Genomic DNA, 57,671 nt, shown 5'->3' on the forward strand with positions numbered 1-57,671 from the left:
GCGACGCGATGGCGCTGGGCGCGCTCGAGGCTTTCGCCGCCGCCGACATGGCGGTGCCGCAGCAGGTGGGCGTGATGGGTTTCGATGATCTCGTCGCCGGCCGCTTCAGCCGCCCGCCGCTCACAACCATCGCCCCCGATCCCGCCGAGGCCGGCGCGGCGCTGGTCGAAGCGGTGCTCGACGATGCCGCAGAAACCCGCCGCCGCGTGCCGGTGAAGCTGATCGTGCGCGAGAGCACGGTGAAGTAAGACGGGTGAGGCTCTTCAACTCCCCTCCCCTTGGGGAGGGGTTGGGGGTGGGGGTGTCGCCATCGATCTGACGTGGAGCACCCACCCCCCGACCCCTCCCTCAAGGGAGGGGAGAAGAAAGTGCAGTCCCCGACTTTATCCGTGGGCGCCGAATTCGTTGGCGACGGCCGTGGAGATGCGCAGGCTCAGCTCCTGCGCCCTTGCGATTGGCGTCATGAAGTCGCGTTCATAGGCGCCGTAGCCTTCCTCGCCGCCATCGGGGTAGTCGCTCGGCTCGTCCAAGGGAAAGTCGCGCGGGCCGGGCACCCTGACGGGGAAGGCGCGGCGCAGCTGCGCGAGCGCGTCGTCGATGCGCAGGGTCAGCACCATGTCGATCACGTCGCGGCGGCTGATGTCGTTGGCGCGGCTGAAGGCGGGGACGGCGACGACCTTGAGGAACATGTGCTGGAGCAGCGCCAGCCGCAGCGCCTGGAGCACGCCGATGCGGCGGCGCACATGTTCGCGGGCCTCGGTGTCGGCGGTGTCATCGGGCAAGAGGTCGGTGAGGCGGTGGAACTTCAGCGCGTCGATCCTGAGGCGCGAGGCCAAGCGGCGGAACACCCCCGTGCGGTCATCGCCGACCAGATATTCGGCGAGCGCCGCACAGGAGGCGGCGAGGTGATCCTCGGTCCCGCGATAGGTGCGGCTTGCCCAATAGGCCGAGTTGAACAGCTCGCCATAGGCAGCGACCGTCTTGATGCTGGCGAGCGCATTGGCAGCGCGCACCAGCCGCATGATCTGGCGCCCGCGCGGGGAATCGGCGAGCAGCGCGGCGATTTCCTCGCGGTTGCCGTCCGCTGCCGAGCCGATCCCGGCGATGACGTTGACCGGGTAGCCCAATTGCTGGAGGATCGCGTTGTGCGGGATCGCGCGGATCTGGCGCAAGCTCATCTCGCGGTCGGCGTTGATGTCGCTCTGGCGGCGCGAGACGCGGCTGCCGGTGGGATTCAATAGCCCGAGGCCGAAGGCGGTCACCGCGCGCGCATAGGTGCGGCTGGCGAGGTGATCGCCCTGGTGATCCTTTACCGCGCGGTAGAAATCGAGGCTCAGATCGGTGCGGTGGTAGAAGGGATCGGCGGGCGCGGCGAGGTCGGCTTCGGCGGGGCGCAGCTCGGCGATCCGCGAGAGCGTGGCAAGCGCCAGTTCGGGGGTCGCGAAGAACAGGTAGCCGTCGCCGCCCTGGAAGCTCACCTCGGGCTCGAGCCGGATGCCCGCCCGCGCAAAGCGGCGGCGCGCCCATGGCGAGAGCGGCCATTCGATGCGGTCTTGCAGGGAAGCGGGATGCGCGCCGCGGCCCATGCTCTCGCCGTGGGTGTTGAACACCAGCGCGGCGATGTCCGACAGGCCGTTTGCGGCCATCGCTTCGGCAAGGCGGCCCTGCAACCGTTCGATCGCGAGCGCGGCCGGCACCTGCCCGACAAAGCGCCCGGCGTCCGAGAAGCCGGTCTGCACCGCGACGCGGCCCCGCGCCCGCGCATAGGCACGGTAGGCGGGCTCGGCGAGCAGCGCATCGAGGAAGCGGCCGCCATGCTCCAGCGCGGTCTCGGTCTCGAACAGGGGTGAGACATCGACCTTGCCTTCCACGCCGAACAGCTTGGCGAAATAGAGCGCGGCAAGGACCGTGGCGGGCTGCTCGCATTCGGCGACCAGCATGCGGATCGGCGCGTCGGCATCGATGTGCTTGAGGATCTGCGCCATGGCGAGGAACTGGCGGATCGCGGTCGAGCTTTCGGTGGCGAGGGCGGCAAAATTGGTGCGCAGGGGCGCAGCCTCGTCCACCATGCGGCGCAGCGTGGCGAGCGCGCCCTTGCTGGCAAGGTCGATGCCCTCGTCGTCCCCGCCGAGCCTCCGGCGCACCGCGTTGTGGAGCTGCTTGGCGTTCACCCGGAAGTGGATCCAGCCCATGCCGAGCCCGTCGGCGCGCATGCTGGCGGCAAGCGTGAGCAACGCGGCGGCGCGCGCATCGGGCGCCGCGGCGGCTTCGTCCTCAAGCGCGGCGATCAGCGGCGCGAGGCTGAGGAGGTTGTCGGGGCTGTGCGTGGTCAGCCGGTTGGCGGCGGCGGCCAGCGCCTCCGCGCTCGCAAGGTTGCCCGCGAAATCCACGGCCCGCGCGGCGGCGAAGGCGCTGGCGGGGCGCAGGGTTTCGAGCAGCGGGTGGGCCGCATCGAGGCTTTCGAGGCTGGCGGTATAGCGCGCCAGCCGCTCGGCCTTTTCCTGAAGGCGGAAGGCGATCGAGGTGTGCCAACCGATGTCGGTGCGCCCGTCCATGTCGTAGCCGACCCAGCTGGCAAAGCGGAACGGCATGGGGCGCAAGGATCGCCATTCGCCCGGCCATTTCGCGCGGGCCTCGCCCAGCGCGCGCGCCACGATCACGTCGCGGGCGTCCTGCGCGCGGGCCATCGCATCCATCGCCGCGCGGTGTTCATGCTCGAGCGTTACCGCCGTGCGGGTCGCGGGGACGGCGCAGACCGTGTCGTCCACATCCTGCGGCGCCGAGGCGGCGATCGCCACCGCCGCACTTTGCGCGGGCGAGAGCAGGAAGGTGGGATGGGCGGTGAAGACGGCGTGGAGCTGCGGGTTCTGCCAGCGCGCGGCGAAGCTCGCGAAATCCTCTGCCTCGTCCGGCCCAGTGGCAGGCGCGGCGGGCGGGGCGAGCAGCCTGCGCAGCCTGTTGGCGCGCGCCTTAAGGCCATCGCATTCCAGCTCGGCGACCAGCGCGTCCACATCATCGAGGCTGATCTCGCCCCCCTCCAGCGCCCGCGACAGATCGAGCGAGAGCTGGAACACCGGGTTGAACAGCGGTGTCTCGCGGGTGCGCTGGTGGAGCTCGCCGAGCCGCGCTTCGAGCGCTGCGAGCGTCCTCACGCTGCGTTTCCGTGGTCCGAGGCGAAGGCGGCAGCGGCGCCGAACAGGCCGGGTTGCGGATGGACGATCAGCTTGACGGGAATCGAGGCCATCAGGCTTTCGAACCGCCCCTTGGCCTTGAAGCGCGCGGCAAAGCCCGAGGTGAGCAGCGTTTCGCGGATGCGGTAGCCGAGGCCGCCGGCAATCACCACGCCGGCAAAGCCGCCCTGCGCCAGCGCCAGATCCCCCGCGACCGATCCCAGCGCAAGGCAGAAGCGGTCGACCGCAGCGGCCGCGAGGCTGTCTTCGCCGGAGGTGCCGAGGTTCCAGATCTCGATCGCGTCGCGCTCGGGCTCGGAGCGGTGTTCGAGCGCGGCCAAGGCCTGGTAGATGTCGACGATCCCGGGCCCTGCAACCACCCGTTCCACCGAGACGCGGTTGTGGCGGCGGCGCAGGCGGGCGAGAATTGCGTCCTCGATGGAATCGAGCGGGGCGAAGTCGATATGCCCGCCCTCGGTCGCCTGCACGCGGTAGTGCTGGCCCGAGCGGTAGAGATGCGCCACGCCAAGACCGGTGCCCGGCCCGAGCACGGAGATCGTGCCCTCGCGCCCGAGCGGCGCATCGGGTCCGGCAAGGTGCAGGAACTGGCTGTCGTCGGCGCGCGCGACCGCATGGGCGACGGCCGCGAAATCATTGACGATGGTGTAGTCGGCCGCGCCCAGCTTTTCGGGGATCAGCGCAGGCCGGATGATCCACGGGTTGTTGGTGAAGCGGATCACCGGATTGGGCTTGCCCGGGCTGCCGACCGGCCCGGCGATGGCGATGCTCACCGCCGGGGGGAGCGTGCCGCCCTTGCGGTCGCGGAAGGCTTCCCACGCGGTCTGGAAACTCGCGTGATCGGCGGTGTGGAGCGTTTCGGGCGCGTCGAGAGTGATCGCCCCGTCGGCGCCGATCGAGGCAATCGCGAAACGGGCATGGGTCCCGCCGATATCGACCACCACCACATCGCGCATCATTCGTGTCCCTGTCCCGCCGCGTCAGGGCGAGGGTGTAGCAGGGGCTGCGCAGGATTCCCACGCGCCGCATACTTATTCAGATTTCGCGGGCGCGCCGTGTTCCCCCTCCGCTCGGGGAGGGGGGAGGGGGAAGGGGGAAGGGGGCTCCCCGGCCAACGGCCAGGTGCGCGGCCGCCGGGCTTCGTCCTTCCGCCCCCTCGTGCCCGCCTCCTACTTGACGCCCATTTCCGCAAGCAGACGGTCCGCACCGTCGACCTTGTCCATGGTCCACATCATGAAGCGGCTGTCGACGTGGATCGTGCGGTTGATCGCCGGATCATACATCCAGTCGCTGACCACGCCCTCGATCGTGCCGTCGAAGGCAAGGCCGACGAACTCGCCGCGCGCATTCAGCGTCGAGGAGCCCGAATTGCCGTTGGTGATGTCGACCGTCGACATGAAGTCGACCGGAAGCGTGCCCAATGCGGGCGCGGTGTAGCCGGCGTAGTCCTTTGCCTTGATGAGATCGATCATGGTGTCGGGCGCATCGAATTCGCCGCGCCCGGTGTGCTTGGCAAGGAGGCCCTCGGCGGTGGTGAAGGCGGTCCAGACCTGCCCGTCGACCGCCTTGCCGGTGACCTTGCCATAGGTGAAGCGCAGCGAGCCGTTGGCATCGGGATACATGGTCTTGCCCTGACTGGTCGCATAGGCGAGCCGCGCGGCCATCACTGCCGAGCGCGCCTTCTGGACAAGCCCGGCGCGTTCCTTGTCGGCGGCTTCGGCAGCCATCGCCTCGTCATAGGTTGCGACCGCGAGCTGGATGAAGGGATCGCTCGACGCCTTGAAGTCGGCGGGGGTCTTGCCCATCCACTCCATGCGCTTGGCCGTGGTGCCAAGTTCACTGGTGGCATAGAGCGACGCGAGGTCCTTGCCTTCCATGAAGGCATCGAAGCTCTTGATGCGCTGGTCGGCGGGCAGGGTGCGGTATTCGGCGATGGCATCGGCGAACAGCGCCTTGTCGATCGCCTCGACATAGCGGCGCTCGATGATCGCCATGCGCTGCGTCATGAAGGCCTTGTCGCGCGCCTGGAAGCCGGGTTCGCGGGCCGCGTCGGGCTTGGCCTGCTCGTTCGCCCAGCGGTAGAGCGTGCGCGCCGCGCCGTAGAGCTGCCCGCGTCCCAGCAGCCCACGCTTGGCATCGGCGAGCGAGGCCGCGTTGGTTTCGGCCACCAGCTTGTCGAGTTCGGCGAGCGCCGCGCCATATTGCGCCTCGCGCTTAGGATCGGCCTTGATCCATGCGCGGAAAAGCGCTTCCTCGGCGGCCTTCTTGCCGGTCAGCGAAATCGCGTCGGCGCCTGCCAGCTGGCCGGCGATCTTCTTCTCGTAGTTCTCCACGCCCTGGAGCGTCGCGGCATAGGCGATTGTCGCGGCCTGGTTGCCTGCGGTCAGCTCGTCGATGCGGTCGCCATATCCGGCGAGCATGCGCTGCTGGTAGGGGTAGAGCTCCTCGTAATAGAAGCGCGCTTCGTCAGCGGTGCGCAGGCGTTCGGTGGTGCCCGGGAAGCCTGCAACCATCACGAAATCGCCTTCCTTGACGCCTTCCTTGGCGATGGGCAGCCATGCCTTGGGCTGGAAGGGCACGTTGTCCTTGCTGAACGGCACCGAGGAACCGTCGGGCGCCACATAGGCGCGGTAGAAGGAGAAATCGCCGGTGTGGCGCGGCCACATCCAGTTGTCCTTCTCGCCGCCGAAATTGCCGACGCCGCGGGCGGGCGCATAGACAAGGCGCACGTCCTGGATTTCGAGCTGCTGCTGGAGCCAGTATTGCGCGCCGCCGAAATAGGCGCGCACGTCGCAGCGGCGGTTGGCTTGGCGCTCGCAGGCCTCGATCAGCGCGGCGCGATTGGCCTGCAACCGGTCATAGCGCGCGCGGCCATCGAGCTTCTCGGCGCCCTTGAGCATCGCTGCGGTCACGTCGCGCAGGTCCTCAATCACGTAGATGCGGCTGCCGGGCGCGGCGGGGAGTTCATCGCCAAGCGCCTTCGCAAGGAAGCCGTTGGTGAGGTAATCGTTCTCGGGCGAGGAGTTGTACTGGAGCGATCCCGCGACGCAGTGGTGGTTGGTGGCGACCAGACCCTCGGGCGAGAGGAACGCGGCCGAGCAGCCGCCCAGCGAGGCGATGGCGGTGAGCGGCGGGCGTTGCAGGTCGCCCAGCGTCTTCGCGTCAAGCTCGAGCCCGGCAGCCTTCATCTCCTCGGCGATCGCGCCGGTCTGGCTCGGCAGCCACATGCCTTCATCGGCTTGGGCGATAGCGGGTGCGGCGAGCAGCAGAGCGCTGGCCCCGGCGCGCAGAATGGTCTTGGTCATGTGCATCCTCTCGAAGATCGCGCCGCGCCGCCACGACGGGCGGCGGGCCGAAGGCGGCGCTGTTAGGACAAAGCGCGGCGGGCTGAAAAGGGGCATCGTGCCCCATCGACGAACCGCGCACCGCATCCGGCGGGCGACTTTGCGCAAGGGCCGCGGCAGGGCAGGGGGGAGGGCTGCGCGCAAAAGGGCTCTTGCGAATGATTATCATTTAATCCATGAGGCTGGGGCGGACACCATCTGACGCCAAGGACCTGCCCCCCATGAACAGCACGCTCAAACTCTGGACCCAGCTTGGCCTCGGAACGGCGCTTGCCGGCGGCTTGCTGGCGGCCTGCGGGGGCGAGGCGGGCGGCGAGGGCGCGGCGAGCGGCGAGGCGGGCGCTGCGACCACTGCCGCCACTGCTGGCGAAGGCGAGGGCGGCGCGGGCGAGGGCGAAGCGGCGGCCATGGGCGGCGAAGGCGAAGGCGGCGTTGCGGTCGCCGATGCGGCCAGCGACCCGGTCGCCTACGGCATCGCGCTCGCCGTTGCCGAAGCCCACGTCACCGCCGCGCGCGATGCCTATGCGGCCGGCAAGAAGGAGGCCGCGGGCGAGATGTTCGCGCACCCGGTCAGCGAGGTGCTGCTCGACATGGACCCGGTCTTCGCCAAGCTCGGCGTTGCCGATATGAAGCCGCTGTTCACCGCGGCCTCGGATGCGGCGCTGGCGGGCAAGCCGGTTGCGGAAGTCAGCAAGGCCCATGACGCGATCATCGCCGCGCTGCGCGGTGCGGCGGGCAAGGCACCCAAGGGCGAAGCCAGCGCGGCCAAGGTCTCCGCCGGGGTGATCGCCGACATGATCGAGCGCTCCAGCGCGATGTACCGGCAGCTCCCCGCGAACGACAGCTACGAGCCCTATCTCGACGGCTACGGCTTTGCCCGCGTCGCGGCGGGCGCCTTTGCCGCCTCGGGCGGTGCGATCAAGGCCGAGAACCCCGCGCTCCACGCCAGCATCACAGCGGCGCTGGCGCTGCTCTCCAAGGCCTATCCCGGCGCGGCCCGTCCGGCCAGGCTCCCGGCCGATCCGGGCGCGCTGTCGGGCGCTTCGGCCAAGGTGATGCTCGCCGCAGGGGGGTGATTCTGCGCGCCCGGCGGCGGCGGTTCCCGCTTTGAAAGGCGCAGATTCCCGAGCATCGTTGTCCAAACGCGACAATCTTGCCGCAGCAGCCGCAATCGGGCCGCAGCGCGCTTGCCTTTGCGGCGCGCCGGAGTAGTTTTGCATCACAATGGGGGTCGCCGGTCGCTGGATTGACACTGATGGGTGTCAAGGCTCGGTCGCGTATGCAGGGCCCGTGACCGCGCAGGTTTCGCCGCACAGGCAGGCCACGCGGGGAGCGGACCAAGAGTTTTTCGGGGGGGACTTTGTTGCAATCTCACACCAGCCGGCCGCGCGCGCAGCTGCGTTCCTGTGCCAGCGTCACCGCCGTGGCGGCCGCCGCGCTTGCCGTCCTGCCCGCGCCGCTTCTGGCGCAGGCCGGACCGCCGCCGGCCGCAGGCGTCATCCCGCCCAACCGCAGCGATCTCGTGCCCCCCGACCAGCGCGAGCCCGCGCGCACCACGACGCTCACCGTCGACGGCGATTTCGAGCGCCCGCCCTGCGAGCTCGACCGGCCCGAATATGCCGGCATCAAGTTCACCGTGAAGGGCGCCGCCTTCGATGGCCTCGCCCGCGTGCCCGGCCTCTCGCTCGATAGCGCCTATGCCGGTTATGTCGGGCGCGAGTTGCCGGTTTCGGTGCTGTGCGACATCCGCGCCGAGGCCAACGCGATCCTGCGCCGCGCCGGCTATCTCGCCACTGTCGAGATTCCCGAGCAGAGCCTGGCGGACGGCACCCCCGATTTCAAGGTCGTGTTCGGCCGCCTGACCACGGTGCGGGTGCGCGGCCAGGCGGGAGCTTCGGAGGCGCTGGTCGCGCGCTATCTCGAAAAGCTCACGGCCGACGAGGTGTTCAACATCAACCGCGCCGAGCGCTACCTGCTGCTTGCCGACGATCTGCCCGGGTTCGACGTGCGCCTGTCGCTGCGTCCGGCGGCGGGCGGGGCGCCCGGCGATCTGGTCGGCGAGGTCGCGGTGCTGCGCCAGCGCGCGATGGTCGATCTCAACCTCCAGAACCTCGCCAGCCGCGCGATCGGCCGCTACGGCGGGGTGCTGCGCGGCGAGGTCTATGATCTTACCGGGATGGGCGACCGCACCTCGATGGCGGTGTTCACCACGCTCGATTTCGTCGAGCAGCAGACGGTCCAGATCGGCCACGATTTCCGGGTCGGCAGCGAAGGGCTGCGGCTGGGCGGCCAGTTCACCTGGAGCACCACCAACCCCGATACGGGGATCGCCGGGTTCAACGTCGAATCCGAGACGATCTTCGCATCCGCCTTTGCCAGCTATCCGCTGCTGCGCACCCGCGCGCACAGCATCTATGCCGATGCCGGGTTCGACTATGTCGATCAGGACGTGGTGCTGAACGGCTTCAACCTGACGCGCGACCGGGTGCGGGTGGCCTATCTGCGCCTCTCGGGCGATATCACCGACCTTGGCTCGTTGCAGCGTTCGGCGGGCTATTCACCCTACGAGCCGCGCCTGCGCCTGCGTTACGGGGCAGAGCTGCGCCAGGGGCTCGACGTGTTTTCGGCGAGCGCGGATTGCCGCCCCAACCTCGTCGGATGCCTTGCCGGCGGCGCCGCCGCGCCAAGCCGGATCGAGGCCGATCCCACCCCGCTGCTGGTGCGTCTCAACACCGCAGTCGAATATCGTCCGGTGCCCAGGCTGACGCTGGTGCTCAATACCCAGGGGCAATACACCAAGGACCCGCTGCCCGCCTTCGAGGAACTGGCCGCCGGTTCCTTCTCGATCGGGCGTGGCTATGATCCGGGCGCGGTGCTCGGCGATAGCGGCATCCTCAATTCCTTCGAGATGCGCGTCGGATCGATGAGCCCGCCGACCGCCGATGGCCTCGCCTGGCAGCCCTACATGTTCTCCGACATCGCCTTCGTCTGGAACGAGGACCCGAGCCGCAGCGCCGGCAACCCCGACCGGCTGTGGTCGGCCGGGGCCGGGGTGCGCGTGTCCTGGGGCCGCGGCATCCAGAGCGATCTGGCCATCGCCGTCCCGCTTTCTACCCCCGACCTCGCCCAGCGCCGGGGCGACGTCAGGTTCCTGTTCTCGCTCACCGCCCGCCTGTTTCCGTGGAGATTTTCGAGATGAGCAAAGCCACCAGCAAGCGAACCTCCCTGCTGACCGGCTGCGGCTGCGCAGCGCTGGCCCTGGGTCTGCTCCTCCCCGCCGCGCCGGCGGCCGCGCAGGCCATCCAGGCCAGCGGCAACGTCAATTTCGGGGCGGCCGAGATCGATCAGTCGGTGCCCAACCAGACCACCGTCGAGGTGTTCACCCAGACCGTGGTGGTCGATTGGCAGCCGTTTCAGGACGCTGCGGGTAACGCGCTGGTCTTCCTCCCCAACGGCACCACCGCCATCTACCAGAACTCTCCGACCGCCTCGTTCACCGGCCAGTTCGCGGTGCTCAACCGCATCCTGCCCTCGACCGGGGGCAATGCCGCGGTCATCAACGGCAGCGTCGTCTCGCAGCTCTTCGATGCGGCCGGCGGTTCCTCGATCGGCGGGTTTGTCGCCTTCTATTCGCCGACCGGGATCGTCATCGGCAGCACCGCAACCTTCGATGTCGGCCAGCTGCTGCTGACAACCCTCGATGTGCCCAGCAACGAGGAATTCCAGAGCTTCGTCGAATCCGGCGCCGCGCTGACGCTGGTGGGGGCGATTGACACGCTCGCGCAGATCCGGATCGATCCCGGCGCGCAGATCACCGCCACGCGCGACAACGCCTTTTTCGCTGCGGTTGCCGCCGACGTCCGGATGAGCGGGACCGCGCGGGTCAACGGCAGCTCGGCCTTCGTCGCGGGCGAGGTCGTCAATCTCACCTTCAGCAACGGGCTGTTCAACATCGAGGTGCCGACCGGCACTGCGGCGACCGGGCAGGTGCTGACCGTCGATGGCACGGTCGGCGGCCCGTCGAGCCTTGGCGTGGGCGACAACCACATGATCTACGGCGTGGCTCGCGCGTCGAAAGATCCGATCAGCATGCTGTTCAGCGGCAATCTCGGCTTCGATCCGGCGCAGACCGCGGGCGTGATCAACGGCGAGATCATCCTTGCGGCCAATTACGACGTGTCCGGGCGCGTGGTTGATGGCAGCTCGATCTCGCAGGGCCTGGCCGCGACCTTCAGCGGCAATACCGGGTTCTTCGGACCGCGCGCGGACATCGTGGTCCAGGATTTCAATGCGTCGAGCAGCCTTCTGGCGATCAGCACGCACGCGGCCACGGTCTCGGCGGCCGGCACCAACAGCTCGGTTCAGGGCAACCTGCTGGTGGTGGGCCGCGAAACCGCGACCGTTTCCGCGAGCGCCGGCTTTGACATGCTCATATCGGGCGACGTGCTGGTCGATGCGCGCGATTTCGCCGCGAGCGGTTCCTTCGTGCAAGCGCTCGCCGTGGTCGATGCGACCGGCGGCAATGCGCTGATCGACGCCGGAGCGGGCAGCGTCATTACCGTCAACGGTTCGGCGCAGGTGCTCGCCGATGCCTTCGCGGGCGCCGATTTCGGGCAGAGCATCGCCGGCACCGCCACGGGCGGGACGGCCGCGATCAGCGCCAATGGCGGCGCGATCTCGGTGGGCGGCGTGGGATTCGTCTCCGCCCGCGGGTTCGGCACCGGCACACCCGACATCATCACCGGCGCCGAAGTGCGCGGCGGCAGCGCCGAGATCCGCGCCCGCGCGGGCGGCACCGTGGGCATCGGGCAACAGGCGAATGTGTTTGCCGGAGCGGGCGGATCGGCCGGCTCGCTCAGCACCGCGTCGACGCTCTCGAACGCCTATGGCGGCACCGCGCGGATCGCGGTGCTCGATGGCGGCGGGACGATCAATATCGGGGCCAGCACGCAGCTTGACGCGGCCGCCTTTGGCGGTGCGGCCAGGGCAGCGGGCACCGGATCGGTCGGCGACGGCGGCGAGGCGACGGTCTCGATCCTCGATTCCGGCCTCATCACGCTGGGCAGCAGCCTGTTCCTCGATGCATCGGGCACCGGCGGGATCAATGCCGGGGGAACCGGCGGGACCGGGCTGGGCGGGCGGGCCTCGATCAACACGGTGAACGGCGGCACGGTCCAGCTGACCGGCTCGTTGTTTGCCGACGCCAGCGGGATCGGCGGCGACGGGGTGAACGGCGGCAACGGGCTGGGCGGCATCGCCGGCGCCGGTGCGCGGGTCGGCAGCATTTCGGTCACCAATGACGCCTCCGTGACAGCAAACGGCTTTGGCGGCAGCGCGACATTCGACTTTGGCGGCACGGGCGGAACCGGGCGCGGGGGCAATGCCTACGTGCAGGCCGATGGCACGCTCACGGACACCGCGACGGTCACGGTGAACGGCGCGCTGACGGCACGGGCCAGCGGCACCGGCGGCACTGGCGGCGGATCGGACGGCGTCTCCATCGCCGCCGGGCGCGGCGGGGACGGCTATGGCGGCGATCTGGGCGTGCCCAACCAGGCCGACCCGAATTTCGGCAGCGGCGCCTTCGCGCTGGCAGGCGGGGACAATGGCACGCTCGCGATCGCGGGCGTCACGATCAACGTCGACGGCGTCGGTGGCAATGGCGGGAGCAGTGCCGGCACGTTTGTCGGCGGCACGGGCGGCAACGGGTTCGGCGGCCTTGCCCAGACCGGCCTTGCGCTGCTTGGGCTTGACGGTTCGGTCGGGCTGGGCCTGGCAAACCTGGGAGCTGTCAACGCCAGCGCGCAGGGCTACGGCGGGCGCAGCGGCCTCAACGGCGCCGACCTTGCCGACGGCACGGGGGGGAACGGCACCGGCGGTCTTGCCGTAGTGAGCCTGCGCGCAGGCGATGTGACCGCAGCAGGGATGACACTCAACGCCAACGGCACCGGCGGTGCGGGCGCCGCGGCCGGGACTGGCAGCGGGGGCGAGACCGCCGTGCTCGGCAGCCTCAGCGGGACACTGGTGGCAACCGGTCTGGCGATGACCGCCAACGGGATCGGCGGTCTCTCGGACGGGGGCACCGGCGGCGCGGGCTTTGGCGGCTCGTCGGGCATTCTCGCCAACGGGGTGAGCGTCACCATCAACGGCGACGTGCTGGCATCGGCCAGTGGCAGCGGCGGCCAATCGAACGACGGGCTGGGCGGGAACGGCTCCGGAGGATCGGCCTATATCGCGGTCAACACCTCAACCGTGGGCGGCACCATCAACATCTCCGGCCATGCCGCAGTCTTCGCCTTTGGCCAGGGCGGCAACACCCTGACCACCTTCAAGGCGGGCGACGGGCTGGGCGGGATCGCCTCGGTCGAGGCAACCGGCGGCACGGTGACGCTGGGCTCGGTGCAAGCCGCCTCGATCGGGCGCGGCGGGATAGCGGCCACGCACAATGGCGGCAACGGCACCGGCGGCACTGTGCGGCTGCGCGCGCGCGGCAGCAACAGCACGCTGACCGTGCTGCGCAACGTCCCGGCGGCAGCGACGGGACGCTCGCCCGCTGGCTTCAACATGCTCAACGCCAACGGCATCGGCGAGAGCGCCAATGGCGGCGACGGCGTCGGCGGATTCGGCCAGGGCGGGACCTTGCTGGTCAACGCCGCCGAGGGCGGGACCATCAATCTGCCGGTCAACATCCTTGCCGATCCCAACCGGGCGGCGGATTCGATGTTCATGGTTTCGCGCGGCTTCGGCGGCAGCAGTTCGGTCGATGGCGGCGCGGGCGGCTCGGCGGTTGGCGGCACGGCTACCATGCTGGTCGACGGCGGGACGCTGGTGGCCGGCCCGACGACCATGTCGACCTTCACGCAGGGCGGCAGCTCGGGCAATCCGCTGCTCAATATCGCGGGCGGCAACGCCACCGGCGGGGCGCGCTCGATCCGGGTGATCAATGGCGGCATCCTGACCATCGAGACCAAGGGCGGCGGCGCGGGCGCGCAGGGCGGCAATGGTTCGGGCACCGGCAACGGCGGCAGCGCGCGCGGCGGCGCGGTGCTGTTCGAGGTGCTGGGTTCGACCGCGAACCTGCGGGGCGGTTTCGCCCTGTTCAACAACGCCACCGGCGGCAACGGCTTGCAGGGCGGCTTTGCCGATGCCGCCCTGATCACCTTCAATGCCAACAACGCGACGATCAATCTCTCCGATGGCGTAAGCGGGCCGGGCAGGCTGAGCCTTGAATCCATCGTGGTCGGCGGGACCGGTCTCGGCTTTGGCGGCGATGCCGCCTCGGCGCTGGTCAACGTCAGCATCACCGGCACCTCGCTGACCGGCGGCGGGTTCTCGATCGACAGCTTCGCGCGCGGCGGCGCGGCAACCGATGCAGGCAGCTCCGGCGGCAATGCCACGGCCGGTGCGGTCAGCTTGGGCGCGACCAACTCCACGCTCGGCCTGCGCGGCACGCTGCTGGTCAGCAGCAGCGCGATCGGCGGCGATGGCGGTCCGGATACGGGCAGCGGCGGGAGCGGCACCGGCGGCTCGGTGTCGGTGGCGCTCAACGGCACCGGGCTCACGCTCGTCACCGACAGTCTCGGCAGGCCCGGCAATATCGAGGTCGTCACCACCGGCTCTGCCGGGCTCGGCCCCCAGGTCGGCAGCGCAAGGGGCGGCACGGCGAGCCTCACCGCCTCAGGCGGTTCGATCAGCGCAAGCGACGTGCTGATCGATGCGCAGGCCTTCGCGGTCGGACAGACCGGGCAGATCGGCGGCGCGGCGTTCGGCGGCGCGGCCCGGCTGGGCCTGGCCGGCACCGCCACCCTTGCCGCGACCAACATCACGATCAACAGCAACGCCAATACCAGCCTGGGCGGAACGTCTTTCGGCGGGACGGCGGAATTCGCGATGGCGACCGGCAGCACCGGCTCGCTCACCGCCGATCTGATGTCCGTGCTGGCCGACGGGACCGGCGGCGATCCGACTGACCTTGCCAATACCGCCGGCGTTTTCAATATAGAGGTTGCAGGCGGCAACGCCAACCTGCTGACCCTTGACGCCTCGGCGAGCGGCGACCAGCTCGACGCTGACCCGGTCGCTTCGCGCATCTCGGCGGTTGTAGGCAATCTCAATGTGGCCAATCAGCTCACCGCCTTTACCTTTGGCGATCTCAACGTCGAGCACGGCGAGAACGGGATCATCGGTTCCAATGTCGTCACCGGGACAACCGCGATCCAGATGGGCGCGCGCGGCACGCTGCGGGTGTTGGGCATTGTCGGCGGCGGCGGCGGCGGCGGCGGGAGCGCGGCCGGTTCCACCGGCGCGCTGAGCGGCGGTTCGGTCGATCTGCTCGCGGGGCGCTCGATCATTGTCGACGGGAACATCGCCACCAGTAACGGCCCGATCAACCTGAGCGCGAACCATGGCGGCGGTCAGCCCCTCGCGCAGCCCAATCCCGCGGTCATCGACATGCGGCAGGGCGCGAACATCAATGCCGGCACCGGCAACGTCAGCATCGCTCTGATCGACGGCGGTAGCGATCCGCAGCGCCAGACCGGCGAAGTCACGCTGGCAAACATCACGGCGAGCACCATTACCGTGCGCAATGCCGGATCGAGCGCGGGCAGCAACATCCGCGTGCTGGCCGATGGCGTGCTGAGTGCATCGGGCAGCGCGCGCGCGATCGACCTTGCCTCGTTGAATGGCGAGGTCATCAACCTCCATGGCGATGCCGGCCTCGATCTGACCGGCACGGGCTATTATTCGATCTTCGCTGCGACCCCCACCGGATCGCAGATCGGCACAGTCACCAATTATGCACGCTTCTACAACGTGCAGACCGAGGCCGCCTACCTCGCGGCCAGCCCCGGCAGCAACTACGCCGCCTTCCGCATCACGCCGGTGCTGACCGTCACCGCCGATGATGTGGCGCGCTTCTACGGCAGCGCCAACCCGACCTTCAGCTCGACCATTTCCGGCTTCCTGCCGGGCGACGGGTTGAGCGACCTCAGCGGGCTGTTGCAATATCTCACCGCCGCCGACGGCACCTCGCCGATCGGACAATATGCGCTCAATGTGTCGCAGGGCACGCTGACGAGCGCGCAGGGCTACACCTTCAGCTTCGTGCCCGGCACGCTGACCGTCACCCCGCGTCCGATCACGGTCACCGCCGATAACCTGTCGCGCTTCTACGGCAACCCCAACCCGGCGCTGACCTTTACGGTCGGCGGGCCGGGGCTGGTGAACGGCGACCAGCTGGGCGGCAGCCTCGCCACCACTGCGGTGAGCACCAGCGGCATCGGCAATTACGCGATCACGCAAGGCACGCTGATCGCGAGCAGCAACTACGACCTCACCTTCGTCGGCGGCCAACTGACGATCACGCCGCGCCCGATCACCATCGACGCGAGCAATCTGTCGCGGGCCTATGGCGATGCCAACCCGGCGCTGACCTATGTCGTGGGCGGGCAGGGCCTCGTCAACGGCGACCAGCTGACCGGCGCCCTCACCACGGTAGCGGGCGTTACCACCGGGATCGGCAGTTATGCGATCACGCAAGGCACGCTGACGGCGGGCGGCAACTACTCCATCACCTACACCGGCGGCCAGCTGGCCATTACCCCGCGCGCGATCACGGTGACTGCGGACAACCTCTCGCGCCTCTACGGCAATGCCAATCCGGCGCTGACTTACGTCGTGGGCGGGCTGGGTCTGGTGAACGGCGACCAGCTGACCGGTCTCCTGGCGACGCTGGCGGACCAGACGAGCGGCATCGGCAGCTACGCGATCACCCAAGGCACGCTGGCGGCGAGCGCCAATTACACGCTCAGCTTCGTCGATGGCCAGCTGGCGGTTACCCCGCGCCCGATCACGGTGACGGCGGACATCCTCTCGCGCATCTATGGCAACGCCAATCCTGCGCTGACCTTCACGGTCGGCGGGCAGGGCCTCGTCAACGGCGACCAGCTGGGCGGCAGCCTTGCCACCACCGCCGGGCTCACCAGCGGGATCGGCAATTATGCGATCACGCAAGGTTCGCTGGTCGCGAGCAGCAATTACGACCTGACCTTCGTGGGCGGCCAGCTGACGGTGACGCCGCGCCCGATCACCATCACCGCGAGCGATCTGTCGCGGGTCTATGGCGATGCCAACCCGGCGCTGACCTTCACGGTCGGCGGCCAGGGCCTCGTCAACGGCGACCAGCTCAGCGGCGCGCTGGCGACCACCGCCGGGGTGACCACGGGTGTCGGCGGGGTCGCGATCACGCAAGGCACGCTCGCGGCCAGCGCCAATTATGCGGTGACCTACAACGCTGGCGTGCTCACCATCACCCCGCGCCCGCTGACCGTGGCGGCCAACAACCAGTCGAAGACGCTGGGCTTTGCCGATCCGGTGCTGACGTTCCTCGTCACCGGCGGCGATCTGGTCAACGGCGACCAGTTGACCGGCCTGCTCGCGCGCGATCCCGGCGAGACGATCGGCAACTTAGTGATCCGCCAGGGGACGCTCACGGCGGGCGCGAATTACGCGCTCACCTACGTGCCCGGCACCTTCACCATCGACCCGCCGCCGGTCTCGCCCGATATCAACAATCCGACCACGATCGAGCCGGCGCTGGTCGGCGCCGAGACCCCCCCGCCGGTCGAGAGCGAGGAGGAGGAGCGCTTCGGCATCGACTTCCCCGAACGGCCCGATGCGCGGCTGATCGGCGAGGATCCGCTGCTCGATGATCCGGTGGCAAGCGGCGGCGACAGCTCGCTCTATGGTAACGGCGCGGGCGCCGCCTCCACCACGGGAGGCCAGTGACATGATCGTGCGTCGTCATCGCCTGCTGCGCTCCGCGCTCTCGCTCGCAGCCCTCGGCACGCTGGGTGCAAGCCTTGCCGCAGGGCCGGGCGCGGCCCGCACCGAAGCACGCGCCAGCCTCGCGCTGCGCGACACCTTCCCGATCGGCTCGAACGGGCTGTGCGAGGCGCAGATCCTCCCGCCCGAACCGGGCGCCGGACTGTTCGACCGGCGCTATTCGGTGATCTGCCGCGATGCCGCCGCGCCGGTCGGCACGCTGTGGGTGGTCAAGCCCAAGAGCGGCGAGACCGCCGGGCCGGCGCGCTTTGCGGGCGCCGATGCCGATTGCCGCGGCGATGCCGCGCGGGCGCCCGGTGCGCTCCCCGGCCTTGCCGCGGTCGAGCGGCTCGGGTGCAAGCGCGCGGGCAGCATCCTGGCGACCGACCTCTTGATCGGCAGCCGCGCGGGCCGCACCTATGCCGCAACGGGCCTTGCTGCCTATGCCAAGGCCCTCGAGCTCGGCATCGCCTCGCTCGCCAGCGACGCGGTGGTGCCCGGCACGGTCGAGATTCCGCTCACCAGCACCACCGATGCCGCCGCCTTCGCGCGCCAGCAGGCCGAAGCGATCGCCGCCGATCAGGCGCTGGTCGAAGCCTACCGCCGCAGCAATGCCGGCGACTATGCCGAAGCCGCAGAATTCTTCGCGGTCTCGGCCGCCGCGCTCTCGGGCCCCGGCGCTGCCGAGGCGCAGCTCAACTCCGCGCTCCAGCAATCGAACCTCGGCAGCTTCACCGAAGCCCGCCGGCTGTTCGCCGCCGCCCGTTCCGGCAGTTCGGGCAGCCCCGTGCTGGCCCGCATGCAGCGCAATTATGAAGGGATGGACGCCCTCAACCAGCGCCAGCCCGCGCGCGCGCTGGCGGTGCTCGATGCGCCGCTTTCGAGCGAGTTCGGCGATGCCGAGGACGTCCGCGCGCTCACCATCGGTGCGGCGCTCGCCGGCCAGCTGGCGAGCGAGAGCGGGCGGATCATCGCCGAATATTCCTCCAACCTGACCCCGCTCGAACGCGCGCGGCTGCTCGATGGCCAGAACGCCTATCTCAAGGCCGCCGCGCTGCGCCAGCTGGGCCGCGGCAGCGAGGCCCCGGCGCTGCTCGCTGCTGCCGAACGCGCCTTTGCCGACGTGCGCGGAGGCCGCGTGGTCTCGGTCGCGTGGCTGCGCGCGCAAGTGCTGGGCGAGCTCGCCGAGAACGCCGAACGCGCCGGCCAGAGCGCCGAGGCCGAGCGGTTCCACAAGCAGGCGATCGGCTTGCTCGAAGGGGTCTACCCGGATTCGCCCGCGCTCGGCAGCGCCCGCGCGCAGCTCGCCGGGCTCTTTGCCCGCACCGGCCGGCGCGATGATGCGCTGGCGATCTATCGCGGCATCATCGGCGATGCGGACGGGCGCCCGCTGCCTTCGTTGCGTTCGGTGATGACGCCCTATTTTGCGCTGCTGACCGATACCACGGCGGGCGGCGGCACGGCGGGTGCGGCGGCCGATGTGTTCGCCGCCAGCCAGCTGTTCCAGCGCCCGGGCCTCGCACAGACCCAGGCCGCGCTCGCCCGCGAGCTTTCGGGCGGATCGGACGAGGCATCGCAATTGTTCCGCACCGCCACCAATCTCGGCCGCGGGATCGAACAGCAGCGCGTCTCGCTGCTCGAGCTTGAAAGCCAGCCCGAAGCCAGTACCCGCCTCGCCAGCCAGATCGCCGAGCGGCGCACACGGCTCGGCCAGCTTGAACAGCAGCAGGCCGAAGTGCTTGTGCGGCTTGCCGAATACCCGCGTTACCGCGCGGTTGCCGGCGACGCGATCGGCCTTGCCGAACTCCAGGCGGTGCTCGGCGAGGGAGAGGCCTATGTGAAGCTGGTGACGCTCGATCGCGATACCTATGTCGTCTACGCCACGCGCGATGCCGCGAGGGTGTGGCGCGCCGATGCGACGCCGCGCCAGCTGGAAACGCTCGTCACCCAGATCCGCGAGAGCATCGCGGTGATCGAGGGCGGGCAGGTCAATACCTATCCCTTCGACCTCGTCCACGCGCGCGAGCTTTACGTGCGTCTGTTCGGCCCGGTCGCAGGCGAGTTGCCCGGCTTGAGGCATCTGGTGTTCGAACCCGATGGCGCGCTGCTCAAGCTGCCGGTCAACCTGCTCGTCACCGACGATGCGAGCGTTGCCGCCTATCAGGCGCGGATGAAGGCCAAGGGCGCGGACGAATATGATTTCCGCGGCACGAAGTGGCTCGGGCGCAGCACGCAGGTGAGCACCTCGGTCGGCCCCTTGGCGTTCCGCGATGTGCGCGCCGCGCGCCCGTCGGACGGAAAGCGCGCCTATCTCGGGCTCGGGGAGAACACTCCGATCGGCACCGCCAGCCCGGGCGCATCGCGGGTGCGCGCCGCGCTCGAGGCGGGCGAGCGCTGCACCTGGTCGCCCAATATCTGGGCAAACCCGATCAGGGCCGACGAATTGCGCGGCGCGGCGGCCAAGTTCGGCGGCACCGCGCAGGTCCTGACCGGTACGGACTTCACCGACACCGGCATCGCGCGCCTGCCGGACCTTTCGGAATTCCGCATCCTCCACTTCGCCACCCACGGCCTCGTCACCGCGCCCCAGCCCGGCTGCCCGCCGCGTCCGGCGCTGCTGACCAGCTTCGACAAGGATACGAACTCCGACGGGCTCTTGAGCTTTGCCGAGATCTTCGACCTCAGGATCGATGCCGACCTCGTGATCCTTTCGGCCTGCGACACCGCCGGCAGCGCCACCGTCGGCGCCGCGCGCGAGGCGGGGGTGCGGAGCGGCGGCGAATTCGCGCTCGATGGCCTGGTGCGCGCCTTCGTCGGCGCGGGCGGGCGCACGGTGCTCGCCAGCCACTGGCCGGTGCCTGACGATTTCGACGCGACCGGACGCCTCGTCGGCGGCCTGTTCGCCGAGGACGGGCGCAGCACCGCCGAGGCGCTGCGCACCTCGCAGGTCGCACTGATGGACGATGCGGAAACCTCGCATCCCTTCTACTGGTCGGCCTTCGCGGTGGTCGGCGACGGCGCGGCTGTCGCGCTGAACGCTGGCCGGGGGGCAGGAAATGGACCAGACCGTTGAGGCCCGCTCCGGCAAGACGCTGTTCGGCCAGCTCGCGCGCACCTGGCGCAATGTCCGCACGGCGGGAGGGGTGCAGCTCGGCCTGACCCTGATGCTGATGTGCCTTGCGGTGTTCATCGCGCGCTACGGCTGGATCCTGCCCGGTGCCGCGGTGCCCACCCCGCTGATCAGCGAGGCCGAGCGCGCGCTTTATGACCTCAGGGCCTATTATGCCGCCGATCTGGTCGAGGAAGACAAGCGGGTGGTGCTGGTGGTCTATACCGACCAGACCCTGATCGCCGCGCGCAAGCGCTCGCCGCTCGATCGCGGCCTGCTGGCCAAGACCCTGCAAACGCTCGACACCTTCGCGCCCAAGGCGATCGGGATCGACATCCTGTTCGACCAGCCGCAGGATGAGGACGAGGAGCTTGTCGCGGCGCTGCGCGGGATGAAGACCCCGGTCGCGGTCGCCTATGCCGCCAAGGCCACCAACCCCGACGATATCGAATACGAGCAGCAGCAGTTCCTCGAGGCGTTCATGGCGCGGCTCGAGGGCAGCAATGCCCGGCCCGCGAGCATCCGGCTCGACAACACCTTCGGCGCGACCCGGGTGTGGCCCGACATCCGCGAGGGCCTGCCGCCGCTGCTCGGCCGGGTGATGCTGGTCGAGGCGGGCGAGCCGGCGCACGGCTTCGAAGGCTACGAGGGGGCAATCGATTACCGGCGCGCCAAGTTCGATGATTCGGTGCTCTACCCGCCCGCCCAGATCGACCTTTTCGTCGATCCCGATCCGGAAATCCTGCCGTTCCTCAAGGAACAGTTCGCGGGCAAGTATATCCTGATCGGCGGCGATATCGTCGATTACGACCGCGTCGAGACGACCTTCACCTCGATCAACGGCGAAGTGCCGGCGGGGATCGCGGTCCATGCCGAAATCATCGCCCAGATGCTCGATAACCGCGTGTTGCAGCCGATTCCGGAATGGGTGCTGTGGGCGATGGCGATCCTGGTCGTGCTCATCGCGGTCCTGACCGCGCTCCTGGAATGGCCCGCGCGCTGGCTTGCGCTGTTCGGCATCGCGCAGCTGTTCATCTTCCAGGGCCTTCCGGTGTTCCTGCAAGTCCGCGATGTCGATACCTACGGCCTGCCGGCGGTCGGCTGGCTGATCGGGTGGATCCTGGTGTTCACCGCCGTCACCGTGACTGCGCGCGCATCGGGGGCCAAGCAGCGCAACTTCGCGACCGGCGCGCTCGGCAAATACATCCCGCGCGACATTGCCCAGGCGATCATCGACAAGCCCGAGCTGCTCAGCCTCGGGGGCGAGAAGCGCGCGATCTTCGTGCTGTTCAGCGACCTTGAAGGCTTCACCAAGATGAGCCACGCGATCCCGCCCGAAATGGTCGCCAAGCTGTTGAACCGCTATCTCGACATGCTCAGCCAGGTGGTGCTCGATCATGGCGGGGTGATCGACAAGTTCGTGGGCGATGCGGTGGTCGCCTTCTGGGGCGCGCCGATCAGCCGGCCCGACGACGGGATGCGCGCTGCACGGGCGGGCTATGCGATGTGGCAGGCGGGCGAGGCGTTCCGTGCCGAGGTCGCCGCGATGGACTCCGATCTGCCCAAGATCGGCAAGACCCGTGTCGGCCTCCACTATGGCGATGCGGTGATCGGCAATTTCGGCGGGGCAACCCGCATCCAGTACACCGCACTGGGCGATTCGATGAACACCGCCGCGCGCCTTGAATCCGCCAACAAGGCGCTCGACTCATCGGTCATGGCGAGCCGCGAATTCGCCGAGGCGTCGGGCCTCGACTGGTGGCGGCAGATGGGCCGGGTGGTGCTGCGCGGCCGGGCGCGGCCGGTCGATCTGTTTGAACCGGCGCCCGATTTTCCGGCAGACGACCGCGCCGAACTGGCCGCGGCGAGCGCGCTCGCCCTCACCGATCCCGGCGCGGCGCTGCGCATGGCGCAAGCGGTGGCGGCTCGCCACCCGGATGATTCAGCGCTACGCAATCTTGCAAGGCGCATGGCAGAGATGGACGAGGGAGGAACCTATGTTCTCGGTTAGAATGAAGGCAAGGCTCGGCGCGCTGGCGCTGGCAGGTGCGGCGCTGGCGCTGCCGGCCGCGGCGATGGCGGGCGTGGTGGTGAAGTCCACCGGTCCTTCGGCGACGCGCTATCCGGTCGGCGCGAAGATCGACGACAATGCCACCATCACCTTGAAGCCGGGCGATGTGGTGACCGTGCTGACCGCGCAGGGCACCCGCGTCATCAAGGGCGCCGGCACCTTCCGCATCGGTGACCGTCCGCAGGTCGCCGCCGACCGCTTCGCCTCGCTCACCCGCAAGCGCGCCGCCACCCGCGTGCGCACCGGGGCGGTGCGCGGCGATCTCGAAGGCAACCCGACCAATCCCAGCCTGTGGTATGTCGACGTGACGCGTTCGGGCACGGTGTGTCTCTATGATCTTGCCTCGGTGCGCCTGTGGCGCCCGGGCGCGCCCGACACCATCACCTACCGGATGTTCAACCGCGAGAACGGTGCCGCCGTCGATGTCACCTTCGACGAGACGGTGACCGTCGCCGCGCTTGATCCGATCCGCCTGCCGATCGTCGAGGGCGCGACCTATTCGATCACCGGCCCGGACAATTCCACCAGCGCGCAGGTGAGCTTCGTGCTGCTCGAAGGCGATTTCGAAGCGCCCGACGCGCTCGCCGCGGCGCTGCTCGACAAGGGCTGCACCGTGCAGGTCGACATGCTGGCAGCGGGCCTCGATGACGAGGCTGCGGCGAGCGGCGGCTAAATAGGCGCGCGCTGCCGGCCTGTTGCCGATTGCCTGTTGCATCGCAGCCCCAAGCTTGGGAGAAGGGGTGACAGGGTCAGCCTGACGGGGGGAATCGGCACGCGGCACATGGCGGGACTTTTGCCGGATTGCACCATCGGGGCGCGGGGGCGTCTTGAAGGCGTGGCAAGGGGCCGCTAGGATCGGGTGACGAGCATCTCGGGGGGGATGGGATGATACGAATTCTGGCGGATATGATCGCTGGCCGCGCGGCACCTTCGGGGCCGCGGCGCGTGTTGGCGCGCGTGGCCGCCGTGCTGGCACTGGCCGCGCTCTACCCGGTCTCCACAGCGCTCGGCGGCGGCACCTTCGAAGGCGTTGCGACCTGCGCCGGATCGACCTGCCACGGCCGCGCCGAAGGCAATGGCGCGGTTGTCAGGCAGGACGAGATCGCGACCTGGCAGGAACCGTCCTCGCCCTCGGGCGCGCATAGCCGCGCCTATGCCGTGCTCGGCGGGCGCAGGGGCCAGCAGATCGCGGCGAGCCTCGGGCTCGGCAATGCGCAATCCGCCCCCGCCTGCCTCGGCTGCCACGCGACAAACGCACCCGCCGGCCAGCGCGGCGCGAAGTTTACCCTGACCGACGGGGTCGGCTGCGAAAGCTGCCACGGCGCGAGCGGTGGCACCTGGCTTGCCGAGCACTATGCGCTGCCCGCCACCCATGCCTCGAACATCGCCGCTGGCCTGACCCCGCTCGACAATCCGCGCGCGCGGGCGGGCGTGTGCCTCGATTGCCACTACGGATCGAGCAAGCCCGGCCAGTTCGTCACCCACGCGATGATGGCCGCGGGTCACCCGCGCGTGTCTTTCGAGCTCGACCTGTTCAGCGCGCTTCAGCAGCACCACCAAATCGACGGCGATTACATCGCCAGGAAGGGCGCGCCCAGTTCGGTACGGTTCTGGGCGGTCGGCCAGGCCGAGGCGGTGCGGCGCGCGGGCCAACTCTTCGCCCAGCCCAAGCTCGGCTACGAGGGCGCCTTCCCGCAGTTCTATTTCCTCGATTGCCATTCCTGCCACCGCACCATCGCCGATGGCCCGAACCGCAAGCTCACCTTCGAGACCAATCCGGGCCGCCCGATCCCCTTCGGCAACCCGCCCTTCAACGACGAGAACATGATCATGCTGTCGGCGGTCGCAGGCGCGCTGGTGCCGGGCGAGGCGGGCGCATTCCAGACCGCCGCGCGCGACTTCCACAAGGCGTTCGGCGCCGGCCCTGCCGAAGCGCGCGCGGCCGCGCAGGCGCTCTCGGCGCGGGCGGGGGCGCTGGCTGAAAGCCTGTCGGGCCGCGCCTATGCCGATGCCGACGCCTTCAAGATCATCGCGATCATCGCCGGCGAGGCGACCGCCCCGCGCTTTACCGACTATGCCGGGTCGGTGCAGGCGGTGATGGCGGTCGACACGCTGCTCAACGCGCTGGTGCGCGAGGGCCGGGTCACGCAGGGCGCGGCGGCGGGCATCCGCGGCGATATCTCCCGCGCCTACAAGGCCGTCGAGGAGCCCAATGCCTATCGCCCGGCCGATTTCCGCACGGCGCTCAAATCGGCCTCGACCGCGATTGCACGGCTGAAATAGCGATGCGCGGGGGGATCACGACGTTCTGGCTGGCCGCGAGCGCGTTGGTGCTGGCTTCCTGCGGGGGCGGAGGGCCTTCGACCAGCGGCGGCGCGACCGGCGGCACCGGGCCGACACCCACCCCCACCCCGCCGCCGTCCGGACAGGTGTTCGCGGTGCCCGCCGCCGAAAGCCTGTCGAGCGCCGAGGTCGGCACGATCATCGCCCAGGCCGCCGCCGAGGCGCGCGGGCGGGGCGTGGCGGCGACCATCGCGGTCACCGACCGGGTCGGCAATGTCCTTGGCGTGTTCGCCATGCCGGGCGCAGGTGCCACCGCGCGCGTCCCGGCCGCCCCCGACGGCACCAGCCGCGACGCGCAGGGCCTGACCATCCCGGCTGCCGGCGCGGCCATCGCCAAGGCGATCACCGGCGCCTATCTCTCGAGCGGCGGCAATGCCTTTTCGAGCCGCACCGCAAGCTTCATCGTCCAGGAACATTTCCCGCCCGCGCCGACCACGGTGGGGCTGGAGAGCGGCCCGCTCTACGGGGTGCAGTTCAGCCAGCTGCCGTGTTCGGACCTCGCCGCGCGCGCCGGCGACGGATTGATCGGTCCCAAGCGCTCGCCCCTCGGGCTCGCCGCGGACCCGGGGGGCTTCCCGCTTTACCAGAACGGCGTGGTCGTCGGCGGCATCGGGGTGATCGCCGACGGGGTCTACGGCCTCGACACCAATGTCCTCGACCGCGACAATGACGTCGACGAGGCGATCGCGCTCGCCGGGACGGTCGGCTTCGAGGCGCCAGTCAGCATCCGTGCCGACCGCATCACCGCCGACGGCACGAGCCTGCGCTACACCGATGTCGAATATCCGCAACTCGGCGCAGTGGCGGGTGCGAGCTTCGCGGCGACTGCGGGCGCGCTGGTGCCGGTCACCGGCTATTATGCCGGCGCGGGCCTGCTGCCGGGCGCGACCTATGGCACCGAGGCCTCGGGCATCCGCGCCTCGAGCGCGGCCGAGTTCGCCAACCGCGATGCCTTCGTGCTCACCAACGGCGCGGGCGCGAACCGCTATCCGGTGCGCAGCGGCACCGACGGGGGCGATATCGCCGCGCCGCTGACCGCAACCGAGGCCCGCGCGATCCTCGAGGAAGCCTTCCTCGTGATGAGCCGCGCCCGCGCGCAGATCCGCCAGCCGCTCGACAGCCGCGCGCAGGTGACGATCAGCCTCGTCGACACGCGCGGCGCGGTGCTCGGCATGGTGCGCTCGCCCGATGCGCCGATCTTCGGGATCGACGTGAGCTTGCAGAAGGCGCGCACCGCCAATTTCTTCTCCGCCCCCTTCGCCGCCGCCGAGCTTTCCGCGGCGAGCGGCGAGGTGCCGCAATTCGTCACGAGGCTGCGCACCTTCCTTGGCGATCCGACCGCGCTGACGGGGGCCTTCGCGCTGTCCGACCGTGCCCACGGCAACCTTTCGCGGCCCTATTTCCCCGATGGCGAGGTCGGCCAGCCCAACGGGCCCTTCTCGCGCCCGATCGGGCAGTTCAGCCCCTTCTCGACCGGCTTGCAGAGCGCGCTGGTGGTCGGCAACCTCGCGCAGCACCTCGGCTTTGTGACGGGTGCGAGCGGGACGGATACCCCGCGCGCCTGCACGAGCCTGCCCAATTCGGCCGGCGGCACGCCGCGGCTCGCCAACGGCATCCAGATCTTCCCCGGCTCGGTCCCGGTCTATCGCGGCAACGTACTGGTCGGCGGCATCGGCGTTTCGGGCGATGGGATCGACCAGGACGACATGATCAGCTTTCTGGGTCTCCACAACGGCGCCGCGCGCGCCGGCGGGGGCCTCGGCAATGCGCCCGCCGCGATCCGCGCGGACCGGATCGTGGTGCAGGTCGGCAGCCGCCAGGTGCGGCTGCGCTACGTCAATTGCCCCTTCGCGCCGTTCATCGGCAGCAGCGAACAAAACGTGTGTCAGGGGCTGTAGCGCATGACCCCGCTCATCCCCGCCCTGCTGCTGCTCCAGGCTGCCCCTCCCGAAGAGGCGACACCCCCGGTCGTGCCGCCCGGCGAGGCGCCCGCCGCGCAGGACTGGGAGCAGGACGCGCCTCCTGTCGATCCGCAGATCATCGAGGGCCGCGAGCGCCCGGGCTACACCGCGCCGCTGCCTGACAAGATCGAGCAGAACAACCAAGGCGCCGTGCGCGCGCCGCCTCCGCAGGCCTTCCCGGCCGAACAGGTGCCAATCCCCGATCGCTGGCGGCTCATCCAGAGCCTCGGGTTGGTGAAGGAAAACCTGCTCGATCCCTACAATCAGAACACGCTCAAGGGCGACCGCCCGATCGACCGCGCCAAGGTGCCGTGGCTGCCGATCAAGGAGGACGATTGGTTTTTCGTCGCCAACCTGATCAGCGACACCGTTTACGAGCCGCGCAGTTTCCCGATCCCTGTCGGCGTCCAGACCACCGAGGATCCGGACCGCAACGACGTGTTCGGCAACGCCTTCAGCCAGGTCTTCAGCCAGACCTTCATCGCCGGCTTTGCGCTGCTCAAGGGGTCGACCACCTTCAAGCCGCCGGTCGTCGAATACCGCCTGACGCTGGCCTACAACGTCAACTATGTCGATGTGCCCGAGCGCCGCGTGCTGTTTGTCGAGCCGACGCGGCCCAGCCATCGCCTCGACCATTTCCTCGGGGTGCAGGAGGCTTTCGTCGACTATCACCTCGCGCGGTTCGACAATGACCGGTTCGATTTCATCTCGCTGCGCGCCGGGATCCAGCCCTTCCAGTCGGACTTCCGCGGCTTTCTGTTCAACGACCAGCAGCTTGGCGTGCGGTTGTTCGGGTCGCGCGACAACAACCGCTTCCAGTTCAACCTGGGCGCCTTCTGGCGGCTGGAGAAGGATACCAACTCGGGCCTCAACGATGTGACGCAGGCCCCGCGCGACGATTTCGTGTTCGTCGCCAACGCCTACCGGCAGGATTTCCTGATCCCGGCCCTCACCAGCCAGATCACCGTCGTCTACAACCGCAACCGCGAGTCGGGCGATATCGAGATCGACGACAACGGCTTCCCGGTGCGCCCGGCGCTGCTCGGCACCTTGCGGGGCCGCGAATACGACGCTTTCTACCTCGGCTACAACCTCGATGGCCGCATCGGCCGCGTGAACCTGACGGGGAGCTTCTACTGGGCGCTCGGCAAGGACCGCAACAGCTTCCTCACCGATCGTCCGGCGGACATCAATGCGCAGTTCGCCGCGGTGGAAGCGAGCTATGACCGCGACTGGATGCGCTTCCGGCTCTCGGCCGCCTATGCCAGCGGCGACGAGGACCCCTATGACGACACCGAGGGCGGGTTCGATGCGATTTTCGAGAACCCGGTGTTCGCAGGCGCCGACACCTCCTACTGGATCCGCCAGACCATTCCCTTTGCAGGCGGCGGGCGGGTCATCAGCGTCAATGGCCGCAACGGGCTCCTCAACTCGCTGCGAAGCTCGAAAGAGCAGGGGCAGAGCAATTTCAACAACCCCGGCCTGATGCTGGTCGGCGCGGGCGCGGATTTCGATCTGACGCCCGAGTTCCGGCTGACCGCCAACGCCAACCACCTGTGGTTCGAGAACACCTCGGTGCTCGAGGTGCTGCGCAACGAGGGCTCGATCCCCAAGGAGATCGGCTTCGACCTTTCGGCTTCGGCGATCTGGCGGCCCCATGCCAACCAGAACCTCGTCTTCCGCCTGTCCGCCGCGACCCTGCTGGCGGGCGACGGCTTCCGCGACCTGTTCACTTCCCGCGGGGGTGGAAAGGAATTCGTCTCGATCCTCGCCAACGTGGTGCTGACCTACTGATGCGCGCGCTCACCCAGCCTTTCGCCCGCCACTTCGCGCTGCTTGCCGCCGCCTTCGTGATCGCCGCGACGATGTTCGCAGGCAGCCCGATGGCCTCGGACGAGGAGAAACCGGTCAAGCGCGACTACAGCCTCGTCATCGCGGCCCCCGCGCCGCAGCGGCAATCGGTCGCCGAGATGGACGCCAAATCCGCAGGCTGCCTCACCTGTCACGTCAAGACCGATGCGCCGACGATGCACGTCTCGCCTGCGGTGCGATTGGGCTGCACCGATTGCCATGGCGGCAATGAGGCCGTGCGCGGCAATTCCGAACTGCCGCACGATCACCCCGATTACGTCGCCGCGCGCGATGCCGCGCATGTGCTGCCCAAGTACCCCAATTCCTGGCACTTCCCTTCCTCGGCGAACCCCAAGCGCTCCTACGCGCTGCTCAACAAGGAATCGCCGGAGTTCGTGAAGTTCATCAACCCGTCCGACTACCGCGTCGCGCGCGATGCCTGCGGGGCGTGCCACATCCAGTCGATCGAGAGCGCCGAACGCTCGATCATGGCGACCGGCGCGATGCTGTGGGGCGGGGCGAGCTACAATAACGGCATCCTGCCCTTCAAGAACTACCTCCTTGGCGAGGCCTACACGCGCGAGGGCGATCCGGCGCATATCACGACGCCGGGCGCGGGGCCGGGGGGCAAGCTGTCCGGCGATCAGGTCGCGCGCGGCGTGCTTGCCGAGATGTATCCGCTGCCGACCTGGCACGTGATCCCGCCGGGCGATGTGTTCCGCGTGTTCGAGCGCGGCGGGCGCACGATCAACTCGCAGTTCCCGGAAATCGGCCTGCCCAACCCTTCGGGCTCGATCCAGCGCCTCGACGAGCCCGGGCGGCCCGATTTGAAGCAATCGAACCGCGGCCCGGGCACCGGCCTGCGCGTGGCGATCCCCGCGCTTAACATCCACAAGACCCGCCTCAACGATCCCTTCACCTGGTTCATGGGCACCAACGACCAGCCGGGCGACTACCGCCATTCGGGCTGCGCGAGCTGCCACGTGGTCTATGCCAACGACCGCGAGCCGCGCCATTCGCTGACCTATGCGCAGTTCGGGCGCGACGGGCAGTCGATCACCGCCGATCCCACCATCGCCGAGAAGATCGCACATCTGGCCGGTGCGGATGACGGCCACGGCGGCCACGGCGCGGTCAAGCAGCCGGGCGATGACCACCATGCTGATGCGCTCAGGCAGCAAAGCGGTAGCGCAGACAAGGACTCTGACGGAGCGCTGCGCACGGCCTCGGGCGAGGTCAAGGAAAGCGGCCACCCGCTCCAGCACGTCTTCACCCGCGCGATCCCTACAGCTCAGTGCATGAACTGCCACATGCACCAGCCGAACATCTTCCTGAATTCGTTCCTCGGATACACCATGTGGGACTACGAGAGCGACGCGCCCTTCATGTGGCCCAAGCAGCAGAAGTACCCGACCGCCGAGGAAGTGCGCGCTGTCACCGACCGCAACCCCGAAGGCGCCGCGCCGCGCGGGAACTGGGCCGACCTCGATTTCCTGCGCAATGTCTACGATCTCAACCCGCAGCTGAAGGACACCCAGTTCGCCGACTATCACGGCCACGGCTGGAACTTCCGCGCGATCTTCAAGCGCGACCGCGAGGGCAATCTGCTCGATGCGCAAGGGCAGATCGTCGACCCCGACGATCCGGAGAAGTGGCGCCGCGAGGGCGAGGGCAAGTTCGTGCCTGCCGGCGTCAACCCCGGCAAGGCGGTCCACCTCATGGATATCCATGCCGAGAAGGGCATGCAGTGCGCCGATTGCCACTTCGAGCAGGACAGCCACGGCAATGGCCTGATCTATGGCGAGGTGGCGAACGCGATCGAGATCACCTGCAAGGATTGCCACGGCACGGCCGACGCCTACCCCACCTTGCGCACCAGCGGCCCGGCCGCGCCGCCCGAGGGGCATAACCTCGCCCTGCTGCGCAACCCGGACGGCAAGCGCCGCTTCGAATGGCTCGAGGGTCCGGACGGCAGGCAACGTCTGATCCAGCGCTCGATCGTCGACCCGAACCTCCAGTGGGAGATGAGCCTCGTCAAGGATTCGGTCGATCCCGCCACCCCGACCTTCAACGCCAAGGCCGCGCGCGCCAAGCTCGTCAGCCGTTACGGCGCGGAGACCGGCAATTTCGAATTCGGCACCGGCATCTCCGAGGGCGACCGCGCGCACCGCGAGCCGGAGATGGCCTGCTTCACCTGCCACCTGTCATGGACGACAAGTTGCGGCGGGTGTCACCTGCCGATCGAGGCCAACTGGAAGACCCCCGTCCACCGCTATGAAGGCGGCGAGACGCGCAACTTTGCGACCTACAACCCGCAGGTCGCGCGCGATGAGATGTTCCAGCTCGGCAAGCACATGACCACCAAGGGCAACCAGGTCGCCCCGGTCCGGTCGTCCTCGGCGCTGGTGCTGTCCTCGACCAACATCAACCGCGAGCGGATCTATGTGCAGCAGCCGCCGATCAGCGCGATCGGTTTCTCCAGCCAGGCCTTCGCGCCGCACTTCCCGCACACCGTGCGCCTGACCGAGACCAAGACCTGCACCGATTGCCACTTGTCCGCCAAGGAAGACAACAACGCGATCATGGCGCAGCTGTTCCTGCTGGGCACCAACTACGTCAACTTCGTCGGTCTCAACGCGTGGAGCGGGCTGGAGGGCGGCTTCCAGGCGACGCGGGTGACCGAGTATGACGAGCCCCAGGCGGTGATCGGCTCCTACCTTCACCGCTATGCCTATCCCGATTACTGGGGTCTCCACGTCAACCAGAACGGCCGCGAGCTGAAGAACTGGACACGTGGGCGCACCTTCGATGGGGAGATGTCGGGCGAGACTCACCCGCTCGAACAGTTCCTCAATGTCCACGAAGGCACGCCGGGCCGCGTCGGCTGTCTCCAGCTGCGCGGCGAATACATGTTCGTCGCCGAGGGCAAGGGCGGGTTTGCGGTCTATGACGTCGCCAGCATCGCCAACAAGGGCACTTCCGAGCGGATTCTCAAGGGACCGTTCTCCGCGCTCGGCCACGACACGCAGGTCAAGACCGCCAACGCAACCTGCATGGCGCTCGCCACCAACCAGCCGATCGCGCCGACCCGCAACACCGAAGCGATGCGCGAGGCCAATCAGGAACAGGCCTTCAAGCCGATCTACAATTTTGCCGCAGTGACCGATGCTTCGGAGGGCCTGATCCTCGTCAACGTCAACACGCTGGCCGACGGCGAATTCCGCAACAATAAGCTGCGCCGCCACACCTATGCCGACGGCTCGAACGCATGGAACCCGGGCGGCGTGCTGAACGGCGCGCGGCACATCGTGCTGGCGGGCGAGGTCGCCTATATCACCGCGGCCAAGGGGCTGGTGGTGGTCGACCTCAGCGACCCCGACACACCCAGACTGGCGGCGGTCCGCGAGCTGCGCGATGCGCGGGCGAGCGCGGTGCAGTTCCGCTACCTTTGGGTGACCGACGCCGACGGGGTGAAGCTGTTCGACATCACGAGCCTGCGCAATCCGGTCGCCGTGCCCGAGGCGACCGTGCCGCTGGCCGATGCGCGGCGCACGTATATCGCGCGCACCTATGCCTATGTCGCGGCCAAGGGCGATGGCCTCGTCATCCTCAATGTGACCAACCCGCGCAGTCCCAAGGTCTACCAGAAGGTGACGCTGGACGGGGCGCTGAACGATGCCGAGGACGTGATCGTCGGCACCACCAACGCCTCGCTGTTCGCCTATGTCGCGGACGGGAAGAACGGGGTGAAGGTGCTCCAGCTCACCAGCCCCGAAAGCCAGCGCGGCTTCTACGGTTTCAGCCCGGCGCCCAAGCCCGAACTGGTCGCCTGGGCCAGGACTCCGACGCCGGCGATCGCCATGTCGAAGGGCCTCGACCGCGACCGTGCGGTGGACGAGACCGGCGGGCAGATGGCGGTCTTCGGCCGCTTGGGCTCACGCCCCTTCACCCGCGATGAGATGGAGCGGATGTTCATGACCCGCAGCGGCGTGCCGTGGAAGGTTACGGACGATGTTGACATGAAGCGCTGGGTCGGGCTGGCACCGACAGGAGCGCAGCGGGCGAGCGCGCGGAAGTAAAAACCGGCGCCTCATGCTTGCAGGGAATCGGCCCGCCGCAGGACGGGCCGCAAGGGCGAACGCCCGCCCGCAGGCGCCCGGAGCGAAGCGGAGAAGCAGCGCCGAGGACGTGCCCGCGCAAGGCGGGCACGCAAAAAAGGGAAACCTTACTCGCGCTCGGCGAACATGCCCTCGATCATGCCCTGCAAGGCGGGCGTGAAGCGCGCCAGCACCTGCCAGTCGCCGGCCCGCTCGTAGTGCGAGACGAGGGCCTCGCCGTCCCAGCGGTGGATCGCATAGGTCGGCGGCTCGGTCGTGATGAGCTCGCGCTCGTCGGGCACATGCTGGTCGATCGGCGTCAGGTCCATCGCCACCAGCGGCGCGACCGAGGGGGTGACCCCGAGCGGAATGCCGGCGAAGCTGGTGCTGATCTGGCGGTGGAGATGCCCGCAATGGATCGCCAGCACCTGTGATTGCCCCTCGAGCACCGTGTGCAGCCGGGTGATCCAGTCTTCGCCCGGGGCAGGGTCCATCCAGTCGATTCCGGCGACCACCGGCGGGTGATGCATGAAGATCAGCGTCGGCGTATCGGGCGCCTCGGCCAGCCGCGCGGCAAGCCATGCGGCGCGCGCCTCGCAGAAGGCTCCACCGTGGCGGCCGTCTTCCAGCGTGTCGAGGCAGATGATCCTTAGGCCCAGTCCGGCATCGACGACATAGTGGAGAAAGCCGCCTTCGGCCGGCACGACCTGCGGAAAGGCGCCAAGCAGGCCTTCGCGGCTGTCGTGGTTGCCGACCATCGGCAGGATCGGGATCGGGCAATCGGCGAGCAGTGCGACCGTCTTGGAAAAGCTCTCCGCATCGCCGTGATCGGTGATGTCGCCCGAAAGCACCAGCAGATCGGGGCGGTTGGGCCCTTCGATCAGGCGCTTGAGAGTGGCGCGGAAGCGGGTGAGGTTCAGCTCCTCGGGCTTTTCATCAGGGGCGAATCCGACATGGATGTCGGTCATCTGCGCGATCAGAACCGCCTTGCCCGTCATGAAATCCCCCCGCCGATTGCTATGGTCTAGCCCGTGCGATCTTTGCCGCAACCTTTGATTTTTCAGGCGGCGGCGGCTTGTAGTGCGGGGCGGCAGGCTGGATCAACTTCAGACCCTGCCATTGGCCCGAGGGCACGTGGTAGGCGTGGCACATCGCGCAGTCGCTCGGCACGATCTTGGCGGTCTTGACCGCGCTCGCGCCCAGGTGGCACGTCCGGCAGCTCTTGAGATCGGGCATCAAGAGATCGCTCGCCAGCTTCGAGGTCTCGGCCGCGTGGCAGTCCGAGCACTTCTGCTTGGTGTGCGCAGCGTGGCTGAAATAGCCGCCAGTGAGGAAGCGCTCGGGGAAATTGACCGGCATGAGGTCGGCCTGCCCCGTCGGCCCGCGGGTCGGCAGGTGGCATTCGGTGCACACGCCCCCGGTGGAGAGCGCGTTCGAGATCCCGATATAGGCGCGCACCGGCCGGCCGAAATCGGCGCGGTAGGGCGATGCGCTGCCGATCTGTCCGGGACGCTGGCGGCTGGGTGCGAGTGCGGGGCGCGGGCCCGAGGTGATCCGCGCGAGATCCTCGGCAAGGTTCTTGACGCTGCCGTGGCGCAGTTTCCCGAACCCGCCACCGGCCGTGCGGCCCGAGACCAGGCTGTGGCACGCCTCGCAGGCCTGCTCCATCTCGACCGGCTTGAAGGTCACCTTGTCGGCGGTTGGCGCGTGGCAGTCCTTGCATTCGAGCGGGGCTCCGTATTGCGCGAGGCTCACCGCCATGCGCGCCGCCCCGCCGCGCGGGTTCATGTGGACATCATGCGGGAAGACCAGGCCCGAACGCTCGAGAGGCATGGTCCCGGCGCTCGCCCGCACGGGCTTGGCCGCGCCGAAGCTTGCGAAATAGAGCGGGCGGAACTGCGGGTGATCCTTGCCGAAATCATGCGCATTGGCGAGGTCGGTGTCGGCGAGGCGGGTCTTGAGATCCTTGTGGCAATCGCCGCAGAAGGCCTCGCTCGCCGCCTGGGTGCGCACCGGCCCTTCGTGCTCGGAATGGCAGGCGACGCAGCCCAAGGGGCCTTCCTTGCCGAAACCCTCGGCGATGGACCATTGCAGCGCATCGCCTTGCGAGAGCGGCGGCATGCCCTTGGCAAGACGCGGCTTTTGCGCATGATCGGCGATGTCCTTGTGGCACGACAGGCAGGTCTCGTCCTGGACGCTTTCAAAAGCCGCGACGTGGCAGCTTTCGCAATTGTTCTCGAGGCTGTGGTGCTTCAGCGACAGCTCGCCCGATGACCAGGCGCTGTCCATCAGCACCGCGCCCTCGGTCTTGCCGGTCGGATCGGGCTTGGCGGGGGTGCACAGCAGGTGCGAGGCGATCGGCAGGGCCAGCAGCAGCAGGACGATCGCCGCGGCAAAAATCCAGCTCATCGCGCGCTTGCTGGGCAGCTTGGAGGCGAGCGCAAAGCCGCGCAGCGCGTCCATCTTGCCCTCGTCGGCGATCACCTGGCGGATGGTGATGGCGATATTGCCATCCGCCTCGCGCGTGACAGCGAGCCGCGCCGCGCCCAGCGCGATCTCGCCGCCGGTGCGCGGGTCGATGGTGCCTTCGGTGACCACCCGGCCATCGAGCCCGAAGCCCAATGTGCCGAGCGCCCTGACGCCAAGCGTGCCGTCCGCGGCAAGATCGATGCCGACATGGCGCTGCTCCACCGCAAGGTCGGGCAGGTGGATGTCGTTCTCGGCCGCACGGCCCACGGTGAGGCGCGGCTGGTCGACCACGCGGTCGCGCACGATCTCGCGGCCGGCGGCGGTGAAGTCGATGGTGCGGATCAGGAAAGCCATCGCCGCCCCCTCACCAGTAGTAGAACACGCTGATCACATGCGCGGTAAGCGCGGCGATCAGGGCGATTGTCAGCGGGATGTGGATGAACAGCCAGATCTCCAGCAGCGCGCGGATGCGCAGCGCGCCGCGGATCTGGGCGAGCTGTTCGCGGCGTTTTTCGAGCAGGCTCGCCACCCGCGCCTCGGCCTCGCTGCCGGTGCCCATGCCCGCCAGCGCGCGAGCGGTCTTGCAGCCGGGATAGCTCCCCGTGAGCCGCGCCAGCGCGCTGCCGTAGAACACGTCCTGGCCGAGCGCGGCGATCACCAGATCGGATTCGGCGCGCGCCAGCGGCTGCGCGGCGCTCTCCAACTGGCGGTCGAGCGCGGTCAGCGCGTCGAGCATCTGCGCGCGGGTCATTTCCTTGCGATTGGCGCTGAGGCTCTGCGGCAAGGTCGCATAGACGATCACGCCATAGATGCCGGTCGCGATCACCAGCAGCATCAGGACATAGGCGAGCGTGTGGACGTTCCAGCCGATCTGGAAGCCGGTGTGAAGCGTGCCCACCACGATCAGCGCAAGGCCGAGGTAGACGTGGGCGCTGGTCCACGCTTTGAGGCTCCACACGCCGGGATTGATGCGCCGCTTCCTCACGCCGAGCAGCGAAAGCCACAGGATGAGCCCGAAGCCGATGGTGCCGAGCGTATAGCCGTACCACGTGCCGCCATTGGGGCGCGGGTCCTGGTCGATCATCAGATAGCCCGCGATCGAGGCCGCGCACAGGGCAAGCGCGATCCACAGCCAGCGGAAGCCCTTGTGCTTCAGGAAGCTCACATGGTCGCTGTCGCGCCGCCGCTCGTCCTGGCTGAAACGTCCCGTGCCGCCCGCCTTTGCCCCCGCTTTGGTCGCCATTATTCGACGTCCTCGGTAAGCTTGGCGAAGGTCAGGAACTTGTCGGGGCTGACGCGGATCGCGGCGCCTGTCGGGCAGGCGCGCACGCAGGCAGGGCCCCCGTCGATGCCGGAGCACATGTCGCACTTGATCGCCTGCTTGGCCTTCTGCCCGCCGTCCTTCTCGGCCGCCTTCTTGCGCCAGCTATAGGACGCCTCGCCGGGCCCGGGGCCCGTGCCGAACAGCATCCACTGGAGGAGGCTCGGCTTCTTGGGGGGCTTGGCGTCCATGCGGATCACGCCGTAGGGGCAGTTCCTCTGGCAATTGCCGCAGCCGATGCAGGTCTCGTCGATGAACACCTCGCCGTCGGGCCCGCGCTTGATCGCGTTGGGCGGACAGTCGGCCATGCAGTGCGGGTGTTCGCAGTGGCGGCAGGATGTAGGCACGTGGAGGTGCGCGTAGGTCTTGCCCGCCTCGCGATCCAATCGCGACAGGCCGTCATGGCTGTCGGCGCAGGCTTTCTCGCAATTGTCGCAGCCGATGCACAGCTTCTCGTCGATGAGCAGCACGTCGGTCGCCTCGCCGATGCCGTTGTCGACGAGGAACTGCGCGGTCTGCGAATAGAGATCGACCGCGCCCGAAAACTCGTCCTTGCGGCTTTCGATGAAGGAATTGGTGGCGCGCCGGCCCGACATGTCCTTCAGGGCGCGCTCGCGCAGCGCGGGGTTGCGGTCGAGCAGCGCGAGGAAGCCTTCGCCCGGCAGGCGGATCACCTCGGACTTGATCGCGGCCTTGACGGTCGCGGTGCGCGCCGATCCGTCGATCACCGCCATCTCGCCGAAATAGGAGCCCGCCGGCAGGTAGGAGAGGAACACCGGCTTTTCGCCGATCGCCTTCTCGACGATCATCGAGCCGCGGCGGATGATGAAGATGTCCTTGTCGTCCGCGCCCTCGGTGACGACCACCTCGCCCGCACGCTTTTCCTCGACGCGCGCAGCCTCGACCAGAGGGGCGACATCCTCGCGGGTCAGGCCCGATCCGAACATCTGGAGCAATTGCCGCTCGATCGAGATGCGCTGAATCGCCGTCTTGGCGCTCGGCACCTGCGATTGCAGCTTCAGCGCGGCAAGACGCGAGATCTCGACGACGATGGTGTCCTCTGCCGCGCGGATCGTCGCCCCGCGCCGGCGGCCCGAAATGAGGCCGACCTCGCCGAAGATCGATCCGGCTTCGATGGGAATGGTGATCGAGGGGTCGGCCGGGTTCACTTCCACCGCCACCGAACCGCTGGCGATCCCGAACAGCGATGACCCGGGGGCATTGCGCTCGAAGATCACTTCGCCCGGCGCGAAGAACTTCGCCTCCGAATCGAGCATGAATTCGCGCATTTGCAGCGGGTTCATGCCATTGAGGATCGAGACATTGGCGCGCAGGAATTCGAGCCATTCCTCGGTCGAACGGTTGCCCGGGAGCTTGGCGAACTTGGCGGCGATGATCGGCTCGTCGGCAGGCTTCAATGCGGTGTTGCCGTTGATGAACTCGATGACGTCGTGGCCCTGGTTCATGCAGTGCTTGATCAGCGGGTAGCCCGCCAGCGCGCCGATCACGAAGATGCCGGGCGCGGTCGATTCGAACACCGGCGACAGGCGCGGGAAGGCGCCGCGGTCCTCGCTGGTGAACTCGATCCCGCATTCCTCGACAAAGGCGCGCGGCGGGGCCGAGCCGATGCGGGCGATGATCCGGTCGCAGGGGATGCGAATCTCCCCGTCGCGCGTGGCCAGCGTGATCCAGCCGGGCTCGATCGCCTTGGTCTCGCTTTCGTTCCTGACGGTAAGCTTGCCCGCTTCGTGATCGGCCATCAGCGCGCTGACGTTGGCGGCCTTGGCGGTCGGGAATTCGGTGCCGCGGTTGAGGATCGACACGGTGTTGCGCTGCGCCGGGTCCTCGGCAAGGCCGCGCGCGTTCTCGATGCCTGCGTCCCCGGTGCCGACGATGATGATGTGCTCGTCGACATATTCGGTGGGGTCGTCGAGCTGGTATTGCACATGCGGCAGGTCCGCGCCCGGGCAGCGCATCAGGTTGGGGTTGCCCTGCGTGCCGATGGCAAGGATGACGTTTTCCGCCATCACCGTCTCGCCATTCGTCAGTTCGATGGCATAGGGCGGGGCGTGGCGCTGCAACTCCTTGATATTCTTGGTGCCGTCACGCGCGCGGGTGACGATCTGCTGGATACTCCCGGCAATCGCCTCGCCGGTGCCGCGGATCGCCCTGGCTTCGGCGTGATACTTCACGTTGACCTTGTGGCCCGCGATCTGGTCGTCCCAGATCCCGAGGATCGTCTCGCGCTTGCCCGCGTCGAAATCGATGTCGCTGCGCAGCACCAGATTGCTGGGCGTCGCCATGACGTGCTTGCCCTTCTGGTACTTGTAGATCGTGTCCGACAAGTGGTCGGTCTTTTCGAGCAGCACATGGCTCAAGCCCAGCGCCGCCGCCCGCGCAGCCGCACTGAGCCCTGCCGGGCCCGAACCGATGATTGCGACTTTAAAAATCCCGCTCACCTATCCCCCCCCCCCTCGCGGATAGATCGCCCCCTGTGATGCACAATAACCAAAACCGGCTCCGATGCCAGAGCGAATTGCCCCGTCATGCCCGCAGTGCTAGCGAAGCGGGCATGGGACAGGGCGAAAAGCTGCCTCAGGGCGGATCATCGAAGGCGGGGTGGGTGTTGCTGGGGGCGGCATTGCTGCTCGCGGCAGGCTCGATCGGGTTCAACATCTACCAGGGTTCCGGCGGTGCGGGCGAGCCGGCAGCGGCGGCGAGCGGCGATGCCTCGATCGAGCAACTGCGCGCCGCAGCCGAGGCGTCCACCGACGATGCCGGCCCATGGGGCGATCTGGCCTTCGCCTATTTCAACCAGGGCCAGTATGACGAGGCCGCCGCCGCCTATCGCCGCGCGGTCGCAATCGCGCCGGGCGAGGCGGTGCTGTGGTCGGCACTGGGCGAGACGCTGGTGCTGGCAAGCAAGCGCGAGCCGCTCCCCGCAGAGGCATTGCAGGCCTTCGAAAAGGCGCTGGCTCTCGATGCCGAAGACCCGCGCGCGCGCTATTTCCTCGCCGCCAAGAAGGACCTCGACAAGGACCACGAGGGCGCGATTGCGGCATGGCTCGATCTGCTCGCCGATTCGCCGCAGGGCGCGCCGTGGGAGGCGGATCTGGTGCGCACCATCGAACAGGTCGGGCAGATCAACAAGATCGATGTCGCGCCGCGCATTGCCAAGGCGCAGGAAGGCCGCAAGCCGGCGATGATCGCACCGGGATCGGGCGCGGTGGCGGGCGCCGGCGCCTCGGACAACCTGCGCGGGCCGACCGCGGCCGACGTTGCCGCGGCGGGCGCCATGAAGCCCTCCGAACAGCGCACCATGGCCGAAGGCATGGTCGAACAGCTCGAAGGGCGGCTCGCCAAGGAGCCGGCGAATATCGACGGCTGGATCATGCTGATGCGCAGCCGCATGACACTGGGCGAACCGGCCAAGGCGAAGGCGGCGCTCGATGCGGCGGTCAAGGCCAACCCGGGCGCGGCATCGCGGCTGCGCGAGGCGGCGGCGCAGCTCGGGGTGACCTGAGCGCGGCCCGGCCGGGCGATCAGCGCCAGCTGGTCCGCTTGCGATTCGCCTGCGAAGGCCGCGCCGTTCAGGCCGGATCGGTGAGGTTGGCGATGATCGCCTGCTTCATGGCCGGCGTGACGCCAAGCTCCTTCTCGATGAAGGCGTCGACCGAACCGTGCTTCGCCTCGATCGCGCCGAGCGCCGCCTCGATATAGGCCGGGTCGGAGGCGAGCAGCGGGGCAACCACCTCGCGCGGCAGCCGGGCGAGCGCTGCATAGGGGCCGTCCTTGGGGCCTTGCGAGAGCTTGCCCATGTAATCGACCAGATCGTCCGACAGGGCGTAATCGGCCACCACCGTCTCGCGCGGCACGCCGAGCAGCGTCAGCACCAGCGCCGCAGCCGTGCCGGTGCGGTCCTTGCCGGCCGAACAGTTGAAGGCGAGCGGCACCTTGCCCTCGGCAAGGAAGGCGAACATCTGGCGGAAGGCGGGCGCATGCTGTTCGGGCAGCGCGCGGTAGAAGCCGGTCATCGCCGCGCGCGATTTCTGCGCGCTCGCATCGGGTCCGCCCAGCACCTTCATCAGGTCCCCGGCATCGGCGGCATAGTCGCGCGTCCAGTAGGTGACATCGGCGTTGGCAGCGACATAGGGGTTGGGTTCGGCCTTGCGCTCTTCGCTCGCCCGCAGGTCGCAAACGGTGCGGATGCCGCGCCGGGCGAGTTCGGCCTGGTCCTTCGCCGTCAGGCCCGCAGGGTTCCCGGCGCGGTAGAGCACGTCCCATTTTGTCACCCGGCCATCGGCGGTCATGTAGCCGCCGAGGTCGCGGAAATTGACCCCGCCTTCAAGCGGAAGCACGCGGCGCGGGTCCTTGATTGCGGCCGCATTGGCGGCAACGGGATCGCGGCTGGCGGTGGCCGCAGCGCCGGGTGTGCCGACGTCCTTGCAGCCCGGAAGAAGGGCAAGAGCGGCAAGCGGCAGCAGCAGGGCGGGTGCGCGCATCGTCTATTCCCCCTCTGCCGGCAGCAGCGCGGCCAGCTGTTCACGGGTCAGCACGCTCGCCCCTGCCGGATAGGCATAGCCCGCCTGCATCGGGCTCACCGCGATCGCCTTGCGGTAGACCACGCTTTCATCGTCCATCTGCTCCGGCGTGGGCGCGGCGGTGCCGATGTCGAAGCTCACGCCGGGATAAGGCGGAAGCTCGCCCCCGCGCGATTTGGCCATCATCTGCATCACCGGCGAGGCGCTGGCAGCAATGTTGGCGACAAACCCGACCTTGTAGGCGTTATAGGTGCCGATTTCGGACATCTGCCAGCGCGCGCCATCCAGCCGGTCGGGGAAATTGACGTTGAGCGCGAGGCCGGCGGGCAGCAGCGCGGCCCCTTCGGCGCGGGCGTCGAGATGGGCGAGAAGTTCGACCGAGCGGCGGGCGACCTCATCGGACTGCGGATTGTCGAGGCTCGCCGCTTCGGTCCCCGCCCCGGCGCTCAGCGCAATCGCCGGAATGCCGAGCACGGCTGCCACCTGGGCCGCGCTGACCGTGCCCGATGACAGGATGATCGCGCCCACGTTCTGCCCCTCGTTGGGGCCGGAGAGCACCAGATCGGGCGCCTTGCCCCAGCGCGCCATGGCGACCACCTCGATCCCGTGGAGCAGCGATGCGACCGGGGTGCCGTCGACATAGTGGAAATCGCGGCCCTCGCCGGGCAGGCCCTTGCGGGTCATCGGTCCGGCCCCCGGCGCGCCGGCATCGGCGGCACCGTTGAGGCAGGGCGCCTTCAAGGGCGCGATCGGCCGCGCGATCCCGAGCGCCGCACCTTGCCCCGACTGGTTCTGGCACGGCACCGAGACCACCACGTCGTGCCCCGCCGCCTTCAGCGCCTCGTAGAGCGCAACCACATTGCTGGTGAGGCCATCGTCGTTGGTGAGGACGATGTTGCGCGCCTCGGCAGAGGTGGCGGCGAGCGCAAGACAGGTGGCGGCCGCGAGCAGGGTGGTACGGATTGCCATGCCGGGTCCTCTCGAAAGATCAGAAGTTGAAACGCACGCCGAACAGGTAGCGTTCGCCGATCCGTTCGACTTCCGAAGGCGTCGCGGGCGAGCCTTCGTATGCCACATAGGTCTCGTCGGTGAGGTTGGCGAGATCGGCGAACAGGGTGATGTTCGGCGTGATGGCATAGCGCGCGGTCACATCGAGGTTCTCGAAGCCCTGCCGGAACTCGCCTGCGCCAAGGCCGCCGAGGGTGTCGAGGAAGTCCGAACGCTTCTGGTAGGCGACCCGCAGCGACAGCCCGGCATATTCATAGAACACCGAGGCATTGAGCACGGTGTCCGACAGGCCCTGGAAGTCGAAGGTCTGGAGCGCGCCAGCGGCGTTCCTCGCGTCGAAATCCCCGCCCAGCAGGGTGAGATTGCCCTGCACGCCCAGCCCTGCGAGCGCCCCGGGGAGGAAATCGAACTGGGTCTCGATATTGAATTCGACCCCGTAGAGCTTGCCGCTCTCGCCGTTGAAGGTCGAGCCGAGCAGGTAGTTGGAACGATCGATCTCATTGCTGTCATAAAGGTCCGAGCCGACCCGCTGCTGGCTCTGGTAGAGCACGTCCTCGACCCAGCGGTGGAAGCCCGTGACCGAGGCGATGCCGTTGCTGGCGAAGTAGTATTCGGCCGAGACATCGAGGCCCCAGGTATATTCAGGGGCAAGGAAGGGGTTGCCGCCGTTGATCGTCGCGGCGGTATCGCTGATCGAGGCGCCGACGCGGATCGCGGCATAGGCGGGGCGCGACACGCCGCGCTGGCCGCCGAGGCGCAGCACGAGGTTCTCGGTCGCCTCGTAGCGGATGTTGAGGCTGGGGAAGAGGTCGAAGAAATCCTGCGAGACGGCAAGCGGCGCGGGCGCGGCGCCGACCAGCACCGTGCCGGCGTTCTCGATCTCGTACTGCTCGGCGCGCACCCCGGCGACGATCTGGAGCGGGCCCGAATTCCACTGCGCCATGACGTAGCCGGCGTAGATCCGCTCTTCCTGAGCGTAGAACGAGGTCGGCAGCACGAAGTTGGCCGGGTTGATGTTGGCTCGCGTCAACGCTTCCTGGAGCGAGCGGTTCATCGCCCGCGTGTCGACATAGTTGATGCTCACGCCGAGCGGGAACTGGGTGTCCCAGGTGCGGTCCGTGGCAAAGCCGTTGGTGGTGAAACCTGTCGCGGCGAGCGGCACAACGCCGCCGATGCCGATATTGTTGCCCGAGATGTCGCGCGTCGTTGCATAGAGCCCGCCGCTCACCTTGAGGTCGCCGAGCTGCTTCCAGCCATCGAGCCGCCCCGACCAGGCATCCGAGGTCACGCCCTGGATGATCGGGATGAGCAGGGTGCGCGGCAGGTTCTGCTCGTTGACCGGGATCGACGTGAGTTCGGCCCCGCGCGAGAGGACGCCGGCAGTGTTGACGGTGCGGAACAGGCGCACGACCGGGAAGCGCGCATCGTTGGTGCGGTCATAGTCGACGCTGATACCCCGGATCGAGGACTGGATCAGCGGCAGATCGGTGGTGTTCTCGGTGCGGGTGTAGCCGACGATGCCCTTCAGCCCGCCTTCGTCGGTCTGCCAGTCGAAGCCGGCCGAACCGATGTAGTTCTGGTTGATGTAGAGCCCGTCGTTGTAATTGGTGGTGATCGAGACGTTGTCGAGGCTGCCGGTCAGCAGCCCGCGGGTGCCGCGCGCGGCGGCTTCGCCGATCTCGATCTCGTAGGCGTGGCGTTCCTCGCGGTCGCGGAATTCGGTGAAGATGCCGGTCACGAAGAACTTGAGGTCGTTGCTCAGACGGAACTCGAAGGCGCCGAACAGGCCGTTGTTCTGGCGGGTCAGCTCGTAATTGCGGATGTCGATGTCGATCGGGATGCCGTTGGCGTCATACCCCGCCTCGCGGTTGTCGGTGACCTGTTCGCGCAGGTAGTGCGAGCCGCCGAGCGCAAAGCCGATGCGGTCATTGGTCCACGAGACGCGCAGCGAGCCCGAGCGCTGCTGACCTTCGCCAAGGCTCATCAACCCGTAACCCGCATCGCCGGTAACGCCGAAGCCGGCCTTGCCGTCATCGATCGGCGAGAAGGTCTGGAGGTCGACCAGCGCGGTGATCGCCTCGGCGGTGATGTCGGGGGTGAGGGTCTTGTTGACCACCAGCTGCTGGAGCAGCACCGCAGGCACGGCATCGAAGCGGAAGGCGCGCTCGCCGCCGCCTTCATCGGTGCCGGTCTGGGGCAGGCCGTCGATGCTCACCGAGGTCCAGCGGTTGGGCGCACCGCGCACCTGGATGTAGCGCGCCTGGCCCTGGTCGAGCTGCACCGCGACGCCCGGCAGGCGGGCGAGGGCGGCGGCGACGTTTTCATCGGGGAAGCGTCCGACGGAATCGGCGGTGGCGACATCGACGAGATTGACCGCCTGACGCTTGGTTTCGGTCGCGTTGTCGAGCGAGTCGCGGATCGACCCGGTGACGATGATTTCGTCCCCTTCCTCGGCGGCGGGCTCTGCCGTGGCGGTGTCCTGCGCCTGCAAGGGTGCGGCGATTGCAAAAGCCGCCAGGCCTGCGCCGGCGAGCCAGAAATTGCGCGGGAAACGGGTGGTATCGGTAAACATCGGCAAGCGCCCCCTTGATCGGATTTGGGGCCGCGTTAGAACGCTTGTAAGTAAGCGATATGACAAAGGCCTGGCAGCGGCTTGATGCGTGCCGAGGTGAGCGAAGGTGTTGCCTTTCCATGAGCAAGTCGCAGGAAATTGTCGCAGTACGATCAGATTACCGACGTGAAACTGCCATGAAATCGACAGAATTACGCCTGATTGACGCATTGCTCGACATGTGGGCCGGAATGCCGATCGACCAGATCTCCGCCCGCGCGCTGGTGCACGAGGCGCATTCGGCGCAGGCGGCGATCCATTATCACTTTGGCGATATGGAACGTTTGTATGCGGCCGCATCGGCAGCGGCACTGACCCAGGCAGAGGGGTGGATGGCAGAACGGCTGGCAGCGCTTGCGCCGCTCGCGCAGGTGGCAGTCACGCCCGCCTTGCAGTGCGCGGTCATCAGCGCCACCATCGCCGATTGGGCCGTGTTCCAGCGCCCTCTCGCCATGGCCGCGCGCCATGCGCCGGGGCCGCAATGGGAGCGCAGCCACCGCGCGTTCTGGACCCGGCTCGCCGCTCTGATCGGCCTCGGCGATCATGCCGATACGCTCGCCTGCTACGCGCATGGCGAGGGGGCGCGGCACCTTCTCGTCTGGAATCCGGTGCTCGACCGCGCACTGCTGGAGGAGACCACCGCCGCGCTCGTCACCTGGCTCGCCGCAAGGCGCTTCGGGGACGAGGGCGTGCGCATGGTGCACCGCACGCTGGCCCGCGCCGACTACCGCGAGCCGCTGCATCCGGGCGCGGGCGAGCGTGCGGGAATAGCCGAGGCGGCGGCCCATTTGCTGGCCGCGCAGGGGCACGCAGGGGTAACCTTCCGCGCCGTCGCCGCGCGCGCCGGGGTGACGCTGGGCAAGGTCGTCCACCTCGTCGGCACCAAGAGCCAGTTGCTCGCCCTCGCGCTCCACCGGCTCTACGAGCGCGAGGCGCTGGGGGGCGATCCGGAACAGTTCCAGGCCCAGCGCTTCGCGCCGCAGGCCATGCTCGCGATGGTGCTCGAGGCGGTCCTCGCCGGGAGCCAGCCGGTGCTCGCGGCCTATCACGAGATCGAGCGGGCGATTTACAATGGTGCCGATCATGCCCCGTTGCGCGGTGTGGTGCGGGCGATGGAGGATCCGAGCGGGACCTGGGCGCTCACCCAGCTCATGGGCGGGCAGGTGCCGACCGCCTCGCTGGTTGCGGCCTTCTCGGCGATCCTGAGGGGCATCGGCCACCGCGCCGTCCATGCTGCCGATCCGCCCGAGGCCCTGCGCGCTGCGGCACAGGCTGCGCTGCGCCCGTTCCTCGCGCCCGCATGAAAAAGGGGCCCCGCACCCGGCCGGGTGCGGGGCCCTTTTGGCGGGCCGGTTCCAGGCTTACACCACGCCGAAGGCCAACATCGCGTCGGCGACCTTCTTGAAGCCCGCGATATTCGCGCCCTTCACATAGTCGATGTAGCCGCCGCCCTGGTTGCCGTACTGGATGCAGGAATTGTGGATGCCCGACATGATGTCCTTGAGCATCTGCTGGAGTTCCTCCTCCTTCCACGAACGGCGCTCGGAGTTCTGGCTCATCTCGAGGCCCGAAACCGCAACCCCGCCCGCGTTGCTCGCCTTGCCCGGCGCATAGAGGATCTTGGCGTGCTTGAAGGTGTGCACGCCATCCAGATCGGTCGGCATGTTGGCGCCTTCCGACACTGCCTTGCAGCCGTTGGCAACGAGGGTTTTCGCGTCTTCGCCGAGCAGTTCGTTCTGGGTCGCACAGGGCAGGGCCACGTCGCAGGGCACGCCCCACGGAGTCTTGCCGGCATGGAAGGTCGCGTTCGGGAAGGCCTCGACATATTCTTCGATGCGCCCGCGGCGGTGGGTCTTGTGGGTCTTCACCCAGTAGATCTTTTCCTGATCGATGCCATCGGGATCATGGATGAAGCCGCCCGAATCCGACAGGGTCAGCACCTTGCCGCCCAGCTGCACGATCTTCTCCGCCGCATGGGTCGCAACGTTGCCCGAGCCCGATATGACGGCGGTCTTGCCTTCGAGGTTCTCGCCCTTGGTGGCGAGCATGTTCTCGAGGAAATAGACCGCGCCATAGCCGGTCGCCTCGGTGCGGATCAGCGAGCCGCCCCATTCGAGGCCCTTGCCGGTCAAGACGCCGGTGAAGTTGTTGGTGATGCGCTTGTACTGGCCGAACATGAAGCCGATCTCGCGCCCGCCCACGCCGATGTCGCCCGCCGGCACGTCGATGTCGGCGCCGATGTGGCGGTAAAGCTCGGTCATGAAGGACTGGCAGAAGCGCATGATTTCGCGCACGCTCTTGCCCTTGGGATTGAAGTTCGAGCCGCCCTTGCCGCCGCCCATCGGCAGGCCCGTCAGCGCGTTCTTGAAGGTCTGTTCGAAGGCCAGGAACTTCAGCACCGATTCGGTCACGCTCGGGTGGAAGCGGATCCCGCCCTTGTAGGGGCCGATCGCGTTGTTGTTCTGGACGCGCCAGCCGCGCTGCACGCGGATGTTGCCGGCATCGTCTTCCCAGCACACGCGGAAGCTCACCACGCGGTCGGGCTCGGCGATGCGGCGCAGGATCTGCTGGGAGTGGTATTCCTCCTTATCCTGCATGAATTCAAAGATGTCCTCGGCCACTTCCTGGACCGCCTGGACGAATTCCGGCTGGTAGGGATTGCGCTTCTTCACGCCCTCCATGAAGCCGTTGAGGTCAACGTGATCGGTAACTGCCATGATGTATTCCCCCCATTCGCATTCGACTATAGGCGCCCCTGATGCGCCTCGCTTGTCGATTTGCGGCAGATACATCTTCTCAAATAATGGCACTTCCATGGCAAGCGTGATCGCAAGCGGGCGCTTTCAGATCGCCGAGGAGAACGTGCGCGGGGTAGCGGCGCGGTAGGCGTCGAACAGCGCGGCGATGACGCGGGCATAGGGCAGGCCGTGCGGCGGGATGGCGAGGTGATTGCCGCGCAACTGGGCAAGGCCCTCGTCGGTGAAGGCGGCAAGGCGGCCGGCAACCTGTGCGAGGAGGTCATCGGGCACCACCGCTTCGCCCTGGCACAGCAGCGCTTCGATGAGCGCGCCGCGCCGCTGGTCCTCGGCCGAACGGGCGATGCCGTGGCTTGCCGAAAGCCGCCCGACCTCGCTCAGCTGGCGATAGGTGGCGGTGTGCTTCTCGTTCTGGGCGTGGAGCCCGGGAAAGCCGCTGATCGCGCTCGCCCCCATGCCGATCAGCACCTCGGAGGGGTCATCGGTGAAGCCCTGGAAATTGCGCCGCAGCCGCCCGGCCCGCGCGGCGAGCGCCATGGAATCGTGGGGCAGGGCGAAGTGATCGAAGCCGATCGCCCGATAGCCGCCTGCGGTGAGGATCCGGTGCGCTTCGCCCGCCATCGTGAAACGCGCCGCAGCGCCCGGCAGATCGGCCTCGCGGATCATCGTCTGGCGCGGCACGAGGTGGGGCACGTGGGCATAGCCGAACACCGCGATCCGGTCCGCACCCAGCTTGCGGGTCATCTCGAGACTGTCTTCCAGATCGGCCTCGCTCTGGTGGGGCAGGCCATACATCAGGTCGAAGTTCAGCGAGGTGACGCCGCCCTTCCTCAGCCAGTCGGTGCTGCGGCAGATCATGGTCAGCGATTGCTCGCGCCCGATCGCCTTCTGGCAGTGCGCGGCGAAGGTCTGCACTCCCATGCTCGCCCGGGTGATGCCGGCGCTGGCGAGCACGCCGCTCCATTCGGCGGTGAGGCTGCGCGGATCGAGCTCGATCGACCATTCGGGCGCGGCGAGCGGCAGGTGCGCGTGGAGCGCATCGACCAGGCCGAGGAACTCGCCGGTCAGGATCGCATTGGGGCTGCCTCCGCCAAAGGCGATGCGCCGCACCTTCGTGCCCTGCGGCAACAGGCTGCCGACCGTGGCGATTTCCTGATGGAGCGCGGCCAGATAGGCTGCGACCCGCGCGCGCTTGCCCGAAACCGCGGTGTTGCAGCCGCAGTAGAAGCAGATCGCCTCGCAGAACGGGATATGCAGGTACAGCGAAATGTCGCCCTCTGCCGAGGCGACGGCGCGCTCGATGGTGCCGGGCTCGAGCGGGCCGAAATCGGCCGCGGTGGGGTAGCTGGTGTAGCGCGGCACGGGGGTCGCGAGCAGCGTTGGGTGATAGGTCCACATGAGGCGCTTAAAGCGCTCCCGCCGCAGACCGTCTTTGCGCGAGATCAATTTGCCCGTTTGGGATGTTTTGCCTCGTCCTTTGCCCGGCAGGTGCCCGCGTGGCAGCCCTTGGGGTGGCAGTCGCGGTCGGGCGCGGGCGTGCCGCCGCCGACCGGAATGGTGATTGCGCCGCCGCCACACAGGTGCATCGTCAGCGTCTTGCCGGGCGCAGCGGGGAGCGGACCGATCATCACCGGCAGCAGCGCCCCAAGGCCGAGAGCGAGAAGCTTCATGGCGCGTCCTCCTCGTCGATGAGGATGCGGGCTGCGGCACCGTCCATGTCGTCATATTGCCCGGCGCGCATCGACCACAGGAAGGCGCAAAGGCCGAGCAGGCCCATGCCCAATGCAATGGGGATGAGGAGCGCAAGGCCGGTCATCGTGTCGCTCCTGCCAGCCGCAACGAATTGGCGATCACCACCAGCGAGGATGCCGACATGGCGATGGCCGCGACCAGCGGGGTGACCTGTCCGGTCAGCGCGAGCGGCACGGCGAGCGCGTTGTAGACAATCGAAAAGCCGAAATTCTGGCGCACGATCCGCATCGTTGCCCTGGCCACCCGCACTGCGAGCGCGACCGGCATCAGGCTGTCGCCGATGAACACGGCATCGGCGGCCTGCTGGCTGGCGTCGGAGGCGGTGCCGGGCGCGATCGAGGCGTGGGCGGCGGCGAGCGCGGGGCCATCGTTGAGCCCGTCGCCGACCATCAGCGGGCGGTGCCCCCGTGCCTTGAGGGCTTCGAGTGCGGCGAGTTTTCCGCGCGGATCGGCCTCGGCCTCGGCAGGGATGCCGAGCGCGCGGGCCATCGCCGCGACCGGCGCGGCACGGTCGCCCGAGAGGATGCGGGCCGGCAGGCCCTCCCGCGCGAGCGCGGCGATGGTCGCGGCGGCATCGGCGCGCAGCGGGTCGCTGAAGGGGATCGTCCGGCGGGTCTCGCCGATCCGCAGCATCGTGGCGAGGAGCGCGCCGTCCCCGCCGCCATCGGGCTTTTCGAGCGCCACCGTCACCCCCTGCCAGCGCCCTTCGAGGCCCGTGCCGCCGGTCTCTCGGATATCCGCAACCTCGGCCGGGGTGACGCCCTCGCGCAGGGCCGCAGCGGCAAGGCCGCGGCTCAGCGGATGGCGGCTGGTCTGGGCGAGCGCGAGCGCGATGGCGCGCGCCGCCGGACCCAGCGCGGCGATATCGGCGCGCGGGGTGCCGAGCGTCAGCGTGCCGGTCTTGTCGAGCACCGCGACATCGCATTCGGCAAGGCGCTCCAATGCGCTCCCGTCCTTCACCATCAGCCCCCGCCGCATCAGCGCGCCCGCGGCGACGACCTGTGCGGCCGGCACCGCCAGCCCCATCGCGCAGGGGCAGGTGATGATGAGGACGGCAATCGCGATGGTGATCGAGGCGTGCCAGCCCGCGCCTGCGATCATCCACCCCGCAAAGGCGGCGAGCGCCAGCGCGTGGACCACCGGCGCATATGCCTGCGAGGCGCGGTCGGCGATCCGCACATAGGCCGAGCGCGATTGCCCCGCCTCGTCCATCGCCCGCGCGATCTCGGCCAGCGCAGTGTCCTCGGCCACGCGGGTGAGCCGCACCCGCAATGCCGCGCCAAGGTTGATCGCGCCCGCGTACACCAGCGATCCGGGGGTGACCGGTTCGGGCGCGCTTTCCCCGGTGAGCATGGCATTGTCGATCGCCGAGCGGCCCTCCACCACCTCGCCGTCCGCCGCCAGCGCCTCGCCGGCCGCGACCAGCACCAGCATGCCGGGCGCAAGGTCCCTGGCCGCGACGCGCCGCGCGGTGCCATCGGGGCCGATCACGCTTGCGCTCTTGCCCATCCGCCCGAGCAGCGCGCCGATCCCGGCGCGGGTGCGGGTGCGCATCTCGGCATCGAGCGCGCGACCGGCGAGGAGGAAGAACAGCAGCATCACCGCCGAATCGAAAAAGGCATGCGCCCCGCCGGTCACGGTCTCGTAAAGCGACATGCACGTCGCCAGGATCACGCCGATGGAGATCGGCACGTCCATGTTGGTGCGCCTGTGCTTCAGGGCCATCCATGCGCTGGCAAAGAATGGGCGGCCGGCATAGGCGACCACCGGCAGGGCGATCGCGGCCGAAAGCCAGTGGAACAGCGCCCGCGTCGCCCCCTCGGCGCCCGACCAGACGCTGACCGAGAGCAGCATGATGTTCATCATCCCGAACCCCGCGACCCCCAAGGCGCGGGTCAGGCGGCGACGTTCGGCATCGTCGCTGGCGAGGGGATTGTCCGCCACGGGCTGAGATTCGAAGCCGAGCGCGAGCAGGGCATCTGCGAGCGCCCCCTCATCAAGGCCCGGATCGTGGCTGATCGCGACGCGCTTGGCCGAAAGGTTCGCGCGGGCGGTGGCGATGCCGGGGGTCTTGGCCAGCTCGCGCTCGATCTTGCCGATGCAGCCGGCGCATTTCATGCCCGGCACGGTCAGCCGCGTGGTGACGAGCGGGGTGTGCCCGGCAAGGAGGGGGGAGGGCGCGTTCACCTGAGGTCGGCCTCGCCCGCCCAGGCCTGATTCCCGGCGCGGACCGCGAGGCGTAACCGCCAGCGGCCCGGTGCCAGCGTCTCGTCGGAGAGCCAGCGGCCCTGCCCGGCAGGGGCGAAGGTCAGCGGCGTATCGGCGCGCGTGCCCAGGGGGTGTTCGGCGGTGCCGGTGATGCGCGCGCCGGCCGGCACGGCGAGCGTCTCCACCACCACCCGCCCATCGGCCCGGCGATGCGGCACGGCCTGCCAGCCCAGGGCCTTGGAGGCGGCAGCCTGCTTGAGCCAGCCGTTGTAGTTCTGGCTGGCGACATAGGAATTGTCGACCACCGTGCCGTGGAAGCTCCCGACCGCGATGCTCGCCATCAGCATATTGACCGCGATGACGATGGCAAAGCCGCCGACGAAGATGCCGGCCATGTGCTTGCCGGTGAAGCTGCTGCCTGCGCGGGCCATCAGTCGTCCTCCGGCATCGAGAAGGTGGTGGGAGCAACGTCGCTTTCGTGCTGTTCGTCGCTGCTGGTGAGGCGGAAGGCGAAGGCGAGGCCATCATCATCGCCACGGATGCCCGGCGGCAGCATCACATAGGCGCGCAGCACCTTCGTGGCGTTGGCGGCGACGGTGACGGTCTGGGTCGGGCCCGCGTTCTCGAGGCGGACCGCCTCGGTCCACATCACCGCTCCGGCAGGCAGGCCTTCGAGCGAGACCACCATGGTGCGCGGGCGGGCCTCCATGTTCCTGAGGCGCAGTGTGTAGGCGTTCCTGACCGAGCCGTCCTTCAAGAGCATGAACGGCGGATTGCGATCGGGGGCGACGGTGAGGTCGGTGTGGGTGCGGGTGCCGAGCGCGAACAGCAGGCCGGCGCCGATGGCCGCCCAGACGCCGAAATAGATGAACACGCGCGGCCGCAGCAGGGCCTTCCATGCCGGGCTCGCCGGAGCGCCGGCGCGTTCGGCATCGCATTGTTCGAGCGTTGCATAGTCGATGAGGCCCCGCGCCCGGCCGGTCTCCTTCATCACCCGGTCGCAGGCATCGATGCACAGCCCGCAGGTGATGCAGCCGATCTGCTGCCCATCGCGGATGTCGACCCCGGTCGGACACACCGCCACGCACAGCCGGCAATCGATGCAGTCGCCGTATTTGTCGGGGTTCTTGGCTGCCTTCTTGACGCTGCCGCGCTGTTCGCCGCGCCAGTCCTTGTAGGTGACGATCAGCGACTTCTCGTCGAGCATCGCGGCCTGGATGCGCGGCCAGGGGCACATATAGATGCACACCTGTTCGCGCATGAACCCGCCAAGCCAGAAGGTCGTGCCGGTCAGCACCGCCACGCAGGCATAGGCGATCGGATCGGCGGTCCCGTGCCAGAAATCGTAGGTCAGCGTCGGCGCGTCGGCGAAATACATGATCCACGCGCCACCGGTCCAGAAGGCGATGGCAAGGTAGACGGCCCATTTGGCGAGCCGCCTTAGGGTCTTGGCCGCGCCCCACGGCGCCTTGTCGAGCCGCGCGCGGGCGTTGCGGTCGCCGTCGAAGAAGCGGTCGACATGCTGGAACAGATCGGTCCACACCGTCTGGGGGCAGGCATAGCCGCACCACGCGCGGCCCACGGCGGAGGTGACGAGGAACAGACCGATCCCCGCCATGATGAGGAGGCCCGCCACGAAGTAGAATTCGTGCGGCCAGATCTCGATGTCGAACATGTAGAAGCGGCGGTGCGCCAGATCGACCAGCACCGCCTGGTCGGGGGCATAGGGCCCGCGGTCCCACCGGATCCACGGGGTGGCGTAATAGACCGTGAGGGTGATCGCCATGATCGCCCACTTGAAGCGCCGGAAGGGGCCGTCGATCCGCTTGTTGTGGACCGTGCGCCCGGCCTCGTAGAGGCCCGCGCCCATCAAGCCCGCGCTCTCCTCGAGAGCAGGCGGGGGCGCCTTGGCCCCCTCGGCCCCGAGCGCGCCTGCCCAGTCGCGCCTGGGCTTTTGCGCGTCCGGAACAGGGCGATCGAGTTCGTCGGCTTGCGCCATTTTGCGGTGTCCTACTTGGCGGCGACTTGCGCCGCTTCCGGTTGGGCGGCGGCGGGCGCAGAAGCCTGCCCGCCGCCGCGGGCGTGGACATAGGCGGCGAGCATCTTGATCGTCACCGGATCGAGCCGCCCCTGCCATGCGGGCATCACGCCGTGGCGGGGGGCGAGGATCTGCTTGCCGATCTCGGCCGCGCTGCCGCCGTAGAGCCAGATGGCATCGTTGAGCGCCGGGCCGCCGACCGCGGGCAGCCCCTCGCCGCCCGCGCCGTGGCAGGCCGCGCAATTGTCGGCGAACATCTGCGCGCCGGCCGCACTGGGCTTGGCCTTGCCCGAGAGCGAGAGCACGTGGCCGGCAAGCGCGCTCACCTGCATGGCATCGAAGCTGCCCTGAAAGGCAGGCATGAAGTTGCTGCGCGTCTCGGCCGCGCTGTCCCAGCGGATGCCGTGGGTGAGGGTGTATTCGATGTCGGTGAGAGTGCCGCCCCAGATCCAGTCGTCATCGTTGAGGTTGGGGTAGCCCGGCGATCCCGCCGCGCCCGCGCCGTGGCACTGGACGCAGTTGACCTTGAACGCCGCCGCCCCGCCTGCGACCGCGGCCTGCATCAGCGCGGGATCGGACGGCAGGGCTTCGATCGGGGTTGCGGCGATCTTCGCCACCACCCCGGCCCGCGCGGCATCGGCGGCGCGCAGCTCGGCGGCAAGATCGCCCCTGCTCGACCAGCCCAGCGTGCCCGCCGTCGCCCGGTCGATCAGCGGCCAGGCGGGGTAGAGCACGACGTAGACAGCCGCGAACAGGATCGTCGCGTAGAAGGTGTAGAGCCACCAGCGCGGGAGAGGGGTGTTGAGTTCCTTGATCCCGTCCCATTCATGGCCGACGAATTCGGTGCCGGTGGGCTCGTCAATCCTGTTAGTCATTGTCGTCATCCCTGAAGATCGAGTGCTTGGCATCGGCCACGAAGCGCCGCGCGCCCGGGCGCAAGTGCCACAGGCACAGCATCAGATAGAGCGCGAGGAGCGCGGCGAGGCCGTAGCTGTCGGCCATGTGGCGCAGGAGCGTGTAGAGGGTCATCGCCCGGCCTCCGCCTTGGTCAGCTCTTCCTGCGCGGCCGCACTGTTCACATCGACCAGCGTGCCGAGCATCTGGAGATAGGCGACCAGCGCATCCATCTCGGTCACGCGCGCCGGATCGCCGTCGAAATCGCGGATCTGCGCCTTGGGATAGCGCGCCGCGAGATCGCCCGCTTGCGCCTGGGGATTGGCCTGCGCCTCGAGGTCGGCCTCGGCCCTGGCAAGATCGGCATCGGAGTAGGGCACGCCCACTTGGCGTAGCGCGGCGAGGTTCGCGGCCACATCGGGCACGCGCAGTTCGGTCTCGGCGAGGAACGCGTAGCTCGGCATGATGCTTTCGGGCACCACGCTGCGCGGGGCCTTGAGGTGCTCGACGTGCCAGGCATCCGAATACTTGCCCCCGACCCGCGCCAGATCGGGCCCGGTGCGCTTGCTGCCCCACTGGAAGGGGTGGTCATACATGCTCTCGGCGGCGAGGCTGTAATGGCCGTAGCGTTCGACCTCGTCGCGGAAGGGCCGGATCATCTGGCTGTGGCAGACGTAGCAGCCCTCGCGGATGTAGATGTCGCGACCCGCCTGCTCCAATGGGGTGTAGGGCCGCATCCCGGCGACCTTCTCGATGGTGTTGTCGATCCAGAACAGCGGGGCAATCTCGACGATCCCGCCGATCGTCACCACGCCCAATGTCAGCGCGGCGAGAAGGGTGACGTTGCGTTCGAGCTTCTTGTGGCCCTCGAAGGCTCCGGTGGTGGTTGTGTTCATGGTGTCAGGCTCCCTGTCTGACGATCATTCGGCCGGTTCGGCGGTAAGGGGCGGCAGCGGCCGGTCGGCGGCATCGTCGTGCCGGGTCTCGCCCAGCGGTGCCTCGTCGCGTGAACGGCCGGCGATGGTCATGGCGATGTTGAAGACCATGATGAGCGCGCCGGCGAGGTACATGAGGCCTCCGCCCATGCGCAGGACATACATCGGGTGGAGCGCCGCGACGGTGTCGACGAAGCTGTTCACGAGGTAGCCGTCCGCGCCGTATTCGCGCCACATCAGCCCCTGGGTGATCCCTGCCACCCACATCGAGGAGGCGTAGAACACGATCCCCAGCGTCGCGAGCCAGAAGTGCCAGTTGATCATGCGCAGCGAATAGAGCCGCTCGCGCTGCCACAGGCGGGGGGTGAGATAGTAGATGCAGGCGAAGGTGATCATCCCGTTCCACCCCAGCGCGCCGGAGTGGACATGGCCGATGGTCCAGTCGGTGTAGTGAGAGAGCGAGTTGACGGCCTTGATCGACAGCATCGGCCCCTCGAAGGTGCTCATCCCGTAGAAGGCGAGCGCCAGCACCATCATGCGGATGATCGGATCGGTGCGCACCTTGTCCCACGCGCCGTTCAGGGTCATCAGCCCGTTGATCATCCCGCCCCAGCTGGGCATCCACAGCATCACCGAAAACACCATGCCCAGTGTCTGGGCCCAGTCGGGCAGCGCGGTGTAGTGGAGGTGGTGGGGCCCGGCCCAGATGTAGAGGAAGATCAGCGACCAGAAGTGGATGATCGACAGGCGGTAGGAATAGACGGGCCGCCCGGCCTGCTTGGGCACGAAGTAATACATCATCGCGAGGAAGCCGGCGGTCAGGAAGAAGCCGACCGCATTATGGCCATACCACCACTGGGTCAGCGCATCCTGCACGCCGGCAAAGGCGCTGTAGCTCTTGGTGCCGAGCAGCGAGACCGGCAGCGACAGGTTGTTGACCACGTGCAGCATCGCCACGGTGATGATGAAGGCGAGGTAGAACCAGTTGGCGACATAGATGTGCGGTTCGCGCCGGTTGAGGATCGTGCCGACGAACACCGCGAGATAGGCCAGCCACACCACGGTCAGCCACAGATCGACATACCATTCCGGCTCGGCATATTCCTTGCCCTGGCTGATGCCGAGCAGGTAGCCGGTCGCGGCCAGCACGATGAACAGCTGGTAGCCCCAGAACACGAAGCGCGCGACGCCCGGCAGCGCCAGTGTGGTGCGGCAGGTGCGCTGCACGACATAGAAGCTGGTGGCGAGCAGCGCATTGCCGCCGAAGGCGAAGATCACCGCGCTGGTGTGCAGCGGGCGCAGCCGGCCGAAGTTGAGCCAGGGCTCGATATTGAGCTCGGGAAAGGCCATCTGCGCGGCGATGAACACGCCCGCAAGCAGCCCTGCGATACCCCAGAACATCGTCGCGATCACGCCCCAGCGGATCGGGTCGTCATCATAGCGGCCCGCGCCCGGGGGCATGCGGAAGATGCCCTGTGCCCTCGCCAGCGGATCATAGCTGGTGGCCGTGGCGATAATCAGGATCACCGCCACAAGGCCGACGATCCCCATGTGGATCGCAAAGCCCTTGTCAGGGGTGAGCGCGATGGCAGCGATACTGGCCATGAGGACGCACGCCCACACGCCCAGCCGCTTAACGACTGTTTCCATGTTGATTTATCCCTTCCGTCGGAGCGATCCCTACCGCGCCCGGTTGCCTCGTGTGTTTGACCGAAATCAAAAATGGTTCAGTTTTTCGGCTCCCCGGTGCGGCCCGCGATCCGCGCGAGCGCGCCGACATCGGTGAGCGATACCCCGGAGCGGCCCTCGGTCTCGACCAGCCCGGCCTCGCGCAGCTCGGTGAGCTGGCGACTGACGGTCTCGATCGTCAGGCCGAGCGAATCACCGATGTCGCGGCGGCTCATCGGCAGCGCGAAGGCGCAGGTGCCGGTGGTGCAACCGGCCAGCCGCTCGGCCATCGAGACGAGGAAATCGGCAATCCGCGCCGCGGCCGACTTGTGGCCCAGCTGCATCATCCGCGTGCGGCTGCGGTGCAGCGCCTGAAGGCTGCGCGTCAGCACCGATCGCAGCACGGCGGGATCGCCCTGTGCTGCATCGAGGAACGCGTCCGAGGGGAAGATCACCAGATCGCACGCGGTGAGCGCGACCAGCCGGAAGTCGCCATCCTTCTGGCGCAGCACCGAGACCAGATCGCCTGCAAAGTGGAAGGCGAGCACCTGTCCGCCGGGGGGCGGCGCGGCCAGGTTCGAGGCCGGCGGACGCGCGACGAGCTTGGCCGCGCCGCTTGCCAGCCACACCAGCCGGTCGGACCCGGGGTCGGGCGCGAGCTCCTCGCCGCGGACGAGCGCGG

General features: G+C 68.5%; 35 protein-coding genes (2 of these 35 cut by a window edge). 13 read left to right on the forward strand and 22 right to left on the reverse strand.

Features of this window, described 5'->3' with window-relative positions; genetic code table 11:
* On the forward strand, nucleotides 1–248 hold the 3' end of the coding sequence (locus D620_RS0102510; RefSeq protein ID WP_017664210.1) for a LacI family DNA-binding transcriptional regulator. It extends 772 nt beyond the left edge of the window; only the last 248 of its 1,020 coding nucleotides appear in the window; the start codon falls outside the window, past its left edge; its stop codon occupies nucleotides 246–248.
* Between the two features lie 135 nt (nucleotides 249–383).
* Here D620_RS0102510 and D620_RS0102515 read toward each other — a convergent pair whose 3' ends face one another.
* The 3 genes from D620_RS0102515 to D620_RS0102525 form a co-directional block, all read right to left on the reverse strand.
* The gene (locus D620_RS0102515) at nucleotides 384–3,152 is read right to left on the reverse strand and encodes a phosphoenolpyruvate carboxylase (protein WP_017664211.1); all 2,769 of its coding nucleotides are present in this window, start codon (nucleotides 3,150–3,152) and stop codon (nucleotides 384–386) included.
* Nucleotides 3,149–4,147: a glucokinase gene (gene glk, locus D620_RS0102520; protein WP_017664212.1), complete on the reverse strand. Its 999-nt coding sequence runs from the start codon at nucleotides 4,145–4,147 to the stop codon at nucleotides 3,149–3,151. Before glk ends, D620_RS0102515 begins: the two co-directional genes overlap by 4 nt.
* 210 nt (nucleotides 4,148–4,357) lie before the next feature.
* Nucleotides 4,358–6,493, reverse strand: a complete 2,136-nt coding sequence (locus D620_RS0102525; protein ID WP_017664213.1) for a S46 family peptidase — start codon at nucleotides 6,491–6,493, stop codon at nucleotides 4,358–4,360.
* Between the two features lie 260 nt (nucleotides 6,494–6,753).
* Between D620_RS0102525 and D620_RS0102530 the strand changes: the two genes are divergently transcribed.
* The 10 genes from D620_RS0102530 (at nucleotide 6,754) to D620_RS0102575 (ending at nucleotide 32,770) form a co-directional block, all read left to right on the forward strand.
* Entirely contained in the window at nucleotides 6,754–7,608 is an 855-nt protein-coding gene (locus D620_RS0102530; RefSeq protein ID WP_017664214.1) for a hypothetical protein, read from the forward strand.
* 287 nt (nucleotides 7,609–7,895) lie between these two features.
* Nucleotides 7,896–9,731, forward strand: a complete 1,836-nt coding sequence (locus D620_RS0102535; protein WP_017664215.1) for a ShlB/FhaC/HecB family hemolysin secretion/activation protein — start codon at nucleotides 7,896–7,898, stop codon at nucleotides 9,729–9,731.
* The gene (locus D620_RS0102540; RefSeq protein ID WP_017664216.1) at nucleotides 9,728–17,320 is read left to right on the forward strand and encodes an MBG domain-containing protein; all 7,593 of its coding nucleotides are present in this window, start codon (nucleotides 9,728–9,730) and stop codon (nucleotides 17,318–17,320) included. The genes D620_RS0102535 and D620_RS0102540 overlap by 4 nt, the downstream gene beginning before the upstream one ends.
* A 1-nt stretch (nucleotide 17,321) precedes the next feature.
* Nucleotides 17,322–20,429 (forward strand): CHAT domain-containing protein, encoded by a 3,108-nt coding sequence (locus D620_RS0102545; RefSeq protein WP_017664217.1) that lies wholly within the window; start codon nucleotides 17,322–17,324, stop codon nucleotides 20,427–20,429.
* Nucleotides 20,413–22,476 carry an adenylate/guanylate cyclase domain-containing protein gene (locus D620_RS0102550; protein WP_017664218.1) on the forward strand — a complete coding sequence of 688 codons (2,064 nt, stop codon included), beginning with the start codon at nucleotides 20,413–20,415 and terminating at the stop codon, nucleotides 22,474–22,476. The genes D620_RS0102545 and D620_RS0102550 overlap by 17 nt, the downstream gene beginning before the upstream one ends.
* Complete coding sequence (locus tag D620_RS0102555; RefSeq protein ID WP_026091896.1) at nucleotides 22,463–23,209, forward strand: hypothetical protein; 747 nt, start codon at nucleotides 22,463–22,465, stop codon at nucleotides 23,207–23,209. The genes D620_RS0102550 and D620_RS0102555 overlap by 14 nt, the downstream gene beginning before the upstream one ends.
* Nucleotides 23,210–23,442: 233 nt before the next feature.
* Nucleotides 23,443–24,819 (forward strand): multiheme c-type cytochrome, encoded by a 1,377-nt coding sequence (locus D620_RS0102560; RefSeq protein ID WP_017664220.1) that lies wholly within the window; start codon nucleotides 23,443–23,445, stop codon nucleotides 24,817–24,819.
* 2 nt (nucleotides 24,820–24,821) lie between these two features.
* Nucleotides 24,822–26,777, forward strand: coding sequence for a heme-binding protein (locus D620_RS0102565; protein ID WP_017664221.1), 1,956 nt, complete (start codon nucleotides 24,822–24,824; stop codon nucleotides 26,775–26,777).
* Between the two features lie 3 nt (nucleotides 26,778–26,780).
* Nucleotides 26,781–28,634, forward strand: a complete 1,854-nt coding sequence (locus D620_RS0102570; protein ID WP_017664222.1) for a hypothetical protein — start codon at nucleotides 26,781–26,783, stop codon at nucleotides 28,632–28,634.
* Nucleotides 28,634–32,770 carry a hypothetical protein gene (locus D620_RS0102575; RefSeq protein ID WP_017664223.1) on the forward strand — a complete coding sequence of 1,379 codons (4,137 nt, stop codon included), beginning with the start codon at nucleotides 28,634–28,636 and terminating at the stop codon, nucleotides 32,768–32,770. The genes D620_RS0102570 and D620_RS0102575 overlap by 1 nt, the downstream gene beginning before the upstream one ends.
* Nucleotides 32,771–32,916: 146 nt before the next feature.
* Here the strand turns inward: D620_RS0102575 and D620_RS0102580 are convergent, their stop codons facing one another.
* From D620_RS0102580 to D620_RS0102595, 4 genes are read right to left on the reverse strand one after another with little or no spacing between them, the layout of a single operon-like run.
* Nucleotides 32,917–33,786, reverse strand: a complete 870-nt coding sequence (locus tag D620_RS0102580) for a metallophosphoesterase (RefSeq protein WP_017664224.1) — start codon at nucleotides 33,784–33,786, stop codon at nucleotides 32,917–32,919.
* A 19-nt stretch (nucleotides 33,787–33,805) separates the two neighbouring features.
* The gene (locus D620_RS0102585; protein WP_017664225.1) at nucleotides 33,806–35,611 is read right to left on the reverse strand and encodes a cytochrome c3 family protein; all 1,806 of its coding nucleotides are present in this window, start codon (nucleotides 35,609–35,611) and stop codon (nucleotides 33,806–33,808) included.
* A 10-nt stretch (nucleotides 35,612–35,621) separates the two neighbouring features.
* Entirely contained in the window at nucleotides 35,622–36,500 is an 879-nt protein-coding gene (locus D620_RS0102590; RefSeq protein ID WP_017664226.1) for a hypothetical protein, read from the reverse strand.
* Nucleotides 36,500–39,037 carry a cyclic nucleotide-binding domain-containing protein gene (locus D620_RS0102595; protein ID WP_026091897.1) on the reverse strand — a complete coding sequence of 846 codons (2,538 nt, stop codon included), beginning with the start codon at nucleotides 39,035–39,037 and terminating at the stop codon, nucleotides 36,500–36,502. The genes D620_RS0102590 and D620_RS0102595 overlap by 1 nt, the downstream gene beginning before the upstream one ends.
* Before the next feature lie 113 nt (nucleotides 39,038–39,150).
* Between D620_RS0102595 and D620_RS0102600 the strand changes: the two genes are divergently transcribed.
* Nucleotides 39,151–40,101 (forward strand): tetratricopeptide repeat protein, encoded by a 951-nt coding sequence (locus D620_RS0102600; RefSeq protein WP_017664228.1) that lies wholly within the window; start codon nucleotides 39,151–39,153, stop codon nucleotides 40,099–40,101.
* A 67-nt stretch (nucleotides 40,102–40,168) separates the two neighbouring features.
* Here D620_RS0102600 and D620_RS0102605 read toward each other — a convergent pair whose 3' ends face one another.
* Genes D620_RS0102605 through D620_RS0102615 form a run of 3 tightly spaced genes read right to left on the reverse strand, consistent with a single transcriptional unit; the run spans nucleotide 40,169 to nucleotide 44,699 of the window.
* Nucleotides 40,169–41,080, reverse strand: coding sequence for a tyrosine-protein phosphatase (locus D620_RS0102605; protein WP_017664229.1), 912 nt, complete (start codon nucleotides 41,078–41,080; stop codon nucleotides 40,169–40,171).
* A 3-nt stretch (nucleotides 41,081–41,083) separates the two neighbouring features.
* Nucleotides 41,084–42,088, reverse strand: a complete 1,005-nt coding sequence (locus D620_RS0102610; RefSeq protein WP_017664230.1) for a 5'/3'-nucleotidase SurE — start codon at nucleotides 42,086–42,088, stop codon at nucleotides 41,084–41,086.
* Between the two features lie 19 nt (nucleotides 42,089–42,107).
* Nucleotides 42,108–44,699, reverse strand: coding sequence for a TonB-dependent receptor (locus D620_RS0102615; protein ID WP_017664231.1), 2,592 nt, complete (start codon nucleotides 44,697–44,699; stop codon nucleotides 42,108–42,110).
* 176 nt (nucleotides 44,700–44,875) lie between these two features.
* Between D620_RS0102615 and D620_RS15660 the strand changes: the two genes are divergently transcribed.
* The gene (locus D620_RS15660) at nucleotides 44,876–46,042 is read left to right on the forward strand and encodes a TetR family transcriptional regulator (RefSeq protein ID WP_196795244.1); all 1,167 of its coding nucleotides are present in this window, start codon (nucleotides 44,876–44,878) and stop codon (nucleotides 46,040–46,042) included.
* A gap of 57 nt (nucleotides 46,043–46,099) precedes the next feature.
* Here the strand turns inward: D620_RS15660 and gdhA are convergent, their stop codons facing one another.
* From gdhA to D620_RS16525, 12 genes are all read right to left on the reverse strand, one after another.
* The gene (gdhA, locus tag D620_RS0102625; RefSeq protein ID WP_017664233.1) at nucleotides 46,100–47,455 is read right to left on the reverse strand and encodes an NADP-specific glutamate dehydrogenase; all 1,356 of its coding nucleotides are present in this window, start codon (nucleotides 47,453–47,455) and stop codon (nucleotides 46,100–46,102) included.
* Nucleotides 47,456–47,581: 126 nt separating this feature from the next.
* On the reverse strand, nucleotides 47,582–48,892 hold the full coding sequence (locus tag D620_RS0102630; protein WP_017664234.1) for a radical SAM protein: 1,311 nt from the start codon (nucleotides 48,890–48,892) through the stop codon (nucleotides 47,582–47,584).
* A 44-nt stretch (nucleotides 48,893–48,936) separates the two neighbouring features.
* Nucleotides 48,937–49,164 carry a hypothetical protein gene (locus D620_RS0102635; protein ID WP_017664235.1) on the reverse strand — a complete coding sequence of 76 codons (228 nt, stop codon included), beginning with the start codon at nucleotides 49,162–49,164 and terminating at the stop codon, nucleotides 48,937–48,939.
* Nucleotides 49,161–49,310, reverse strand: a complete 150-nt coding sequence (gene ccoS / locus D620_RS0102640; protein ID WP_017664236.1) for a cbb3-type cytochrome oxidase assembly protein CcoS — start codon at nucleotides 49,308–49,310, stop codon at nucleotides 49,161–49,163. Before ccoS ends, D620_RS0102635 begins: the two co-directional genes overlap by 4 nt.
* Nucleotides 49,307–51,433 carry a heavy metal translocating P-type ATPase gene (locus D620_RS0102645; RefSeq protein ID WP_017664237.1) on the reverse strand — a complete coding sequence of 709 codons (2,127 nt, stop codon included), beginning with the start codon at nucleotides 51,431–51,433 and terminating at the stop codon, nucleotides 49,307–49,309. Before D620_RS0102645 ends, ccoS begins: the two co-directional genes overlap by 4 nt.
* Nucleotides 51,430–51,885 (reverse strand): FixH family protein, encoded by a 456-nt coding sequence (locus D620_RS0102650; protein ID WP_017664238.1) that lies wholly within the window; start codon nucleotides 51,883–51,885, stop codon nucleotides 51,430–51,432. Before D620_RS0102650 ends, D620_RS0102645 begins: the two co-directional genes overlap by 4 nt.
* Complete coding sequence (gene ccoG, locus D620_RS0102655) at nucleotides 51,885–53,324, reverse strand: cytochrome c oxidase accessory protein CcoG (protein ID WP_033376035.1); 1,440 nt, start codon at nucleotides 53,322–53,324, stop codon at nucleotides 51,885–51,887. The genes D620_RS0102650 and ccoG overlap by 1 nt, the downstream gene beginning before the upstream one ends.
* Before the next feature lie 140 nt (nucleotides 53,325–53,464).
* The gene (gene ccoP, locus D620_RS0102660; RefSeq protein ID WP_017664240.1) at nucleotides 53,465–54,367 is read right to left on the reverse strand and encodes a cytochrome-c oxidase, cbb3-type subunit III; all 903 of its coding nucleotides are present in this window, start codon (nucleotides 54,365–54,367) and stop codon (nucleotides 53,465–53,467) included.
* Nucleotides 54,360–54,521 (reverse strand): cbb3-type cytochrome c oxidase subunit 3, encoded by a 162-nt coding sequence (locus D620_RS0102665; RefSeq protein ID WP_017664241.1) that lies wholly within the window; start codon nucleotides 54,519–54,521, stop codon nucleotides 54,360–54,362. The genes ccoP and D620_RS0102665 overlap by 8 nt, the downstream gene beginning before the upstream one ends.
* Nucleotides 54,518–55,282, reverse strand: coding sequence for a cytochrome-c oxidase, cbb3-type subunit II (gene ccoO / locus D620_RS0102670; RefSeq protein ID WP_017664242.1), 765 nt, complete (start codon nucleotides 55,280–55,282; stop codon nucleotides 54,518–54,520). Before ccoO ends, D620_RS0102665 begins: the two co-directional genes overlap by 4 nt.
* A gap of 24 nt (nucleotides 55,283–55,306) precedes the next feature.
* The gene (gene ccoN, locus D620_RS0102675) at nucleotides 55,307–56,971 is read right to left on the reverse strand and encodes a cytochrome-c oxidase, cbb3-type subunit I (RefSeq protein WP_026091901.1); all 1,665 of its coding nucleotides are present in this window, start codon (nucleotides 56,969–56,971) and stop codon (nucleotides 55,307–55,309) included.
* A gap of 77 nt (nucleotides 56,972–57,048) precedes the next feature.
* Nucleotides 57,049–57,671: the 3' portion of a Crp/Fnr family transcriptional regulator gene (locus D620_RS16525; RefSeq protein ID WP_196795245.1), read on the reverse strand. Its footprint extends 133 nt past the window's final position; the window shows 623 of its 756 coding nt (coding positions 134–756); the start codon falls outside the window, past its right edge — the gene reads right to left on this strand; the stop codon is at nucleotides 57,049–57,051.

The sequence above is a fragment of the Porphyrobacter sp. AAP82 genome (assembly GCF_000331285.1).
Lineage (GTDB): Bacteria > Pseudomonadota > Alphaproteobacteria > Sphingomonadales > Sphingomonadaceae > Erythrobacter.

What these genes read in the sequence shown, in the direction of transcription:
- glk (WP_017664212.1), bottom strand. Translation starts at nt 4,147, where the DNA reads ATGATGCGCGATGTGGTGGTGGTCGATATCGGCGGGACCCATGCCCGT.
- D620_RS0102525 (WP_017664213.1), bottom strand. Translation starts at nt 6,493, where the DNA reads ATGACCAAGACCATTCTGCGCGCCGGGGCCAGCGCTCTGCTGCTCGCC.
- D620_RS0102530 (WP_017664214.1), top strand. Translation starts at nt 6,754, where the DNA reads ATGAACAGCACGCTCAAACTCTGGACCCAGCTTGGCCTCGGAACGGCG.
- D620_RS0102540 (WP_017664216.1), top strand. Translation starts at nt 9,728, where the DNA reads ATGAGCAAAGCCACCAGCAAGCGAACCTCCCTGCTGACCGGCTGCGGC.
- D620_RS0102545 (WP_017664217.1), top strand. Translation starts at nt 17,322, where the DNA reads ATGATCGTGCGTCGTCATCGCCTGCTGCGCTCCGCGCTCTCGCTCGCA.
- D620_RS0102550 (WP_017664218.1), top strand. Translation starts at nt 20,413, where the DNA reads ATGGACCAGACCGTTGAGGCCCGCTCCGGCAAGACGCTGTTCGGCCAG.
- D620_RS0102555 (WP_026091896.1), top strand. Translation starts at nt 22,463, where the DNA reads ATGTTCTCGGTTAGAATGAAGGCAAGGCTCGGCGCGCTGGCGCTGGCA.
- D620_RS0102560 (WP_017664220.1), top strand. Translation starts at nt 23,443, where the DNA reads ATGATCGCTGGCCGCGCGGCACCTTCGGGGCCGCGGCGCGTGTTGGCG.
- D620_RS0102565 (WP_017664221.1), top strand. Translation starts at nt 24,822, where the DNA reads ATGCGCGGGGGGATCACGACGTTCTGGCTGGCCGCGAGCGCGTTGGTG.
- D620_RS0102570 (WP_017664222.1), top strand. Translation starts at nt 26,781, where the DNA reads ATGACCCCGCTCATCCCCGCCCTGCTGCTGCTCCAGGCTGCCCCTCCC.
- D620_RS0102575 (WP_017664223.1), top strand. Translation starts at nt 28,634, where the DNA reads ATGCGCGCGCTCACCCAGCCTTTCGCCCGCCACTTCGCGCTGCTTGCC.
- D620_RS0102580 (WP_017664224.1), bottom strand. Translation starts at nt 33,786, where the DNA reads ATGACGGGCAAGGCGGTTCTGATCGCGCAGATGACCGACATCCATGTC.
- D620_RS0102585 (WP_017664225.1), bottom strand. Translation starts at nt 35,611, where the DNA reads ATGGCTTTCCTGATCCGCACCATCGACTTCACCGCCGCCGGCCGCGAG.
- D620_RS0102590 (WP_017664226.1), bottom strand. Translation starts at nt 36,500, where the DNA reads ATGGCGACCAAAGCGGGGGCAAAGGCGGGCGGCACGGGACGTTTCAGC.
- D620_RS0102600 (WP_017664228.1), top strand. Translation starts at nt 39,151, where the DNA reads ATGGGACAGGGCGAAAAGCTGCCTCAGGGCGGATCATCGAAGGCGGGG.
- D620_RS0102605 (WP_017664229.1), bottom strand. Translation starts at nt 41,080, where the DNA reads ATGCGCGCACCCGCCCTGCTGCTGCCGCTTGCCGCTCTTGCCCTTCTT.
- D620_RS0102610 (WP_017664230.1), bottom strand. Translation starts at nt 42,088, where the DNA reads ATGGCAATCCGTACCACCCTGCTCGCGGCCGCCACCTGTCTTGCGCTC.
- D620_RS0102615 (WP_017664231.1), bottom strand. Translation starts at nt 44,699, where the DNA reads ATGTTTACCGATACCACCCGTTTCCCGCGCAATTTCTGGCTCGCCGGC.
- D620_RS15660 (WP_196795244.1), top strand. Translation starts at nt 44,876, where the DNA reads ATGAAATCGACAGAATTACGCCTGATTGACGCATTGCTCGACATGTGG.
- gdhA (WP_017664233.1), bottom strand. Translation starts at nt 47,455, where the DNA reads ATGGCAGTTACCGATCACGTTGACCTCAACGGCTTCATGGAGGGCGTG.
- D620_RS0102630 (WP_017664234.1), bottom strand. Translation starts at nt 48,892, where the DNA reads ATGTGGACCTATCACCCAACGCTGCTCGCGACCCCCGTGCCGCGCTAC.
- D620_RS0102635 (WP_017664235.1), bottom strand. Translation starts at nt 49,164, where the DNA reads ATGAAGCTTCTCGCTCTCGGCCTTGGGGCGCTGCTGCCGGTGATGATC.
- ccoS (WP_017664236.1), bottom strand. Translation starts at nt 49,310, where the DNA reads ATGACCGGCCTTGCGCTCCTCATCCCCATTGCATTGGGCATGGGCCTG.
- D620_RS0102650 (WP_017664238.1), bottom strand. Translation starts at nt 51,885, where the DNA reads ATGGCCCGCGCAGGCAGCAGCTTCACCGGCAAGCACATGGCCGGCATC.
- ccoG (WP_033376035.1), bottom strand. Translation starts at nt 53,324, where the DNA reads ATGGGCGCGGGCCTCTACGAGGCCGGGCGCACGGTCCACAACAAGCGG.
- ccoP (WP_017664240.1), bottom strand. Translation starts at nt 54,367, where the DNA reads ATGACTAACAGGATTGACGAGCCCACCGGCACCGAATTCGTCGGCCAT.
- D620_RS0102665 (WP_017664241.1), bottom strand. Translation starts at nt 54,521, where the DNA reads ATGACCCTCTACACGCTCCTGCGCCACATGGCCGACAGCTACGGCCTC.
- ccoO (WP_017664242.1), bottom strand. Translation starts at nt 55,282, where the DNA reads ATGAACACAACCACCACCGGAGCCTTCGAGGGCCACAAGAAGCTCGAA.
- ccoN (WP_026091901.1), bottom strand. Translation starts at nt 56,971, where the DNA reads ATGGAAACAGTCGTTAAGCGGCTGGGCGTGTGGGCGTGCGTCCTCATG.